This window comes from Actinoplanes sp. URMC 104, from assembly GCF_051386375.1.
Classification (GTDB): domain Bacteria; phylum Actinomycetota; class Actinomycetes; order Mycobacteriales; family Micromonosporaceae; genus Actinoplanes.
This window is the reverse complement of record NZ_JBPQTO010000011.1, coordinates 1,460,356-1,517,363: the sequence shown is the minus strand read 5'-3', so window position 1 is coordinate 1,517,363 and position 57,008 is coordinate 1,460,356. Positions and strand designations below refer to the sequence as shown.

49 protein-coding genes and 2 pseudogenes (2 of these 51 only partly in view) are annotated in these 57,008 nt (G+C 72.1%); 31 read left to right on the top strand and 20 right to left on the bottom strand.

Annotated elements, in window-relative coordinates; all coding sequences use genetic code 11:
- Nucleotides 1-296: the start of an ABC transporter substrate-binding protein gene (locus ACSNN8_RS32755; RefSeq protein ID WP_436653846.1), read on the bottom strand. It extends 997 nt beyond the left edge of the window; the window shows 296 of its 1,293 coding nt (coding positions 1-296); the start codon lies at nt 294-296; the stop codon falls past the left edge of the window.
- A gap of 269 nt (nt 297-565) precedes the next feature.
- On the opposite strand from ACSNN8_RS32755, the gene ACSNN8_RS32750 reads away from it, so the two are divergent.
- Nucleotides 566-2,086 carry an alpha-N-arabinofuranosidase gene (locus ACSNN8_RS32750; RefSeq protein ID WP_436653845.1) on the top strand — a complete coding sequence of 507 codons (1,521 nt, stop codon included), beginning with the start codon at nt 566-568 and terminating at the stop codon, nt 2,084-2,086.
- 1 nt (nt 2,087) lies between these two features.
- On the opposite strand, the gene ACSNN8_RS32745 is transcribed toward ACSNN8_RS32750, so the two are convergent.
- Nucleotides 2,088-3,755 (bottom strand): glycoside hydrolase family 43 protein, encoded by a 1,668-nt coding sequence (locus ACSNN8_RS32745; protein ID WP_436653844.1) that lies wholly within the window; start codon nt 3,753-3,755, stop codon nt 2,088-2,090.
- Nucleotides 3,756-3,812: 57 nt separating this feature from the next.
- On the bottom strand, nt 3,813-5,168 hold the full coding sequence (locus ACSNN8_RS32740) for an endo-1,4-beta-xylanase (protein WP_436655486.1): 1,356 nt from the start codon (nt 5,166-5,168) through the stop codon (nt 3,813-3,815).
- Nucleotides 5,169-5,780: 612 nt separating this feature from the next.
- On the opposite strand from ACSNN8_RS32740, the gene ACSNN8_RS32735 reads away from it, so the two are divergent.
- Both ACSNN8_RS32735 and ACSNN8_RS32730 read left to right on the top strand, forming a co-directional pair.
- Entirely contained in the window at nt 5,781-7,016 is a 1,236-nt protein-coding gene (locus tag ACSNN8_RS32735) for a cellulose binding domain-containing protein (protein WP_436653843.1), read from the top strand.
- A gap of 66 nt (nt 7,017-7,082) precedes the next feature.
- Entirely contained in the window at nt 7,083-8,060 is a 978-nt protein-coding gene (locus tag ACSNN8_RS32730) for an IS481 family transposase (protein ID WP_436646273.1), read from the top strand.
- A 298-nt stretch (nt 8,061-8,358) separates the two neighbouring features.
- Here the strand turns inward: ACSNN8_RS32730 and ACSNN8_RS32725 are convergent, their stop codons facing one another.
- From ACSNN8_RS32725 to ACSNN8_RS32705, 5 genes are all read right to left on the bottom strand, one after another.
- Entirely contained in the window at nt 8,359-9,930 is a 1,572-nt protein-coding gene (locus ACSNN8_RS32725; protein ID WP_436653842.1) for a nucleobase:cation symporter-2 family protein, read from the bottom strand.
- Nucleotides 9,930-10,802, bottom strand: coding sequence for a factor-independent urate hydroxylase (gene pucL, locus ACSNN8_RS32720; RefSeq protein WP_436653841.1), 873 nt, complete (start codon nt 10,800-10,802; stop codon nt 9,930-9,932). Before pucL ends, ACSNN8_RS32725 begins: the two co-directional genes overlap by 1 nt.
- 4 nt (nt 10,803-10,806) lie before the next feature.
- Nucleotides 10,807-11,139, bottom strand: a complete 333-nt coding sequence (gene uraH, locus ACSNN8_RS32715) for a hydroxyisourate hydrolase (RefSeq protein WP_436653840.1) — start codon at nt 11,137-11,139, stop codon at nt 10,807-10,809.
- Entirely contained in the window at nt 11,136-11,642 is a 507-nt protein-coding gene (gene uraD, locus ACSNN8_RS32710) for a 2-oxo-4-hydroxy-4-carboxy-5-ureidoimidazoline decarboxylase (protein ID WP_436653839.1), read from the bottom strand. Before uraD ends, uraH begins: the two co-directional genes overlap by 4 nt.
- A 99-nt stretch (nt 11,643-11,741) precedes the next feature.
- Complete coding sequence (locus ACSNN8_RS32705) at nt 11,742-12,509, bottom strand: IclR family transcriptional regulator (protein WP_436653838.1); 768 nt, start codon at nt 12,507-12,509, stop codon at nt 11,742-11,744.
- Nucleotides 12,510-12,739: 230 nt separating this feature from the next.
- On the opposite strand from ACSNN8_RS32705, the gene ACSNN8_RS32700 reads away from it, so the two are divergent.
- The 10 genes from ACSNN8_RS32700 to aceB all read left to right on the top strand — a co-directional run bounded on the left by ACSNN8_RS32700 (nt 12,740) and on the right by aceB (nt 24,363).
- Entirely contained in the window at nt 12,740-13,564 is an 825-nt protein-coding gene (locus tag ACSNN8_RS32700; RefSeq protein ID WP_436653837.1) for a hydroxypyruvate isomerase family protein, read from the top strand.
- A complete protein-coding gene (locus tag ACSNN8_RS32695; protein WP_436653836.1) occupies nt 13,561-14,442 on the top strand; it encodes a 2-hydroxy-3-oxopropionate reductase in 882 nt (293 codons plus the stop codon). Before ACSNN8_RS32700 ends, ACSNN8_RS32695 begins: the two co-directional genes overlap by 4 nt.
- A gap of 36 nt (nt 14,443-14,478) precedes the next feature.
- Nucleotides 14,479-16,254, top strand: a complete 1,776-nt coding sequence (gene gcl, locus ACSNN8_RS32690; RefSeq protein WP_436653835.1) for a glyoxylate carboligase — start codon at nt 14,479-14,481, stop codon at nt 16,252-16,254.
- Between the two features lie 2 nt (nt 16,255-16,256).
- Nucleotides 16,257-17,405, top strand: coding sequence for a glycerate kinase (locus ACSNN8_RS32685; protein WP_436653834.1), 1,149 nt, complete (start codon nt 16,257-16,259; stop codon nt 17,403-17,405).
- Entirely contained in the window at nt 17,402-17,800 is a 399-nt protein-coding gene (locus ACSNN8_RS32680) for an allophanate hydrolase-related protein (RefSeq protein ID WP_436653833.1), read from the top strand. The genes ACSNN8_RS32685 and ACSNN8_RS32680 overlap by 4 nt, the downstream gene beginning before the upstream one ends.
- A 6-nt stretch (nt 17,801-17,806) precedes the next feature.
- On the top strand, nt 17,807-19,144 hold the full coding sequence (gene allB, locus ACSNN8_RS32675; protein WP_436653832.1) for an allantoinase AllB: 1,338 nt from the start codon (nt 17,807-17,809) through the stop codon (nt 19,142-19,144).
- Complete coding sequence (gene alc / locus ACSNN8_RS32670) at nt 19,141-20,316, top strand: allantoicase (RefSeq protein ID WP_436653831.1); 1,176 nt, start codon at nt 19,141-19,143, stop codon at nt 20,314-20,316. The genes allB and alc overlap by 4 nt, the downstream gene beginning before the upstream one ends.
- A 17-nt stretch (nt 20,317-20,333) precedes the next feature.
- The gene (locus tag ACSNN8_RS32665) at nt 20,334-21,893 is read left to right on the top strand and encodes an NCS1 family nucleobase:cation symporter-1 (protein ID WP_436653830.1); all 1,560 of its coding nucleotides are present in this window, start codon (nt 20,334-20,336) and stop codon (nt 21,891-21,893) included.
- A 21-nt stretch (nt 21,894-21,914) separates the two neighbouring features.
- Nucleotides 21,915-22,631 carry an aspartate/glutamate racemase family protein gene (locus ACSNN8_RS32660; protein ID WP_436653829.1) on the top strand — a complete coding sequence of 239 codons (717 nt, stop codon included), beginning with the start codon at nt 21,915-21,917 and terminating at the stop codon, nt 22,629-22,631.
- A gap of 148 nt (nt 22,632-22,779) precedes the next feature.
- Complete coding sequence (aceB, locus tag ACSNN8_RS32655; RefSeq protein WP_436653828.1) at nt 22,780-24,363, top strand: malate synthase A; 1,584 nt, start codon at nt 22,780-22,782, stop codon at nt 24,361-24,363.
- A 13-nt stretch (nt 24,364-24,376) separates the two neighbouring features.
- On the opposite strand, the gene ACSNN8_RS32650 is transcribed toward aceB, so the two are convergent.
- The 4 genes and pseudogenes from ACSNN8_RS32650 to aceE all read right to left on the bottom strand — a co-directional run.
- Entirely contained in the window at nt 24,377-26,092 is a 1,716-nt protein-coding gene (locus tag ACSNN8_RS32650; protein WP_436653827.1) for an NAD-dependent malic enzyme, read from the bottom strand.
- A 5-nt stretch (nt 26,093-26,097) separates the two neighbouring features.
- Nucleotides 26,098-28,149 (bottom strand): dihydrolipoyl dehydrogenase, encoded by a 2,052-nt coding sequence (gene lpdA / locus ACSNN8_RS32645; protein WP_436653826.1) that lies wholly within the window; start codon nt 28,147-28,149, stop codon nt 26,098-26,100.
- A gap of 16 nt (nt 28,150-28,165) precedes the next feature.
- Nucleotides 28,166-29,584, bottom strand: a pseudogene (locus ACSNN8_RS32640) (dihydrolipoyllysine-residue acetyltransferase); the annotation flags it as partial.
- Nucleotides 29,469-32,114 (bottom strand): annotated as a pseudogene (gene aceE, locus ACSNN8_RS32635) (pyruvate dehydrogenase (acetyl-transferring), homodimeric type); the annotation flags it as partial. The pseudogenes aceE and ACSNN8_RS32640, both read right to left, overlap by 116 nt.
- 146 nt (nt 32,115-32,260) lie before the next feature.
- Here aceE and ACSNN8_RS32630 point away from each other — a divergent pair.
- The 12 genes from ACSNN8_RS32630 to ACSNN8_RS32575 all read left to right on the top strand — a co-directional run bounded on the left by ACSNN8_RS32630 (nt 32,261) and on the right by ACSNN8_RS32575 (nt 47,644).
- Nucleotides 32,261-33,757, top strand: a complete 1,497-nt coding sequence (locus tag ACSNN8_RS32630) for an FAD-linked oxidase C-terminal domain-containing protein (protein WP_436653825.1) — start codon at nt 32,261-32,263, stop codon at nt 33,755-33,757.
- Between the two features lie 13 nt (nt 33,758-33,770).
- Nucleotides 33,771-34,943, top strand: coding sequence for an FAD-binding oxidoreductase (locus tag ACSNN8_RS32625; protein WP_436653824.1), 1,173 nt, complete (start codon nt 33,771-33,773; stop codon nt 34,941-34,943).
- A 24-nt stretch (nt 34,944-34,967) separates the two neighbouring features.
- Nucleotides 34,968-36,494 carry a heterodisulfide reductase-related iron-sulfur binding cluster gene (locus ACSNN8_RS32620; RefSeq protein WP_436653823.1) on the top strand — a complete coding sequence of 509 codons (1,527 nt, stop codon included), beginning with the start codon at nt 34,968-34,970 and terminating at the stop codon, nt 36,492-36,494.
- Nucleotides 36,494-38,197, top strand: coding sequence for an L-lactate permease (locus tag ACSNN8_RS32615; protein WP_436653822.1), 1,704 nt, complete (start codon nt 36,494-36,496; stop codon nt 38,195-38,197). The genes ACSNN8_RS32620 and ACSNN8_RS32615 overlap by 1 nt, the downstream gene beginning before the upstream one ends.
- Before the next feature lie 13 nt (nt 38,198-38,210).
- Nucleotides 38,211-38,954, top strand: a complete 744-nt coding sequence (locus ACSNN8_RS32610) for a (Fe-S)-binding protein (RefSeq protein WP_436653821.1) — start codon at nt 38,211-38,213, stop codon at nt 38,952-38,954.
- The gene (locus ACSNN8_RS32605) at nt 38,951-40,600 is read left to right on the top strand and encodes a LutB/LldF family L-lactate oxidation iron-sulfur protein (RefSeq protein WP_436653820.1); all 1,650 of its coding nucleotides are present in this window, start codon (nt 38,951-38,953) and stop codon (nt 40,598-40,600) included. Before ACSNN8_RS32610 ends, ACSNN8_RS32605 begins: the two co-directional genes overlap by 4 nt.
- On the top strand, nt 40,597-41,298 hold the full coding sequence (locus ACSNN8_RS32600; protein ID WP_436653819.1) for a LutC/YkgG family protein: 702 nt from the start codon (nt 40,597-40,599) through the stop codon (nt 41,296-41,298). Before ACSNN8_RS32605 ends, ACSNN8_RS32600 begins: the two co-directional genes overlap by 4 nt.
- Entirely contained in the window at nt 41,295-42,677 is a 1,383-nt protein-coding gene (locus ACSNN8_RS32595; RefSeq protein WP_436653818.1) for an FAD-binding oxidoreductase, read from the top strand. The genes ACSNN8_RS32600 and ACSNN8_RS32595 overlap by 4 nt, the downstream gene beginning before the upstream one ends.
- The gene (locus ACSNN8_RS32590) at nt 42,674-43,825 is read left to right on the top strand and encodes a (Fe-S)-binding protein (protein ID WP_436653817.1); all 1,152 of its coding nucleotides are present in this window, start codon (nt 42,674-42,676) and stop codon (nt 43,823-43,825) included. The genes ACSNN8_RS32595 and ACSNN8_RS32590 overlap by 4 nt, the downstream gene beginning before the upstream one ends.
- 125 nt (nt 43,826-43,950) lie before the next feature.
- Nucleotides 43,951-45,483: an amidohydrolase family protein gene (locus ACSNN8_RS32585; protein ID WP_436653816.1), complete on the top strand. Its 1,533-nt coding sequence runs from the start codon at nt 43,951-43,953 to the stop codon at nt 45,481-45,483.
- A gap of 934 nt (nt 45,484-46,417) precedes the next feature.
- Nucleotides 46,418-46,963: an FtsX-like permease family protein gene (locus tag ACSNN8_RS32580; protein WP_436655484.1), complete on the top strand. Its 546-nt coding sequence runs from the start codon at nt 46,418-46,420 to the stop codon at nt 46,961-46,963.
- A 183-nt stretch (nt 46,964-47,146) separates the two neighbouring features.
- Nucleotides 47,147-47,644 (top strand): WapI family immunity protein, encoded by a 498-nt coding sequence (locus ACSNN8_RS32575; protein ID WP_436653815.1) that lies wholly within the window; start codon nt 47,147-47,149, stop codon nt 47,642-47,644.
- A 5-nt stretch (nt 47,645-47,649) separates the two neighbouring features.
- On the opposite strand, the gene ACSNN8_RS32570 is transcribed toward ACSNN8_RS32575, so the two are convergent.
- The 3 genes from ACSNN8_RS32570 to ACSNN8_RS32560 form a co-directional block, all read right to left on the bottom strand.
- The gene (locus ACSNN8_RS32570; RefSeq protein ID WP_436653814.1) at nt 47,650-47,844 is read right to left on the bottom strand and encodes a hypothetical protein; all 195 of its coding nucleotides are present in this window, start codon (nt 47,842-47,844) and stop codon (nt 47,650-47,652) included.
- A 172-nt stretch (nt 47,845-48,016) separates the two neighbouring features.
- Nucleotides 48,017-48,190, bottom strand: coding sequence for an HAD hydrolase-like protein (locus ACSNN8_RS32565; RefSeq protein ID WP_436655482.1), 174 nt, complete (start codon nt 48,188-48,190; stop codon nt 48,017-48,019).
- Entirely contained in the window at nt 48,135-48,335 is a 201-nt protein-coding gene (locus tag ACSNN8_RS32560) for a hypothetical protein (protein ID WP_436653813.1), read from the bottom strand. The genes ACSNN8_RS32565 and ACSNN8_RS32560 overlap by 56 nt, the downstream gene beginning before the upstream one ends.
- Nucleotides 48,336-48,571: 236 nt before the next feature.
- Between ACSNN8_RS32560 and ppk2 the strand changes: the two genes are divergently transcribed.
- A complete protein-coding gene (ppk2, locus tag ACSNN8_RS32555) occupies nt 48,572-49,468 on the top strand; it encodes a polyphosphate kinase 2 (RefSeq protein WP_436653812.1) in 897 nt (298 codons plus the stop codon).
- A 21-nt stretch (nt 49,469-49,489) separates the two neighbouring features.
- On the opposite strand, the gene ACSNN8_RS32550 is transcribed toward ppk2, so the two are convergent.
- A complete protein-coding gene (locus ACSNN8_RS32550) occupies nt 49,490-49,966 on the bottom strand; it encodes a DUF3291 domain-containing protein (RefSeq protein ID WP_436653811.1) in 477 nt (158 codons plus the stop codon).
- Between the two features lie 33 nt (nt 49,967-49,999).
- Nucleotides 50,000-50,659 carry a helix-turn-helix transcriptional regulator gene (locus ACSNN8_RS32545; RefSeq protein WP_436653810.1) on the bottom strand — a complete coding sequence of 220 codons (660 nt, stop codon included), beginning with the start codon at nt 50,657-50,659 and terminating at the stop codon, nt 50,000-50,002.
- Between the two features lie 121 nt (nt 50,660-50,780).
- Between ACSNN8_RS32545 and ACSNN8_RS32540 the strand changes: the two genes are divergently transcribed.
- Nucleotides 50,781-51,995, top strand: a complete 1,215-nt coding sequence (locus ACSNN8_RS32540; RefSeq protein ID WP_436653809.1) for a sensor domain-containing phosphodiesterase — start codon at nt 50,781-50,783, stop codon at nt 51,993-51,995.
- Nucleotides 51,996-52,060: 65 nt separating this feature from the next.
- The gene (locus tag ACSNN8_RS32535; protein WP_436653808.1) at nt 52,061-52,468 is read left to right on the top strand and encodes an ester cyclase; all 408 of its coding nucleotides are present in this window, start codon (nt 52,061-52,063) and stop codon (nt 52,466-52,468) included.
- Here the strand turns inward: ACSNN8_RS32535 and ACSNN8_RS32530 are convergent.
- Complete coding sequence (locus ACSNN8_RS32530) at nt 52,404-53,060, bottom strand: zinc-binding dehydrogenase (RefSeq protein WP_436653807.1); 657 nt, start codon at nt 53,058-53,060, stop codon at nt 52,404-52,406. The genes ACSNN8_RS32535 and ACSNN8_RS32530 overlap by 65 nt on opposite strands.
- Nucleotides 53,061-53,396: 336 nt before the next feature.
- On the opposite strand from ACSNN8_RS32530, the gene ACSNN8_RS32525 reads away from it, so the two are divergent.
- Together ACSNN8_RS32525 and ACSNN8_RS32520 are read left to right on the top strand one after the other, a co-directional pair.
- Complete coding sequence (locus ACSNN8_RS32525; protein ID WP_436653806.1) at nt 53,397-54,701, top strand: hypothetical protein; 1,305 nt, start codon at nt 53,397-53,399, stop codon at nt 54,699-54,701.
- The gene (locus ACSNN8_RS32520) at nt 54,698-55,042 is read left to right on the top strand and encodes a hypothetical protein (protein ID WP_436653805.1); all 345 of its coding nucleotides are present in this window, start codon (nt 54,698-54,700) and stop codon (nt 55,040-55,042) included. Before ACSNN8_RS32525 ends, ACSNN8_RS32520 begins: the two co-directional genes overlap by 4 nt.
- Here ACSNN8_RS32520 and ACSNN8_RS32515 read toward each other — a convergent pair.
- On the bottom strand, nt 55,027-55,932 hold the full coding sequence (locus tag ACSNN8_RS32515; RefSeq protein WP_436653804.1) for a LysR family transcriptional regulator: 906 nt from the start codon (nt 55,930-55,932) through the stop codon (nt 55,027-55,029). The two genes, ACSNN8_RS32520 and ACSNN8_RS32515, sit on opposite strands and share 16 nt — an antisense overlap.
- Nucleotides 55,933-56,004: 72 nt before the next feature.
- On the opposite strand from ACSNN8_RS32515, the gene ACSNN8_RS32510 reads away from it, so the two are divergent.
- Nucleotides 56,005-56,883 (top strand): DMT family transporter, encoded by an 879-nt coding sequence (locus tag ACSNN8_RS32510; RefSeq protein ID WP_436653803.1) that lies wholly within the window; start codon nt 56,005-56,007, stop codon nt 56,881-56,883.
- 10 nt (nt 56,884-56,893) lie between these two features.
- Here the strand turns inward: ACSNN8_RS32510 and ACSNN8_RS32505 are convergent, their stop codons facing one another.
- Nucleotides 56,894-57,008, bottom strand: the 3' portion of a protein-coding gene (locus ACSNN8_RS32505) for a hypothetical protein (protein ID WP_436653802.1). The gene runs 263 nt beyond the window's last position; only the last 115 of its 378 coding nucleotides appear in the window; the start codon falls outside the window, past its right edge — the gene reads right to left on this strand; its stop codon occupies nt 56,894-56,896.

Genomic DNA, 57,008 nt, shown 5'->3' with positions numbered 1-57,008 from the left:
AGGAAGAGGTCCGGTGCGGAGCCGGAGTTCAGCGAGGTCTGCAGTTTGCCGTCCAGATCCTCGTTCTGGACCGACTGGACCTTGATGGTGACGTTCGGATGCGCGGTGTGGAAGTCGGCCGCGGTCTTGTCCCAGAACGCCTTGCCCGGGCCGGTCGTGGAGTTGTGCCAGAGGGTCATCGAGACGTTGCCGCCCGAGTCCGAACCGCCGTCATCGTCGCCGCCGCCGCAGGCGGTCAGCCCCATGGCGCTCAACGCCACCACAGTGGCCACGACGCAGAATCTCTTAGGTGCCACGGAGTTCACCTCTCGGAACCGAAAGTTTCGGAGTGTTTCCGGAATGTGAAGTCAAGCTATGAAGTGATCAACGTGCATGTCAAGATGTTGTTAAGCCCGAGATGGAAGTGTTGTTAACGTGCAACCGCGCCATGTCGGCGAACATTGCAGATGAAACGTTTCGGTTCGGCCCGGAACTTGCAGCGGAGGTGCCCGGGCCGGAGGGTGGGGCAAGGGCTCGCGGGTGCCGGATCCGCGCGGCATCGTGAGGCAACCGGGAAAGGCGCCGGATGAACGTCGAAGCAGTCATCAATGTGGACCTGGACGGCCCGCGGATCAGCCGGCATCTCTATGGGCACTTCGCCGAGCATCTGGGCCGCTGCGTCTACGGCGGGTTCTACGTCGGCGAGGACGCCGGTGTTCGGCACGCGGACGGCATTCGCCTCGATGTCGTCGAAGCGTTGCGGGAGCTGAACATCCCGAACCTGCGATGGCCGGGTGGGTGCTTCGCCGACGAATACCACTGGCGCGACGGCATCGGGCCCAAGGACGAGCGGCCCGTCATGGTCAACACCCACTGGGGCGGGGTCGAGGAGAACAACCACTTCGGCACCCACGAGTTCATGGCGCTGTGCGAACTGCTGGGCGCCGAGCCGTACATCAGCGGCAACGTGGGCTCCGGAACCGTGCGGGAGATGAGCGAATGGGTCGAGTACCTGACCCGCGACGGTGACTCGCCGATGGCCCGGCTGCGCAAGGCGAACGGCCGCGACGAGCCGTGGCCGGTGCGGTTCTGGGGCCTGGGCAACGAGGCGTGGGGGTGCGGCGGCAACATGACCGCCGAGCACTACGCGCAGGAGGCCCGCCGGTACGGCACCTACTGCCGCGACTACGGCGACAACAAGCTCTACAAGATCGCCGCGGGCGCCAACAGCGCCGACTACGCCTGGACCGAGACGCTGATGAAACAGGTCGGGCACCTCGGCTGCCGGCACGTGCGCAGCACCGGCTACGAGGCCCTGTCGGTCCACTACTACACGCTCACCGGCCCGACGTGGGAGGAGAAGGGCTCGGCCACGGACTTCGACACCGACGAGTACTACCGGACGATGGTCGCCGCCGCCCGCATCGAGGAGATCCTGGCCGGGCACGCGGCGGTCATGGACTGCTACGACCCGGGCCGCAGCGTCGGACTGGTCCTGGACGAGTGGGGCACCTGGTTCGACGTGGAGCCCGGCACCAACCCCGGCTTCCTGTACCAGCAGAACACCGTGCGCGACGCGCTCGTGGCGAGCGTGCATTTCGACGTCTTCCACCGGTTCGCCGGCCGCCTCGTGATGGCCAACATCGCGCAGACGGTGAACGTGCTGCAGGCGATGCTCCTCACCGACCCGCAGACGGGCGCGCTGGTCCGCACGCCCACGTATCACGTCTTCCGGATGAACCGCGGCCATCAGGACGCGACGGCGCTGCGGGTCGACGTGCGGGCCCCGCTGCCGTCGCGCCGGGTCGGCGACGCGACGCTGACGACGGTCTCCCTCTCGGCCAGCCGCAAGGACGGCCGGCTGCTCGTCTCGCTGTCCAACCTCGACGCCGTCTCCGCCGCCGACCTGGAGATCGACCTGCGCGGCGGCGTCGTCGGAGGTCTCGAGGCGCAGATCCTGACGTCCGGCGCTCCGACCGACCACAACACGCCGGAGTCCCCGTCGGTGGTGACCCCGCGCCCGTACGACGGGGTGTCCGTGGCCGGCGGCACGCTGCGGGTACACCTGCCGGTCCACTCGTTCGTCACCGTGAGCGGCGCGCTGTGAGTCAGCCCGCACGGTAGGCGGCCTGGTCGAAGTCGGCGTAGCCGCCTTCGGCGCCGAGATCCTGCACCCAGAGCCCGACGAAGGCGCCGGTGAAGCCCCACGCCTCGGGCTCACCCGGGACGATCGTCGCGGCGTACTCGTCGGACAGGGTGGTGGCGTCGAAGGCGCGGCCGAGGTCGTGCCACACCGCTTCCCCGTCCGGGTCCGTGGTGCAGGCGAAGGTCAGGACCGGGCCGTCGAGCCTGACGCGCAGGCCCACCCGGCGCACGCCACGCAGGGGCGTCCGCAGGCCCGGGGCCGTCGTGACCCGGCCGCTGTCGCAGCACAGCACGTCGAGCACCGGCGTGCCGTCGTCGTCGGCGGTCACGTGCAGGTAGTACCAGTTGCGGGTGTTGTAGTACGCGGTGACCCCGGCGAGCTGTCGGTAGCTGCGGGGCTCGAACTCGCATGTCGCCTCGAAGGTGCAGCGGCGGGCCGTCACCCGGCGGGCCACCAGGCTCGGCCGGTGCCGGGCCATCGGGGACTGGCCGCCCCGGATCCGCAGGTGCGACGGACGGGCCGACAGATCGAGCCAGTCCGGCGTGGCCGGGCGGCGCAGCGTCGACCAGTCGGGCCCGAGCACCGGGTCGTCGAAGTGGTCGTCGTCGAGCTGCGCGGAGGGTTGCCGTCCGGCCGCCGCGGGGGTGCCGGCGGGCGCCGGGACCACTTCGGCCGGCACGCCGTCGCGGATGCGGGGCCAGGCGCCGGTCGCCCACTCCACCGGCTGCAGGGCGGTCTCCCGTCCGAGCACACACCGGCCGTACGGCGTGTAGGGCCGCGCGACCAGGTGCGCCAGGTACCACTCGCCGGCCGGGGTGCGCACGAGGCTGCCGTGGCCGGCCTTCTGCAGCGCCAGTTCCGGACGCCCGGCCGAGGTCAGCAGCGGGCCGCCGGGGTCCACCTCGTAGCCGCCGAAAAGGGTCCGGGAGCGGGCCACGGTGACCTGATGCGCCCAGCTCGTGCCGCCCTCCGCGGTGAACAGGTAGTACCAGCCGTCCTTGCGATGGACGACGGGCGCCTCGGTGAGCCCGGCGCCGGTGCCCTCGAAGATGAGCCGGGCCGGCCCGGCCAGCCGGCGCTCGCCGGGGTCGTACCGCTGGATCTCGATGCCGCCGAAGCGGTTGCGGCCCGGTCGCCAGTCCGCCCGCATAGACAGCATCCAGGTGGTGCCGTCCTCGTCGTGGAACAGCGACGCGTCGAACCCCCGGCCGTGCAGGACCACCGGGTCGGACCAGGGGCCGGTGATGCGTTCCGCGGTGGTCAGGTAGTTCTGCGGGTCCCAGTAGCCGCCCGCGAACGTCGACACGTCGGTGTAGAGAAGGTGGAAGAGCCCGTTGGCGTACGTCAGGTTGGGCGCCCAGATGCCGCCGGAGTCGGCCGTCCCGGTCAGGTCGAGCAGCCGCCGCTCGGTCAGCGCGCCGCCGAGCGACCGCCACCGCACCAGGTCGGTCGAGTGGTGCAGGCGCACGCCGGGGTACCACTCGAACGTGGACGTGGCGATGTAGTAGTCGGATCCCACCCGCACTATCGACGGGTCGGGGTGGAACCCGGGCAGGACGGGATTGCGGATCATCGGGCTGTCGAATCCGCCGTCACCGATCGGCGAGACGGCGCGTTCGGCGATCGCCATGGACAACCTTCCGCTCATGGTGGCGCGGCGGCCGCAGCCGCCGCGCCGCTCGAGGGGTCAGCTCAGGCTGAACCGCTGGTTGGCCTGCCCGTTGCAGTCGTAGATCTGCACCTGCTGGCCGTTGCCGGTGCCCCACACGTCCAGGCAGCGTCCGGACTGGACACCGGTGATGGTGCCGTTGCTGTTGACGTTCCACTGCTGGTTGGCCTGCCCGTTGCAGCTGTAGATCTGCACGGCCGAGCCGTTGCCCGAGCCGGCCGCGTCCAGGCACCGCGAGCCGTAAACGGTCAGCTGCCGGCTCGAGGTGAGCGTCCACGACTGGTTGCTCTGCCCGTTGCAGTCGTACAGCTGCACCCGCGTGCCGTTGCTCTGCGACGCGTTGGGCACGTCGATGCACCGGCCCGACTGGGCGCCGACGATCCGCTGCCCGGTGCCCGAGGGCGGCGGGGTGGTGGTCGGCGGGGGAGTCGTGGGACCGCCGCCGCCGGCGGAGTTGAGGGTGTTGAGCACCGAGGTGTACGCGGCCTTCTTGTTGCCGTTGCCGTCGAACAGCAGCGGGTTCTCGCTGGCGCGCCAGGAGTCGCTGTCCCGGACGCCCCACACGGTGATGCCGATGCAGCGCGGCACGTTGAGGCAGGCCTGGGTCAGCCCGGCGTACTGCGAGGTGGACGCGTTGGTGACGTCGACCTCGGTCAGGGCCACGTCGACGCCGAGGGCGGCGAAGCTCGACAGCGTGGTCTGGAAGTTGCCGGGCAGGGAGCTGCCGCCGGTGAAGTGGGTCTGCAGGCCGACGCAGTCGATCGGCACGCCGCGGGACTTGAAGTCCCGGATCATGTTGTAGACGCCCTGCGTCTTGCCGTAGGACCAGTTCTCGATGTTGTAGTCGTTGTAGCAGAGCTTGACGGACGGGTCGGCGTTGCGCGCGGTGCGGAAGGCCACCTCGATCCAGTCGTTGCCGGTGCCCTGCAGGTTGGACGAGCGCCGGCTGCCGTCCTCGTTGAACGCCTCGTTCACCACGTCCCACGCGGCGAGCTTGCCCTTGTAGTGGGCCATCACGCCGTTGATGTGGTCGATCATCGCCTGGCGCAGGCTGCTGCCGCTGAGGCTCTGCATCCAGCCCGGCTGCTGGGCGTGCCAGGCGAGGGTGTGGCCGCGCACCTTGAGGCCGCGCTGGGTCGCCCAGTTGTAGATCTGATCGCCCGCGCTAAAAGTGAACTGGCCGCGGTTGGGTTCCGTGGCGTCCGGCTTCATCTCGTTCTCGGCCGTGATCATGTTGAACTCACGCGCGGCGATGGTGGAGTACGTCGAGTTGCTCAGCCGGCTCGCGGCGATCGCCGTTCCGAAGTACCGGCCGGACTGCGCGGCGGCGGCGCCGAGCGTGCTCTCGGCGGCGTTCGCCTGCGGCATCACCATGACCACGCCCGCCGCCGTGAGCGCGGCGACCGCGCCACTGATCAGCAGCCGGGCCCGTGTCGGCCGGCGGCCGGGGGAATGGACTTCCACGACGGTCTCCCTTCTCCATTCCTCGCCCGGTCACCGGCGGCATCCACGCAGCCTCCGGCGGACGCCGGGCACGCGAAAGAAAGGGGGGACCGCCCGGGCCGGGCCGAGGAACGATCAGCTTCGATTGGGAGACATGCTGGCACGGTTAACGCTGCCGTAACAACAGCTTCCGGAAACTTTCCGGAAGCGGGGCGGCGAGGATGAAGCTTCCAAGATGGCTTGAGCTGCGGAAACCATACGAGCGGACGAGGCGGTGTTGCCCGGCGGAAGCGGGAACCCTCAACCTCCGGCGCCGGAGTTCCGAAACTTACGGCTCGTCGGGCAAAAGTTAGTGACCTTTCGGAGTGTGCGGGAAAAGGCCGTCCGAAAACTGTTACGCGGTTCCGGTGTGCCAAGTCGTGTGGTGCGCGGGCGATCCTCGGAAAGGCAAGACATTCAACTCCTTGAAAGTGTGGGAGCGCTCCCGTAGCCTTTTCGCATCGTGCCGTTAACGTTCACTTGCCAAGGTGACGGAGGAACGTGATGTCGATCCGGAAACTGGCTCTGGCGGCGGCGGCCGCCTTGCTGGCCACGGCCGGGGCGTTCGTCGTGGTGACCGGGGGCCCCGCCGGCGCGGCGGTCACCGCCGGGTGCGGGAAGGCGCCGACGCTGGCCGGCGGCACCCGCACCATCTCCAGCGGGGGCCAGAGCCGCACGTACATCCTGCGCGTCCCGGACAACTACGACCGCACCAAGCCGTACAAGCTGATCTTCGCGTTCCACTGGCTCAACGGAACCGCCGGCAACGTGGCGAGCGGCGGCTACTACGGGCTGCAGGGGCTGTCGGGCAACTCGGCGATCCTGGTGGCGCCGCAGGGCATCGACAACGGCTGGGCCAACACCGGCAACCGCGACCTCACCCTGGTCGACGACCTGACCTCGCTGATCCAGGGCGACCTGTGCGTCGACACCAGCCAGGTGTTCGCGCTCGGGTGGAGCTACGGCGGCTCGATGAGCTACGCCGTCGCGTGCGCCCGGCCGGCCGTCTTCCGCGCGGTCGCGGTGATCTCCGGGGCGAACCTCAGCGGGTGCAGTCCCGGCACACAACCGGTCGCGTACCTCGGCATCCACGGCACCCACGACAGCGTGCTGGACATCTCGCTGGGTCGCTCGATCCGGGACACCTTCGTGCGCAACAACGGGTGCACGCCGCAGAACCCGCCCGAGCCGGCCCGGAGCAGCCTGACCCACATCGTCACCGCGTACACGGGATGCCGCGCCGGCTATCCGGTGGCGTGGGCCGCCTTCGACGGCGACCACACCCCGGAGCCGGTGGACGGTTCCACGTCCACCAGCGGCGCCCGGACGTGGGTGGGCGGCGAGATCTGGAAGTTCTTCTCGCAATTGCCGAGCACGACGCCGCCGACTTCGACGCCGCCCTCGTCACCGCCGCCGTCCTCGACACCCCCTCCCGGGCCGGCCGCCTGCTCCGCCACCTACCGGATCACGGGCCAGTGGCAGGGCGGATTCCAGGCCGAGGTGACCGTGACGGCCGGATCCTCGCCGCTGACCGGATGGCGGGTCGGCTGGACCTTCGCCGACGGCCAGGCCGTCACCCAGATCTGGGGTGGCCGCAACACCGCCACCGGCGGCACACAGTCGGTGGTGAACGAGAGCTACAACGGCGCCCTCGCCGCCGGGGCGTCGGCCACGTTCGGCTTCCTCGGCAGCTGGAACCGCGCGAACAGCGTGCCCTCCACCACCTGCACGGCGGCCTAGGTCTAAAACTGCCAGAGGTTGTTAACACTTCGGGTCTCCGATCGTTGGAGACTTATGCCCCCGTCGATGGACCAGAAGCTGGACCGTCAGGCACAGCATCGCCTGGCGGTTCTGCGGCACGTTGAAGAAGTCACCGGCAACGTCGCCCGCACCTGCCGCTACTACGGCATCAGCCGGCCGACCTACTACAAATGGCTGCGCCGCTACCAGGACGAAGGCCTCACCGGCCTGCGCGATCGCTCGAGCGCCCCGCACCACTGCCCGACCGCGACGCATGCCGACATCGTCAACAAGATCGTCTACCTGCGGCAGAACTATCACTTCGGCCCGGTGAAGATCCAGATGTATCTCAAGCGATACCACGACATCACGATCACCAGCTCGGCGATCTACAACATCCTGGTCCGCCTCGGCCTCAACCGGCTGCCCGCCTCGCAGCGCTACACCAGCCGCGAGAAACGCTGGAAACGTTACGAGAAACCACTTCCCGGCAACCGGCTCCAGATCGACGTCAAGTTCATCGAGCCGATCGGCCTGCCCGCCGACCCCACGACCGGCACAGCGCCGGTATCAGGCCGGCTACCCAAGCAACGCCGCCGTGCCAGGTACTACCAGTTCACCGCGATCGACGACTGCACCCGGCTGCGCGTGCTGCGCATCTACCCGCGATGCGATCAGAAGACCGCCATCCAGTTCCTCGACTACGTCCTGCAACGCCTGCCGTTTCGGGTGGAGGTCATCCAGACCGACAACGGTGCCGAGTTCCAGACCCAGTTCCACTGGCACGTGCTCGACCAAGGCATCGCCCACACCTACATCAAACCCGCATCGCCGCACCTCAACGGCAAGGTCGAACGATCCCACCGCATCGACGCCGAAGAGTTCTACCGCATGCTCGAAGGCGTCGTCATCGACGACACCGGCGTCTTCAACGACAAGCTGCGCGAATGGGAGGATTACTACAACTACCACCGCCCACACGGCGCCCTGGACGGCCAGACACCCTACGAACGACTTAAGCAAAAGAGTCAGACCCAGGTGTAAACCGACTTCAACAGTTGCACACCTAGGTCTCCGTCCGGAAGGCCAGGCAGGCGGCGGGTCGTCCGAGGCGGTGCGGTAGCTGTAGCCGATGACGCGCTGCCATGCTCGGGCGCCGTCGGCCTTCGCTGCCCCGAGTTCGTCCTCGGGGATGTGCTGCGGCAGGCGACCCGCCGCGGTGGGGATGTGCTGCGGCCGGCGGGCCCGATCGTCGATGGCCGGGCTGGAACCTGAGCCGGCTACGCCACGGCGTCCGCACCCCGACCGGGCGTGCTGCACCGGCGGCACGCCCGACGTCGGGTCAGTCGGTGCGGGGCGGGGAATCGCGCCGGGTGCGGTCCGCCGGCCGGTCGGCGTCGAGGACGTCCTCGGGTGTGCGGTCGTCGCGGGTGTGGCGGACGTCGTACTCCCGCGCGATCACCGACCCCTGGTCGTCGCTGTCGATGCCGCCGGGGACGTCGTAGTCGGGGGTGACCCCCACCGTGGGGGACTCGGCCAGGATGGCCGCCTCCCGGTGGCTGGTCCGGCCGACGTTGAACAGGATGTTGAGCAGCACCGCGGTCACCGCGGCGGAGCTGATGCCGGAGTCGAAGATGGTCTGGAACCACTTCGGGAAGTGCTCGTAGAAGGTCGGCACGGCGATGGGGATCACGCCCATGCCGATCGACACCGCGACGATGACGAGGTTGTTGTTGCGTTCGTAGTTGACCCGGCTCAGGGCCCGGATGCCGCTGGCGGCGACGGTGCCGAACAGGGCGAGCCCGACGCCGCCGAGGACGGGCAGCGGGATCGCCGCGACGACCGCCCCCAGCTTCGGGACCAGGCCCAGCAGGAACAGGATCACGCCGCCGGCGGCCACGACGAAGCGGCTGCGGATGCCGGTGATGGCGACGAGCCCGACGTTCTGCGCGAAGGCGCTGGCCGAGAACGAGTTGAGCAGGCCGCCGGAGACGGCGGTCGCGAGGGTGTCGGCGCGCAGGCCCGCGACGACCGTCCGGCCGTCGGCCGGCTTGTCGACGACCTCGCTGATGGCCAGGATGTCGGCCGTCGTCTCGGTCATGATCACCAGCATCACGATGGTCATGGAGATGACGGCGGCCACCTCGAAGGTGGGCGCCCCGAAGTGGAACGGGGTGGAGAACGCGAACCACTGCGCCTCGCCGATCCGGCTGAAGTCCGTGCGGCCGAGCGGCCAGGCGATGAGCGTTCCCACGACCAGGCCCAGCAGGATCGCGATCCGGCTGAAGAAGCCGGGCAGCACGCGGTAGATCAGCAGGACGATCAGCAGCGTCAGCCCGGCGAGGCCGATGTTCGCGGCGCTGCCGAAGTCCGGGGTCACGCCGGGGGTGCCGCCGCCGGCCCAGCGGATCGCGACGGGCAGCAGCGAGATGCCGATGACGGTGATCACGGTGCCGGTGACCACCGGCGGGAAGAAGTGCAGCAGCCGGTTGAACACGCCGGACAGCAGGAACCCGACCACGCCGGCGACCAGCACCGCGCCGAAGATGGCCTGCAGCCCCGGCCGTCCGCCGCCGGCCGCGCCGCCGATCGCCAGCATCGACGCCACGGCGGCGAACGACGTGCCCTGGACCAGCGGCAGGCGCGAGCCGATCCGCCAGATGCCCAGGGTCTGCAGCAGGGTTGCCAGCCCGGACACCAGCAGGGCCGCGGTGAGCAGGTAGGCCAGGTCGGCGAACGGCAGCCGCAGCGCGCTGCCGATGATCAGCGGCACCGCGATCACGCCGGCGTACATGCTCATCACGTGCTGCAGCCCGTACAGGAAGAGCGACCCGACGGGCATGATCTCGTCGACGGGATGGCGGTCCGCGACCGCGGTGCCCGGCGTTCTCCTGGGGCGGGGAATTCTGGCCATCACCACCCCTGACCGGGGTCGAAGGCCAGGCCGGGGTCGGGGGCGTCGTCGCGGCGGACGGTGAGCTCCTGGAGCCCGTACGGGCGGTCGTCGGCGTGGAAGACCTCGTTGTCGTTCTCGATGCCGAAGCGCGCCAGGTCGTAGACGAAGTGGTGGTTGTTCGGCGCGCTGAAGCGGATCTCGGCGATCTGCGGCTGCTCCTCGAGCACCGCGACGCCCGCCTCGTACAGAGTCTGCTGATGGGCCAGGCTGTAGTGGTTGCCGTACGTGTCCAGCAGCGTCTGCACGGCCGTGTCGTGCGACTTGCCCCAGTCGACGTTCTCGCTCGTGTGCCACCACTGCGCCATCAGCGAGGTCGCCATGATCCGGTCGCGCGCGGGCGCGAGCGTGGTGAACCGGTCGGTGAGGAAGCCGGTGAACTCGGAGTCCGAGGTCTTGAGGATCGACAGGTTCCTGACTCCGGAGACCACCCAGGTCGTCGTCCCGTCGTAGGTCACCGCTGCGGTGCGGACGAAGCGGTTGTCGCGGACGAACGCGTGCGGGTTGTTCAGCCGCGTCCACGGATACATCTCGATCTTGACCCGGGCGTGCGTGATCGGCGCGGCGGTGTCGACGAAGTGCCGGGCGAGCCGGAGGGCGTACGACTCGGGCTGTGCGACGACGTCGTCCTGTTTCGCGAACGCGTACACGGTGTTCTTCTGCGTGTCGGTCGGCAGCACCGGGGCGTTGTCGCCGGTCAGGTGCGGCGCCTCCTGCCCGCCCCAGAGCGCGACGCTGACGTTGTAGTCGACGATCTCGTGCGGGTCGGAGCTCCGGAACACCCGTACGACACGGTTCTCGGCCTTGCCGTACTGGTTGTGGCCCAGCTTCACGGTCTCAGCTCCCTCGGTAGGTGGAGTAGGCGAAGGGGGACAGCAGCAACGGGACGTGGTGGTGGACGGCCGGTTCGGTCACCTCGAACACGATCGCGACCTCGGGATAGAAGCCCCGCACACCGGTGGCGGAGAAGTAGGCGCCGGTGTCGAAGCGCAGCCGGTAGACGCCGGACTCCAGGCCGTCGGGTGCGAGGCCGCGGCACCGGCCGTCGTCGTCGGTCACCCCGGCGCCCACCGGCTCCCAGCCGTCGCCGGCCTGCCGGTGCAGGGTGAGCGGGACACCGGTCGCGGGGCGGCCGCTGCCGGCGTCCAGGACGTGCGTCGACAGGGTCATGGCGCCAGCAACCTCTCGAGGCGGGCACGGGTGATCTGGGCGAGCTGTTCGGTGACCTCCGCGCGCTCGCTGCGGACGTCGTTGCCGAGCCGCCGGTGCAGCTCGGCCAGCATCTCGCCGGCGCTGCGCCCGGCCGCCCGGATCAGGAAGACGTGCCCGAACTGCCGCTCGTACGCGACGTTGCCCTCGCGCAGCGCGGCCTGCGTGCCGGAGCCGGACCCGCCGACGGCGGCCTGCTCCCGGCGCGACCACTGCGCTTCCACGCTGTCGCCGGCCGGGCTGTCGCCGATGCGCGGGTGCGCCTCGAGCGCGCGGCTGACCTCGCTCCAGTCGAGCGAGCGGGCCACCCTCTCCGCCGTGTCCAGCAGGGCGGCCACGGAGGCGTACGGGCGGTGCTCGAGCATCTCACCGATCCAGCGCGGTGAGGCGTTGCACGCCGCCAACCGCTGCGCGGCCTGCTCTTCGGGCACGTCGTTCAGGACGACGGGATCGGTTCGGGACATGGGCCGGACCTCGGGGGTTTCGCACGGCACCAGGAAGAACTATTCCGATATCCGGTACGGTAGGGCGGCCGTCGAGCGCCCGTCAAGGGCGGGCCCGGGCTACAGGTCGGGGCCGCCCGCCCGCTCGGCGGCGAACCGCTCGGCCAGCCGCGTGGCACCCTCGCGCAGGGCGGCGGCGGCCTTGCGGACCACCTCGGGCGTCAGCCGGGGAGCCGGCGCGGAGAAGGAGATCGCCGTCAGGCTGGGCGCCGCCGGGACGGGAACCGCGACGCAGGCCACCCCGACCTCCTGCTCGCCGTTGTCGAGGGTGTACCCCAGCGCCCGCGCGCCGCTGAGCTCCTGCAGCAGGTCGGACGGGTCCGTGATCGTCTGGTCGGTGATCCTCGGCATGCCGGCGAACCGCAGCAGCCGTCCGGCCTCCGCCTCGGGCAACTGCGTCAGCAGCGCCTTGCCGACGCCCGTGGAGTGCAGCGGCACCCGATGGCCCACCTCGGTGAACATCCGCATCGTGTGGCGCCCCGCGACGTGCGCGACGTAGAGCGCGTGCGCACCGTCCAGGATGGCCATGTTCGCCGACTCGCCGATCTGGTCGACCAGCTCGGCCAGCAGCGGGTTGGCCCACGTGCCGAACTGGCGGGCGGCCGCGTCGCCGAGCCGGATCAGCGCGGGCGCCAGCGCGTACCGGCGCGACGCCTCCTGACGGACGTAGCCGAGCGCGACCAAGGTGCGGACCAGGCGGTGCACCGAGGGGGCCGGCCGCCCGGTCGCGGCCGTGATCTCGGACAGCGACAGCTCCCGGCCGCTTCCGGTCAGCAGTTCGAGGACCTCGAAGGCGCGCTCCACCGACTGCAGGCCGCCCTCGCTCATCGGCCCTCCGGACGGTCTCGCCATGCCCGCGCCCCACTCCTCTTCCGTATCTCGAATCTAGCATTCCACCACTGGGCGGAAAGGAGCCTGGATGGGCGAGCTGACCGGCCCGAGGGTGAGATAACGAGGTCGAGCGCGCGCCGTCCACACCGTTGACCCGTGAGCAACCCCGACTTACGCTCGACGCACCGGAAAAGTAATTTCGCTCAGCGAAATGCAGGAGGCCCGCGGTGGCAAATCCCCGGTTCGAGGTCAACCTGTCCATCCTGTTCACGGAGCTGCCGTTGCTGGAGCGCCCGGCGGCGGCACGGGAGGCGGGTTTCGACGCGGTCGAGTTCTGGTGGCCCTGGCCGGCCGCAGTGCCGTCCGACGCCGAGCTCGACCGGTTCGCCGCCGCCGTCACCGACGCGGGCGTCCGTCTGGTCGGGCTGAACTTCTTCGCCGGCGACATGGCCGGTGGCGATCGCGGGCTGGTCAGCTGGCCGGCGCGCAGCAGCGAGTTCCGCGACAACATCGACGTGACCGTCGGGCTCGGGGAGCGGCTCGGGTGCCGGGCGTTCAACGCGCTCTACGGCAACCGGACCGACGACAGCACCCCGCAGGAGCAGGACGAGCTGGGCGCGGAGAACCTGGCGCTGGCAGCCGGGGCGGCCGGGCGGATCGGCGGCACGGTGCTGGTGGAGCCGGTCAGCGGCGCCCCGCGGTACCCGTTGCTGACCGCCGGTGACGCCCTCGGCGCGATCGACCGGGCCGGCGTGGACCACCTCGCCCTGCTGCTGGACGTCTATCACCTGGCGGTCAACGGCGACGACGTCGACGCCGCGATCGAGCGGGCGGCGGGCCGGATCGGGCACGTCCAGATCGCCGACGCGCCCGGGCGCCACGAGCCCGGCACCGGCAAGCTCGACCTCGATCGCTACCTCGACCGCATCGCCGCCACCGGCTACGACGGCTGGGTCGGGCTGGAGTACAAGCCGAGCGGGGACAGCGCCGGCTCCTTCGACTGGCTGCCGCGCGAGCGGCGGGCATCCTTCCCCCCGGGTGGTGTGACATGACGAGCGTCGCCTTCATCGGTCTGGGCATCATGGGCGGCCCGATGGCCGGGCACCTGGTCGCGGCCGGCCACGACGTGGCGGGCTACAACCTGAGCCCGGAGCCGATCCAGCGGCTGGTCGCGGCCGGCGGGCGGGGCGCGGAGGACGTCGCCGACGCCGTGCGCGGCGCCGACGTGATCATCACGATGGTGCCGGACTCGCCCGACGTGGAGGCCGTGACCACGGGCGAGGACGGCGTCTTCGCCCATGCCGCCAAGGGCGCGCTCTACATCGACATGAGCTCGATCCGTCCCGACGTGTCGGCGCGGGTCGCCGAGGCCGGGCGCGCGGCCGGGCTGCGGGTGCTGGACGCGCCGGTCAGTGGCGGCGAGGCCGGGGCCGTCGAGGCCAGCCTGTCCATCATGGTGGGCGGTGAGGCCGCGGACTTCGAGGCGGCCCGGCCGCTGCTGGACAAGCTCGGCAAGACGATCGTGCACGTCGGACCGGCCGGTTCGGGGCAGACCGTGAAGGCCGCCAACCAGCTGATCGTCGCGGGCAACATCGAGCTGCTCGCCGAGGCGATCGTGTTCCTCGAGGCGTACGGCGTGGACCTGACCGCCGCGCTGGAGGTGCTCGGCGGGGGGCTGGCCGGCAGCACCGTGCTCAACCGCAAGGGCCGCAGCATGCTCGCCCGCGAGTTCGAGCCCGGCTTCCGGCTCACGCTGCACCACAAGGACCTCGGCATCGTGCAGTCCGCCGCGCGGGAGGCCGGCGTGGCGATCCCGCTCGGCGCGGTGGTCAGCCAGCTCGTCGGCGCGATGGTCGCGCGCGGCGACGGCGGCCTCGACCATTCGGGGCTGCTCAAGCTGGTCGCGGAACTGTCCGGCCGCGCGGACTGACCGCCGGTTGCGACCTCGACGAGGAGGAGGAGCCGCATGCCCCGGATGACTGCGGCCGACGCCGCCGTGGCGATCCTGGCCCGCGAGGGCGTGACCTGCGCCTTCGGTGTGCCCGGCGCGGCGATCAACCCGCTGTACGCCGCCCTGCGGCGCGCGGGCGGCATCGACCACGTGCTCGCGCGGCACGTCGAGGGCGCGTCGCACATGGCCGAGGGGTACACCCGCACGCGGGCCGGCAACATCGGGGTCTGCATCGGCACGTCCGGCCCGGCCGGCACCGACATGGTCACCGGGCTGTACTCGGCGTCGGCCGACTCGATACCGATCCTGTGCATCACCGGCCAGGCGCCGGTCGCCCGGCTGCACAAGGAGGAGTTCCAGGCCGTCGACATCTCGGCGATCGCCGGGCCGGTGACCAAGATGGCCGTCACCGTGCTGGAGGCGGCGCAGGTCCCCGGCACGTTCCAGAAGGCCTTCCACCTGATGCGCTCGGGCCGGCCCGGGCCGGTGCTGATCGACCTGCCGTTCGACGTGCAGATGGCCGAGATCGAGTTCGACGTCGAGACGTACGCCCCGCTGCCGGCGTACCGGCCGGCGGCGACCCGAGAGCAGGCGGCCAAGGCGCTCGACATGTTGCAGGCCGCGGCCACCCCGGTGATCGTCGCCGGTGGCGGCATCATCAACGCCGACGCCTCCGCCCTGCTGGTCGAGCTCGCCGAGATCCTCGGCGTCCCGGTCGTCCCCACGCTGATGGGGTGGGGCGCCATCCCGGACGACCACCGGCTGATGGCGGGCATGGCCGGGCTGCAGACGGCGCACCAGTACGGCAACGCCACCATGCTGGCGTCCGACTTCGTGCTCGGCATCGGCAACCGGTGGGCGAACCGGCACACCGGCGGGCTGGACGTGTACCGCCGCGGCCGCACCTTCGTCCACGTCGACATCGAACCGACCCAGATCGGACGGGTGTTCCCGCCCGACTACGGCATCGTCTCCGACGCCGGGGCCGCGCTCGAGCTGCTCGTCGAGCTCGCCCGGGAGCGGCGCGACGCGGGCCGGCTGCGCGACTACGCCGCCTGGGTGGAGGACTGCGTCAAGCGCAAGCACACGATGCTGCGCCGCACGCACTTCGACGACGTGCCGATCAAGCCGCAGCGGGTGTACGAGGAGATGAACCTCGCGTTCGGCCGCGACACCCGCTACGTGAGCACGATCGGGCTGTCGCAGATCGCCGGCGGCCAGTTCCTGCACGTGTTCAAGCCCCGGCACTGGATCAACGCCGGTCAGGCCGGCCCGCTGGGCTGGACGCTGCCGGCCGCGCTCGGGGTGTGCATGGCCGACCCGGCGGCCACGGTGGTGGCGCTGTCGGGCGACTACGACTTCCAGTTCATGCTCGAGGAGATGGCCGTCGGGGCCCAGTTCCACCTGCCCTACGTGCACGTGGTGGTGAACAACTCGTACCTGGGCCTGATCCGCCAGTCGCAGCGCGGCTTCGACATGGACTACTGCGTCCAGCTGTCGTTCGAGAACATCAACACCCCCGGGCTGGGCGGCTACGGCGTCGACCACGTCAAGGTCGCCGAGGGGCTGGGCTGCAAGGCGCTGCGCGTGGAGCGCCCCGCCGACCTGCAACCCGCGTTCGACCAGGCGAAGAAGCTGATGGCCGAGTTCCGGGTGCCGGTGCTGGTGGAGGTGCTGCTCGAGCGGGTCACCAACATCTCGATGGGCACCGAGCTGGACAACGTCGTCGAGTTCGAGGAGCTCGCGACGCTGGACGAGCACGCCCCGACCGCCATCGCCCTGCTGGACTAGCCATGCACGTCCTGGTGGCGCCGGACAAGTTCAAGGGCTCGCTCACCGCCGGCGAGGTGGCGCGGCGCGTCGCGGACGGCGTCACCGACGAGGTTCCGGGCGCCACCGTGGTGCGGCTGCCCGTCGCCGACGGCGGCGACGGGACGGTCGACGCCGCGCTCGCCGCCGGCCACGAACGGGTGGAGGTGGCTGCGGACGGACCGACCGGATCCCCCGTCGGCACCGCGTTCGCGGTCCGCGACGGGGTGGCCGTCGTCGAGATGGCCGACGTCTCGGGTCTGCGGCTGCTGCCGCCCGACGGCCTCGCGCCGCTGACCGCCACCTCGTACGGCACGGGCCAGGTCGTCCGGGCCGCCATCGAGCGCGGCTGTCACACCGTCGTGCTCGGCATCGGCGGCAGCGCGAGCACCGACGGGGGAGCGGGGCTGCTCCAAGCGCTCGGCGCCCGCCTGCTCGACACCGCCGGGACGGAGCTGCCCCGCGGCGGCGCGGCCCTGGCGGACCTGGACCGGGTCGACCTGAGCGCCGTGCGCCGGGTGGCCGGGCGGACGCGGTTCGTCGTCGCCAGCGATGTCGACAACCCCCTGCTCGGCCCCACCGGGGCGGCCGCCGTCTACGGGCCGCAGAAGGGCGCGGGACCGGACGACGTCGCGGTGCTGGACGCCGCCCTGACCCGGTGGGCCGACGTGGTCGAGGCCGCCGCCGGGCCCGGGCAGCCGCCGTACCGGGACCGGGCCGGCGCCGGCGCGGCCGGCGGCGTGGGCTACGCGGCCCTGGCCGTGCTGGGCGCGGAGCTGCGTCCGGGCATCGAGCTCGTCCTGGACCTGGTGCGCTTCGCCGACCACCTGCCCGGCGCCCGGCTGGTGATCACCGGCGAGGGCTCGCTGGACGAGCAGACGCTCAGCGGCAAGGCGCCCGCCGGGGTGGCCGCGGCAGCTACCGCCGCGGGCGTCCCGGTGGTCGCCGTCGCGGGGCGCGTGGCGCTGCCCCCGGAACGCCTGCGGCAGGCCGGCATCGCCCGGGCGTACGCGCTGACCGACATCGAGCCCGACGTGCAGAGGTGTTTCACTGAGGCCGGCCCGCTGCTGCAGACGCTGGCCCGGACGCTGGCCCGGGACTGGCTCGCCCCCGAGAAGGAGGACCGGACATGACCGCAGGGCAATCGATCATGGTGCCGCTGTTCGTCAACGGCGAAGGAATGAGCGGTGGCAAGGTCCACCACAGCATCGAGGGTCACAAGTTCCTCGGACCGGCCCGCACGGCCGCGCGCTACCGGTTCTTCTCCGTCCGCGACGAGTTCCCCGGGCTGTGGCCGGTGGACGAGGGCGGCGTGAGCACCGTCGGCGAGCTGTACGAGGTGCCGCTCGAGGTGATCCGCGACCGGTTCATGCCGTCCGAGCCGCCGGAGCTGGAGCTGGGCGTGCTCGAGCTGGACGACGGCGGCAGCGCGCTGGTCGTGCTCCTGCGCAAGGAGGTGGTCGAGTCCGGTGCGGGCCTGACCGACATCTCCGACCGCGGCGGCTGGCGCGCCTACCGGGCAGGGTGAGCCGTCATGGCGAGCTATGACCTCGTGATCCGGGGCCGCCGGGTCATCACCAAGGCCGGCGAGGTGCCGCGCTGCGTGGCCGTCCGCGACGGCGTCGTGGTGGCGCTCGAGCCTCTTCAGGCCCGCCTGGAGGGGGAGGAGACCGTCGATCTCGCCGACGACGAGGTGCTGATCCCCGGCCTGGTCGACAGCCACGTGCACGTCAACGAGCCCGGCCGCACCGAGTGGGAGGGCTACGCCACGGCGACCCGGGCGGCGGCCGCGGGCGGCGTGACGACGATCATCGACATGCCGCTCAACAGCATCCCGCCGACCTGCACCGTCGAGGCGCTGGAGGTCAAGCGGAAGGCCGCGGCGGGTCAGTGCCACGTCGACGTGGGCTTCTGGGGCGGCGCGATCCCGGGCAACCTCGGCGACCTGCGGGAGCTGCACGACGCCGGGGTGTTCGGCTTCAAGTGCTTCATGGTGCATTCGGGCGTCGACGAGTTCCCGCCGCTGGACGCCGAGCAGCTCGAGGAGTACCTGGGCGTGCTGCGGTCGTACGGGGCCAAGATGATCGTCCACGCGGAGGACGCGGTGGCGATCGAGCGGGCTCCGGCGGCGCAGGGCCGGCACTACGGCGACTTCCTGGCGTCGCGCCCGCGCGGCGCGGAGAACCTGGCGATCGCGCACCTGATCGAGGCGGCCCGGCACACCGGGGCCTTCGTGCACCTGCTGCACCTGTCCAGCTCCGACGCCATCCCGATGGTGCGCACCGCCCGCCGCGACGGCATCCAGATCACGGTGGAGACGTGCCCGCACTACCTGACCTTCGAGGCACAGGCGATCGCGGACGGCGCCACCCAGTTCAAGTGCTGCCCGCCGATCCGCGAGGCGGACAACCGCGAGGAGCTGTGGCGGGCGCTGGGCCGCGGCGACATCGACTGCATCGTCTCCGACCATTCGCCGTGCACGCCCGATCTCAAGCGGCTGGACCTCGGGGACTTCGGCGCGGCGTGGGGCGGCATCTCGTCGCTGCAGCTCGGGCTGCCGGCCGTCTGGACCGAGGCGCGGCTGCGCGGTTACACCCTCGTCGACGTCGTGCGCTGGATGGCGGAGCGGCCCGCGTACATCGCCCGGCTGCAGCTCAAGGGCCAGATCGACCGCGGCTACCAGGCCGACTTCGCGGTGTTCGCCCCCGACGAGGCGTTCGTCGTCGACCCGAGCCGGCTGCACCACCGCAACCCCGTCACCCCGTACGCGTACCGCCCGCTCGCCGGTGTCGTCCGCAGCACCTGGCTGCGCGGCCGACGCGTGACCGGCGAGGAGCCGCTGGGACAGCTGATCAGCCGAGGAGAGGTATGAGCACGCAGATGGCATTCCCCGACCGGCCCGGCTCCGACGATCCCGAGCCGGAGTTCACCCGCCTGCCCGACCTCGCCTCGCGCCTGCTCGGCAGTGGGGTGGTCTGGGCGAACGACGAGCTGTTCGCCGAGCGCGAGAACCTGATCAAGCCGGAGGAGCCCAGCTACTCCACCTACACGTTCGGCCACAAGGGCCAGGTCTACGACGGGTGGGAGACCCGCCGCCGCCGCGAGCCCGGCCACGACTGGGCGCTGGTGCGGCTCGGGGTGCCCGGGGTGGTGCGCGGCGTGGTCGTCGACACGGCGTTCTTCAAGGGCAACTATCCGCCGGAGATCTCGGTGGAGGGCACCGCGATGGACGGACACCCGTCGCCGGACGAGCTCAACGCCGCCGAGTGGACGCCGCTGGTGCCCCGATCGCCGGCGAAGGGCCACTACCGCAACGCGTACGCGGTGACGGCCGCCGAGCGGATGACCCACGTGCGGCTCAACCAGTACCCCGACGGCGGCGTGGCCCGGCTGCGGGTGCACGGCGACGTCGTGCCCGACCCGCGCTACCTGACCGCCGGCGCCGTCGACCTGGCCGCGCTCGAGAACGGCGGCGCCGTCGTGGGCTGCAGCAACATGTTCTACTCGTCGCCCACCAACCTGATCTCACCGGGCCAGGCACGGGTCATGGGTGAGGGCTGGGAGACCTCGCGGCGGCGCGACGAGGGCAACGACTGGGTCGAGTTCGCGCTGGCCGGGCCGGGTGTCGTCCGGCTGGCCGAGCTCGACACGCGCTACTTCGTCGGCAACGCGCCGGGCTGGGCGAGCCTGCGCGGCCGCCGCGGCGACACCGCGGAGCAGCACGAGATCCTGCCCCGGCAGCGGCTGCAGCCCGACACCCTGCACCGCTTCGTGCTGCCGGACGGGCCGGAGGTCACCCACGTCCGCCTCGACGTCTATCCCGACGGCGGCATGGCCCGCGTCCGGTTGTGGGGCGAGCTGTCCACCGAGGGCCGGCGGAGCCTCGCGCTGCGCTGGTACAACCTGCTGCCGGCCGGCCAGCTGAGCGCGGTGCTGGCCGCCGCCGGCATCACCGACACCGACGCGCAGTCCGCGGTGAAGGCACACCCCGCCGGCGGGTGGGACGACCTTCCGGACGCGCTGAGGAACTCACTCGCCGGCTAGCGAGGAAGGCCGTCGCCATGCGGCACGACAAGCCCGAGCCGTCACATCACCCGCACCTGCCGCACATCGGCGGGGACCATCCGATCCTGCACCAGCCACCGGCCGAGGCGCTGGCGACGCCGGGGATGCCCGCGATCAGCGAGCGGCTCTACAACCAGGACCTGGCTCCGACCAGGCGCGCGGGCCGCCGGTGGGGCGCCTACAACATCTTCACCCTCTGGGCGAACGACGTGCACAGCCTGGGCAACTACGTCTTCGCCGTCGGCCTGTTCGCGCTGGGACTCGGCGCGTGGCAGATCATGCTGTCGTTCCTGCTGGGCGCCGTGCTGCTGTTCCTGCTGCTGAGCCTGTCGGGGTTCATGGGCGAGAAGCTCGGCGTCCCGTTCCCGGTGCTGAGCCGGGTCGCGTTCGGCATCCACGGCGCCCAGATCGCCGCCATCGCCCGCGGCGGGGTGGCCATCGTCTGGTTCGGCATCCAGACCTACCTGGCCAGCGTGGTGCTGCGGGTGCTGCTGATCGCCGTCGCGCCGGGCCTCGCGTCGTGGGACCGCAACTCCTTCCTCGGGCTGTCGACGCTGGGATGGATCGCCTTCGTGGTCCTCTGGGTGCTGCAGGTCATCGTCGTCAGCTACGGCATGGAGATGATCCGCAAGTACGAGGCCTTCGCCGGCCCGGTCATCCTGCTGACGATGCTCGCCCTGGCCGTCTGGCTGGTCGTCGAGTCCGGCGGCTCCATCGCCTTCTCCACGGCCGACAGCCTCAGCGGCGGCGAGATGTGGTGGAACATCGTCGTCGGGGGCGCGCTGTGGATCGCCATCTACGGCACCTTCGTGCTGAACTTCTGCGACTTCACCCGCAACGCCACGTCGCGCACGGCGATCATCAGGGGCAACTTCTTCGGCATCCCGCTCAACATGCTGTTCTTCGGGGCCATCGTGGTGACGCTGGCGGGCGCCCAGTACCGGATCAACGGGGAGGTCATCGAGAGCCCGGCCGACATCGTCCGCACGATCCCCAACACGCTGCTGCTGGTGCTGGCCTGCCTGGCCCTGCTCGTCCTGACGGTCGCCGTGAACCTGATGGCCAACTTCGTCGCGCCGATCTACATGCTGACCAACCTGCTGCCCCGGGTGCTCGACTTCCGCCGCGCCGGGCTGGTCAGCGCGGTCATCGGCCTGGTGATCCTGCCGTGGAACCTCTACAACTCCCCGGCGGTCATCGTCTACTTCCTCGGCGGGCTGGGCGCGATCCTGGGACCGCTCTTCGGCGTGATCATGGCCGACTACTGGATCCTCCGCCGGACCAAGGTCAACGTGCCCGACCTGTTCACCGAGGACCCCGGGGGCGACTACCACTACCGCGGCGGCTTCAACATGCTCGCCGTCGCGGCGCTCGTGCCGGCCGCCGTCATCGCGATCCTCTTCGCGGTCCTGCCGGTCTTCTCCGAGGTCTCCGGCGTCTCCTGGTTCATCGGGGCGGCGCTCGGCGCCCTGTTCTACCTGCCGCTCGGGTCCCGCCGGACGACCGGCCTGCGCGACGTGAGCGGCGAGCCGATCGCCGTGGCCAGCGTCCACTGACCGTCCCGATGGGAGCCCGCCGTGCGCATCCTCGTCGTCAACGTCAACACCACCGAGACCATGACCGCCTCCATCGGGGCCCAGGCCGCCGGCGTGGCCGCGCCCGGCACCGAGATCGTGCCGCTGACGCCGGTCTTCGGCGCCGAGTCGGTGGAGGGCAACTACGAGAGCTACCTCGCCGCGATCGCCGTCATGGAGACCGTCCGTGCCTACCCCGACCCGTACGACGCGGTGGTGCAGGCCGGCTACGGCGAGCACGGCCGCGAGGGGCTGCAGGAATTGCTCGACGTGCCGGTCGTCGACATCACCGAGGCGGCCGCGAGCACGGCGATGTTCCTGGGCCACAAGTACTCCGTGGTCACCACCCTCGACCGGGCCGTGCCGCTGATCGAGGACCGGCTGAAGCTGGCCGGGCTGCTCGACCGGTGCGCCTCCGTGCGCGCGAGCGGCGTGGCCGTGCTCGACCTGGAACACGACCCGCAGGCGGCCGTGGAGGCCATCGCCCGCGAGGCCGCCCGCGCCGTCGAGGACGACCACGCCGAGGTGGTCTGCCTGGGCTGCGGGGGCATGGCCGGGCTGATCGAGCGGGTCGCCGAGCGCACCGGCGCGCCGGTGGTGGACGGCGTGGCCGCGGCGGTCACCATCGCCGAGTCGCTGGTGCGCCTGGGCCTGTCCACCTCCAAGGTCCGGACGTACGCGCCGCCGCGGCCGAAGAGCTTCAAGTCCTGGCCGCCGTGAGGCGAGAGGCCGAAGGACGCCGTGAGGCGAGGGGCCGAAGGGCGCCGTGACCGCAACGCTACTAAGGTGTCACTGTGGGGTGACATCCATCGATCTTGATGTTGATAGGGGGCCCCGCGACCCTGTCCCTCCCGCAGAGGAGTGCGCCATGACCAGCCCATCCGGTGTCGAGGTCGTCGGCCCCATGCAGGACCGGTTCGACGAGATCCTGACCGGCGACGCGTTGTCCTTCCTCGCGACGCTGCACCGCAGCTTCGACGCCCGCCGCCGCGAGCTGCTGAACCGGCGCAAGGAGCGTGAGGCGGCCCTGGAGCGGGGCGGCACGCTCGACTTCCTCGACGAGACCAAGGACGTGCGCGAGGGCGATTGGCGGGTGGCCGACCCGGCGCCGGGGCTCGTGGACCGGCGGGTGGAGATCACCGGGCCGACCGACGCCAAGATGACCATCAACGCGCTCAACTCCGGCGCCAAGGTGTGGCTGGCCGACCACGAGGACGCCAACACCCCGCTCTGGGAGAACGTGGTGCAGGGCCAGCTCAACCTGCGCGACGCCATCGAGCGCCGGCTGGAGCTCAACGTTCCCGGGGGCAAGAGCTACCGGCTGAACGACGGCGAGCTGGCCACGATCGTGGTGCGCCCGCGGGGCTGGCACCTCTCCGAGAAGCACCTGCTCGTCGACGGCGAACGCATGTCGGGCAGCCTCGTCGACTTCGGCCTCTACTTCTTCCACTGCGCGCGGCTGCAGATGGATCGCGGCGCCGGGCCGTACTTCTACCTGCCCAAGATGGAGAGCCACCTGGAGGCGCGCCTCTGGAACGACGTGTTCGTCGCCGCCCAGGACGCGCTGGGCATCCCGCGCGGCACGATCCGGGCCACCGTGCTCGTCGAGACCTACCCGGCCGCGTTCGAGATGGAGGAGATCCTGTACGAGCTGCGGGAGCACTCCTCGGGCCTCAACGCGGGCCGCTGGGACTACATGTTCAGCGTGATCAAGAAGTTCCGGACCCGCGGCCGCGACTTCCTGCTGCCCGACCGCAACTCGGTGACGATGACCGCGCCGTTCATGCGGGCCTACACCGAGCTGCTGGTGCGCACGTGCCACAAGCGCGGCGCGCACGCCATCGGCGGCATGGCGGCCTTCATCCCGAGCCGGCGCGACCCGCAGGTCAACGAGACGGCGCTGGCGAAGGTCCGCGACGACAAGACCCGCGAGGCCACCGACGGCTTCGACGGCTCCTGGGTGGCCCACCCCGACCTCGTGCCGATCTGCCGGGAGGTCTTCGACGGTGTGCTCGGCGACCGCCCGCACCAGATCGAGCGCACCCGCGACGAGGTCGCCGTGACCGCCGACCAGCTGCTCGACGTGCGGGCGACGCAGGGGCAGATGACCGAGGCGGGGCTGCGCAACGACGTCAGCGTCGGCATCCAGTACCTCGCGACCTGGCTGCGCGGCTCCGGAGCGGTCGCCATCAACAACCTCATGGAGGACGCGGCCACCGCCGAGATCTCCCGGTCGCAGGTGTGGCAGTGGCTGCACAACGACGTCACGCTCGACGACACCGGCGAGGCGGTGACCCGCGAGCTGGTCGAGCGCATCGCCGACGAGGAGATCGCGAAGCTGGGTGGGGAGGCCGGCGCGTACGACGACGCCCGCGCGCTGTTCGTCGAGGTGGCCGTCGCCGACGAGTTCGTCGACTTCCTCACGCTGCCGGCGTACGAGCGGATGCCCTGACGGCCGCCCGGCGTCAGATCGCGGTGAACGGCGGATACACCGGCCGCCACATCGCCCGCTGGACCTGGTCGATGGGGTTGACCAGGTCCACCTCGGCGAGGCCCTCGTCGGCCGCGGCGCGGGCCACGGCCACCGCCACGGCGGCGGAGGTGGCTCGCAGGCTGCGCACCGAGGGCAGCAGCGGCGTGCCGCGGGTGCCCGCGTCGGACAGCGACGCCAGCGCGTCGGCGGCCGCGGCGATCATCCCGTCGCTGACCCGCCGGGCCCGGGCCACCGTGACGCCCAGGCCCAGCCCCGGGAAGATCAGCGCGTTGTTGGCCTGGGCGATCTCGTAGCGCCGGCCGTCGTGCTCCACCGCCGGGAACGGGCTGCCGGTCGCCACCAGCGCCCGTCCGTCCGTCCACCGGAGCAGGTCGGCAGGCACCGCCTCGGCCTTCGACGTGGGGTTCGACAGCGGCATGATGATCGGCCGGTCGACGTGCCCGGCCATCGTCGTCACGATCTTCTCGGTGAACGCGCCGGCCTGGGTGGACGTGCCGATCAGCACGGTGGGCCGCACGTGCGCGACCACGTCGGCCAGCCCGATGCCGCGGTCGCCGTCCCGGCCCCAGCCGGCCACCTCCTCGACCGGCCGGGCATAGGGCACCTGGAAGTCGCGCAGCCGCTCGACGTGCTCGGTGGTGAGCAGGCCGTCGCGGTCCAGAGCGTGGAAGCGGCGGGTCGCCTCGGCCGGGTCGAGACCCTCGCGGACCATGACGTCGCGCATCATGTCGGCGATGCCCAGGCCGGCGGTGCCCGCGCCGTGGATCACCACCCGCTGGTCGCGCATCCGGCTGCCGGACGCGCGCACCCCGGCGAACGTGGCGGCCAGCACCACGGCGGCGGTGCCCTGCATGTCGTCGTTGAAGGTGCAGCACCGGTCCGCGTACGTGGTGAGGATCCGGCGCGCGTTGCCCGCGCCGAAGTCCTCCCAGTGCAGCATCGCGTGCGGGAACAGCTTGGTCGCAGCCGTCACGTACGCGTCGATCAGCTGGTCGTACCGCTCGTCGCGGACCCGGGCGTGCCGGTTGCCCAGGTACATCTCGTCGTTGAGCAGCCCCAGGTTGTCGGTGCCCATGTCGAGCACCACCGGGATCACCCGGCGCGGGTGGATGCCCGCCGCGGCGATGTACACCGCCAGCTTGCCGATCGCGATGTCGACGCCGCCGACGCCCCAGTCGCCGATGCCGAGGATGCCCTCGGAGTCGGTGGCCACGATCAGATCCACGTCGTCCGTGCCCAGCCCGTAGTTGCGAAGCGAGTCCTCCACGTCGTCGGGGTGGTCGACCGAGAGGTAGACCCCGCGCGGACGGCGGTACTCGTGGCTGTACCGCTCGATCGCCTGGCCGATCGTCGGCGTGTAGACGATCGGCATCATCTCCTCGATGTACTCGGTCAGCAGCCGGTAGAACAGCACCTCGTTGCGGTCGCGCAGGTTGGCCAGGTACACGTTGCGGGCCAGGTCGGTGGGCTGCCGGTTGTACTGCGCGCGCACCCGCCGCAACTGCCCGTCCATCGTGGACACGCCGCTGGGCAGCAGCCCGCTGAGCCCCAGCGCCCGCCGCTGCCCGGCCGTGAACGCCGTGCCCCGGTTGAGGAACGCCGTCGTGAGCACCGCGTTGCCCCGGGCGCGGATGTGCAGCGCGTACCCGTCGTCGTCGGCCACCAGGTCGAAGGGCCCCTCGTACACGGCCGTCACCCCTTCCTCGGCAGATACAGGTCGGTGATGGTGCCCTCGAACGCCTCGGCGGCCAGGCCGACCGTCTCCGACAGCGTCGGGTGCGCGTGGACGGTGAGACCGACGTCTGCCGCGTCGGCGCCCAGCTCGATGGCCAGGGCGACCTCCGCGACGAGCTCGCCGGCGTTGGGCCCGACGATGCCGCAGCCGAGCAGCCGGTGGCTCGCCTCGTCGAACAGCAGCTTCGTGAGGCCCTCGTCGCGGCCGAGCGACAGGGCGCGCCCGCTCGCCGCCCACGGGAACACGCCCTTGCCGTACGCGATGCCGGCGGCGCGGGCCTCGTTCTCGGTCATTCCGGCCCAGGAGACCTCGGGGTCCGTGTAGGCGACGGACGGGATCACCCGCGCGTCGAAGTAGTGCGCCTGGCCGGCGGCCACCTCGGCGGCCACGCGGCCCTCGTGCATCGCCTTGTGCGCGAGCATCGGCTGGCCCACCACGTCGCCGATGGCGAAGATGTGCGCCACGTTGGTGCGCATCTGCTTGTCGACCGGGATGAAGCCGTGGTCGTCGACCACGACGCCGGCGTCCGCGGCGCCGATCGCCGTGCCGTTGGGCCGGCGGCCGACCGCGACCAGAACCTTGTCGAACAGGTCGCCGTCCGGCGTCCCGGCGCCCTCGAAGCTGACCGCGAGACCGTCGGGCCGCGCCTGCACGGCGGTCACCTTGGTGGTGAGGAAGATGTTCTCGTACCGCTTCCGCAGCCGCTTGGCCAGCGGCGCCACGATGTCGCGGTCGGCGCCCGGGATGAGCTGGTCCATCAGCTCGACGATGGTCACCCGGGAGCCCAGTGCGTGGTAGACGGTGGCCATCTCGAGGCCGATGATGCCGCCGCCGATGACCAGCAGCCGCGCGGGCACGTCGGTGATCTCGAGCGCGCCGGTGGAGTCGAGCACCCGCGGGTCGTCGTGCGGGACGAACGGCAGCCGTACGGCCTCGGAGCCGGCCGCGATGATCGCCTGCTCGAAGCCGATCACCTGACGGGTCCCGTCCTCGGCGGTGACCTCGAGCTCGGTGGCGGACACGAACCGCCCCACCCCCTGGACGGTCGTCACCTTGCGCTGCCGGGCGAGCCCGCCCAGGCCGCCGGTCAGCCGGCGCACCACGGCGTCCTTCCAGCCGCGCAGCGCGTCCAGGTCGAGGCGGGGCGGGCCGAAGACCACACCGTTGCCCGCCATCTCGGCGGCCTCGTCGATCACCTTCGCGGCGTGCAGCAACGCCTTGGAGGGGATGCAGCCGACGTTGAGGCAGACGCCGCCCAGCATCGGCCACCGTTCCACCAGGACGACCGACTTGCCGAGGTCGGCGGCGCGGAACGCGGCCGTGTAGCCGCCCGGCCCGGCGCCGAGCACCAGCACCTCGGCGTGCCGGTCGGCCCGCTGCGCGGACGCGGGCCGCGGCGCCGGCGCGGGAGCGGAGGGCTGGGCGGTCGTGTCCGGCAGGTCCGCGGTGTGCAGCGCCAGGATCGCGTGTCCCCGCGAGACGCGGTCGCCGACGGCCACCCGGACGTCGGTGACCGTGCCGGCCACCGGCGCGGGGACGTCCATGGTGGCCTTGTCCGACTCCAGGGTGACGAGCGGGTCCTCGGCCGCCACGACGTCACCCGCGGCGACGTGCACCTCGATCACCGGGACGTCGGCGAAGTCGCCGATGTCCGGCACGGTGACGTCGATGCTCTCGTACACCCCGCTCGCCGAGCCGTAGTCGGCCGGCGCCGGAGCGGCGGGGGCGGCGTCCTCGCGCAGGTGCTCCTTGGGCGGCACGCCGGCGCTGCCCTGCGCGTCGAGCAGCAGGATGACCGTGCCCTCGGAGACCCGGTCGCCGACGCCGACGCGCAACTCGGACACCGTGCCGGCCACCGGCGCGGGGATGTCCATGGTGGCCTTGTCGGACTCCAGCGTGATGAGGGGGTCCTCGGCCGCCACGACCCCGCCCGCCGCGACGTGCACCTCGATGACGGGCACGGCGGCGAAGTCGCCGATGTCGGGGACGCGGACCTCGACGTTGCTCATAGGGCTCTCCGGCGGCTCAGAGGATCAGGCGGCGTGGGTCTTCCAGCAGGTGGCACAGGTGCCGCACGAAGCGGGCCGCCAGGGCGCCGTCGATGACCCGGTGGTCGTAGGACAGCGAGAGCGGCAGCATCAGCCGCGGCTCGAAGGCGGCGCCGGTCCAGACCGGGCTCGTCCTCGACCGCACCACGCCGAGGATGGCGACCTCGGGCGCGTTGATGATCGGCGTGAACGCGCGGCCGCCGATGCCGCCGAGGCTGGAGATGGTGAACGTGCCGCCCTGCAGGTCCGGCGCCGACAGCTTGCCGTCGCGGGCCCGGGCCGACACGGCGCCCAGCTCTTTGCTCAGCTCGGTGATGCCCTTGCGGTCGACGTCGCGCAGCACGGGGACGACCAGGCCGTCCGGCGTGTCGACGGCGACGCCCAGGTGGTAGTAGCTCTTCAGGATCAGGCTGTCCTTCTCCGGCGACAGCGAGCTGTTGAAGGCCGGGAACTCCCGCAGGGCCGACACGCACGCCTTCAGCAGGAAGGCGAGCAGCGTCACGCGGTAGCCCTCCGCCTTCGCCGCCGTGTCCAGCTCCTTGCGGTACTGGTCCAGGCCGGTGATGTCGGCCTCGTCGTCGTGCGTGACGTGCGGGATGTTCAGCCAGGAGCGGTGCAGGTGCGGCCCGGACAGCTTCCTGATCCGGCTCAGCGGCTCGGTGCGTACCGGGCCGAACCGGGCGAAGTCCTGCGCCGGGATCTCGGGGATGCCGGTGCCCTGTGCGGGCGCCGCCGCGGGCGTGGCGGCCGGTCCGCGCAGATGGGCCAGCAGGTCCTCCTTGGTGATGCGCCCCTTGGGGCCGGTGCCGCGGACGGCGGTGAGCTCGACGCCCAGCTCCCTCGCGGTGCGCCGCACGCTCGGCCCGGCACGCAGGGCAGCGCCGTCCGGCGACTCCGCGTGCACCGGCGCCTGGGCGGGTGCGTCCGTCGCCGGCAGGGCCGGCTCGCGCACTGCCGGGGCGGGCGCCGTCACGTCGGGTTCCTGCTGCTCGACCAGCGCCGGCGGCGGGGTGACCTCCGGCTCGCCGGGGTCGAGCAGCAGCAGCGGCCGGCCCTCGCCGACCCGGTCGCCGAGCTTGACGAGGATCTCGCGCACGGTGCCGGAGGCCGGCGCCGGGACGTCCATGGTCGCCTTGTCCGACTCGAGCGTGACCAGCGGGTCCTCCTCGCGGACCTGGTCGCCGGCCTGGACGTGCACCTCGATGATCGGCACATCGGCGAAGTCGCCGATGTCGGGAACCTTGACCTCGGTTGTCATGCGTGTCCCTTCCGGCTTAGACCTCGGGCGGGTTGGGCTTGCCGGGGTCGATGTCGTAGCGCCGCAGGGCGTCGGCCACGACCGTCGCCTCGACGGCGCCCTCGTCAGCGAGCGCGCGCAACGCGGCGACGGCGACGTAGTGGCGGTCGACCTCGAAGAACTGGCGCAGCTGGCGCCGGTAGCCGGAGCGGCCGTAGCCGTCGGTGCCCAGCACCCGGTAGTGGCGCGGCACGTACGCGCGGATCTGGTCGGCGAACGTGCGGACGTAGTCGGTCGCCGCGACCACCGGCCCGGCGGGGCGGTCCGCCAGGCAGGTCTCGACGTAGCTGCGGCGCGACGGTTCGGTGGGGTGCAGCATGTTCCAGCGCTCGGCGGCCACGCCGTCGCGGCGCAGCTCGGTGAAGCTGGGCACGCTCCAGACGTCGGCGCCGACGCCGAAGTCGGACCGCAGCAGGTCGGCGGCGGCGATCACCTCGCGCAGGATCGTGCCGCTGCCCAGCAGCTGCACCCGGGGCCCGTCCGCCGGGCTTTCGGAGAACAGGTACATCCCGCGCAGGATCCCCTCGCGGGCGCCCTCCGGCATGGGCGGGTGCGGATAGTTCTCGTTCATGACGGTGAGGTAGTAGTAGACGTCCTCCTGCTCCTGGTACATCCGGCGCAGCCCGTCCTGCACGATCACCGCGACCTCGTAGGCGAACGTCGGGTCGTACGACACGCAGTTCGGGATCACCGACGAGAAGACGTGGCTGTGGCCGTCCTCGTGCTGCAGCCCTTCGCCGTTGAGCGTGGTGCGGCCGGCCGTGGCGCCGATCAGGAAGCCGCGGGCCCGGCTGTCACCGGCGGCCCACGCCAGGTCCCCGGTGCGCTGGAAACCGAAGATGGAGTAGTAGATGTAGAACGGGATCATCGGGGTGTCGCTGACGCTGTACGAGGTGGCCGCGGCGATCCACGACGACATGGCGCCGGGCTCGTTGATGCCCTCCTGCAGCATCTGGCCGCTCTTGTCCTCCTTGTAGAACATCAGCTGGTCGGCGTCCTCGGGCCGGTAGAGCTGGCCCACCTGCGAGAAGATCCCGTACTGGCGGAACATGCCCTCCATGCCGAACGTGCGGGACTCGTCGGGCACGATCGGCACCACGTGCCTGCCGATCTTCTTGTCGCGCAGCAGCGTGGCCAGCACCCGCACGAACCCCATCGTGGTCGAGATCTCCCGCTCGCCGGTGCCCTGCAGCTGGCTGTCGAACGCCGTCAGCGGCGGCACCTCCAGCGGCCGCGACGTCCGGCGGCGTGCCGGCAGCGGACCGCCCAGCGCCTGCCGCCGCTCGCGCAGGTAGCGCATCTCCGGCGTGCCGTCGGCGGGACGCAGGTACGGCAGCTCGCTGATCCGCTCGTCGGACAGGTCGATGCCGAAGCGGTCGCGGAAGGCCCGCAGGCTGCCCTCGGCCATCTTCTTCTGCTGGTGGGTGATGTTGCGGCCCTCGCCGGCCTCGCCCATGCCGAAGCCCTTGACGGTCTTGGCGAGGATCACCGTCGGCTGCCCGGTGTGCCGCACCGCGGCAGCGTACGCCGCGTGGATCTTCATCGGGTCGTGGCCGCCGCGCGCCAGCGCCCAGATCTGGTCGTCGGACATGTCGGCGACCATCTCCAGCAGTTCCGGGTACTTGCCGAAGAAGTGCTCCCGCACGTACGCGCCGTTCTTGCTCTTGAAGTCCTGGTACTCCCCGTCGACGGCCTCCTCCATCCGCTTGAGCAGGATCCCGGTGGTGTCGCGGGCGATCAGCGGGTCCCAGTTGCTGCCCCAGATCACCTTGAGGACGTTCCAGCCGGCGCCCCGGTACAGCGACTCCAGCTCTTGGATGATCTTGCCGTTGCCGCGGACCGGGCCGTCGAGGCGCTGCAGGTTGCAGTTGACCACGAAGATGAGGTTGTCCAGCCGTTCCCGGCCGGCCAGCGACAGCGCGCCGCTCGACTCGGGCTCGTCCATCTCCCCGTCGCCGAGGAACGCCCACACGTGCCGGTCGCCGGTGTCCGCGAGGTCCCGGTTGTGCAGGTACTTCAGGAAGCGGGCCTGATAGATCGCCATGAGCGGGCCGAGGCCCATCGACACCGTGGGGAACTGCCAGTAGTCCGGCATCAGCCAGGGGTGCGGGTACGAGGACAGGCCGTCGCCACCCACCTCCTGGCGGAACAGGTCGAGCTGCTGCTCGCTCAGCCGGCCCTCCAGGTAGGACCGGGCGTAGACCCCGGGTGAGCTGTGCCCCTGGACGAAGACGAGATCGCCCGCGTGCTGCTCCGACGGGGCGTGCCAGAAGTGGTGGAAGCCGACGTCGTAGAGGGTCGCCGCCGACTGGAAGCTGGCGATGTGCCCGCCGAGCTCGCTGGACTCCCGGTTGGCCCGCAGCACCATCGCGACCGCGTTCCACCGGATCATCGATCGCAGCCGGTGCTCGATCGCGAGGTCGCCGGGGTAGGGCGGTTCCTGTGCCGGCGCGATGGTGTTCAGGTACGGCGTGTTCGCGCTGTACGGCACCGGCGCGCCGTTGCGGCGTGCCTGGTGCATCAGCTCGTCGAGCAGGAAGTACGCCCGGTCGGCGCCGTCGAACTCCAGCACCGCGGACAGGGCGTCCTGCCACTCCCGCGTCTCGCCCGGGTCGAGGTCTTGGGACATGGTCGCCTCCCGGTGGTCGAAGCCCTCGCTCCATCGAAGACGTGACGGGGTTGTGGGGAGCTGCCCGTTTCCGTCCAGTGGCACCGCGGCCCTCCGGCGCCCTCCGCCCGCATATACGTGGGGGAGGACGGCAGGGGAGCGCATCGATGAGCAACTACCTCGAGCTGGTCGCGGAGAAGGCGACCGGACGCGTCACCCCGCGGATCGCGCGGGAGATCGGCGAGCTGGTCGGCGAGGGTGGCCTGATCTCGGAGCCGGCCCAGCTGCGCACGTACGAGTGCGACGGGCTGACCGGCTTCCGCATGGTCCCGGCCCTGGTGGTGCTGCCGGCGAGCACCGAGGAGGTCGCGGCCGTCGTGCGGGTGTGCGCCCGCGAGGGCATCCCGTTCGTGGCCCGCGGCGCCGGCACGGGGCTGTCCGGCGGGGCCCTGCCGGTCGCCGACGGCATCGTGATCGGGCTCGCCCGCATGCGGCGGATCCTGTCGGTGGACGTGGACAACCAGCGTGCGGTCGTGCAGCCGGGCGTGACCAACAGCGGGATCTCCGCCGCGGTGGCCGAGCACGACCTGTACTTCGCCCCCGACCCGTCGAGCCAGGTCGTCTGCACCATCGGCGGCAACGTCGCGGAGAACTCCGGCGGCGCGCACTGCCTGAAGTACGGGTTCACCACCAACCACGTGCTGCGGCTGACCTTCGTGTGCGCCGACGGCGAGGTGGTCACGCTCGGCGGGGACTCCCTCGACGTCGTCGGGCCGGACCTGCGCGCGGTCGTGCTGGGCTCGGAGGGGACGCTGGGCATCGTCACCGAGATCACCGTGCGGTTGCTGCGCCGCCCGGAGGCCGTACGGACCCTGGTCGCCGACTTCCCCGACGCCGAGCGCGCGGGCAACGCCGTCAGCGACATCATCGCCGCCGGCATCGTCCCGGCCGCCGTGGAGATGCTCGACTCGCTCGCGATCGAGGCGTGCGAGCGGGCCGTGCAGGCCGGCTACTCCACCGACACCCCGGCGGCACTGATCGTCGAGCTCGACGGCGTCGCGGTGGAGGTGGACGACGAGTTCGAGCGGGTGCAGCGGATCTGCCGCGACAACGCCAGCACCGGCATCCGGATCGCCTCCGACCCGGCCGAGCGGGCCCTGGTCTGGAAGGGGCGCAAGGCGGCGTTCGCGGCGATGGGCCGGATCAGCCCCGACTACTTCGTGCAGGACGGGGTGATCCCCCGCACCAAGCTGGGCGCCACGCTCACCCGCATCTCCGAGATGTCGCGCGACGCCGGGCTGCGGGTGGCGAACGTCTTCCACGCCGGCGACGGCAACCTGCACCCGCTGGTGCTCTACGACAGCGCCGTGCCCGGGCAGGCGGAGCAGGCCGAGCACCTGGCCACCGCGATCGTCGAGCTCTGCGTGGAGCAGGGCGGCTCGATCACCGGCGAGCACGGGGTCGGCAGCGACAAGGCGTGCTCGATGCTCAAGATGTTCACCGAGCCGGACCTGACGGTCATGGCGCTGGTCCGGTCGGCGTTCGACCCCGGCGGCGTCTGCAACCCGGGCAAGGTCCTGCCCACACCCCGGCTGTGCGGCGAACGTCCCGGCCCATGGCGCCCGCACCCGCTGGAAGCGGCCGGCGTCATCGAGCGGTTCTGAAGGGCGGCGAGGGATGACGACGACGGCACACCGCCCGGCCGGCGCCGGGGAAGCGGCCCAGCTGCTGCGGGAGAGCCACGGCACCGTGCTGTTCCGCGGGGCCGGCACGAAGATGCGCTGGGCCGGCCGGACGGCCGAGCCCGACCTGGTGGTGGAGAGCGGCGGGATGCGCCGGCTGCTCGCCCACAACCCGGCGGACATGACCGCCGTCGTCGAGGCGGGCATGCCGCTGAGCGACCTGCAGGACGCGCTGGCCTCCTCGGGGCAGTGGCTCGCGCTCGACCCGCCCACCCAGGCGGCCGGCGCCACCGTCGGCGGGCTGCTGACGACCGGCGACTCGGGACCCCGGCGGCTGCGCTACGGCGCGATGCGGGACCTGGTCATCGGGGTCACGCTGGTGCTCGCCGACGGAACGGTCGCCCACGCGGGCGGCCAGGTCATCAAGAACGTCGCGGGCTACGACCTCACCAAGCTCACGTACGGGTCGCTGGGCACCCTCGCCATGGTGGCCGAGGTCGTGGTGCGGCTGCACCCGCGCCCGGAGGACAGCGCGAGCGTGCTCGTCCCGGCCTCGGCCCCGGCGGCCGCGGCGATCACCCTGCGGCTGACGGCCTCACCGCTGGAACCGTCCGCGGTGGACTGGTCCGGCGACCCGGGCGACGGCGACGGGCGGCTGGCCGTACGGTTCGAGGGCTCGGCGGCCGGCGTGCGGGCCCAGACCGCAGCGCTGCGCGCGCTGGTGCCCGAGGCGGACGGCGCGCAGACGCTGACCGGCGACGACGAGGCGGCCCTGTGGCGCGACCTCGCCGCCGCGGCGCCGCCGGAGCACAGCGTGGCCTTCGCCGGCACGCTGCCCAGCCGGCTGCCCGAGGTGGCGGCCGCGCTCCGCGACGCCGCCCAGGCCGCGCAGGTGCCCGTGCGGCTGAGGTCGCACACCGCCCTCGGTCTGCACAGCGCCCACTTCGGCGGGTCGGCGCCGCAGCAGATCGCGGCGTTCGAGTCGTGGCGCGGCGCGGTGCTCGCGCTGGGCGGCACGGTGCTGCTGCGTGACCGCCCGCCCGAGGTCGACGCGGTCGTCGACGCGCTGGGCCCCGCGCCCTCGGCGGTCGCCCTGCTGCGGGCCCTCAAGTCGCGCCTCGACCCGCGGAGCCGGCTGGCGCCCGGCCGGCTGCAGCCCTGGCTCTGAACGGTCCACCCGACGGGAGTGCAGATGACCACGCAGAACACCGACCGGCACGACGGGCAGCGCGACGAGGACCAGCGGCTGCACGTGGTGCACGAGGCCGGCGCCACCGGCATCTTCGACGCCCATCACCCGCCCGCCGACGAGCGCATCGCGGACTGCGTGCACTGCGGCTTCTGCCTGCCGACCTGCCCCACGTACCAGTTGTGGGGCGAGGAAATGGACTCGCCGCGCGGCCGCATCTATCTGATGAAGCTGGGCAAGGAGGGCGCCGTCGAGATGGACGACACCTACACCCAGCACTTCGACGCCTGCCTGGGCTGCCTGGCCTGCGTGACGGCCTGCCCCTCGGGCGTGCGCTACGACGAGCTGATCGAGGCCGTACGCCCGCAGCTGGAACGCCACCACCGCCGCAGTCTGCCGGACCGGCTGTTCCGCGAGCTGATCTTCCAGATGATGCCGTACCCGAGCCGGCTGCGGGTGGCCGCGGTCTTCGGCGCGCTGTACGAGCGGGTGGGCGGCCACAAGCTGCTCGCGCGCGCCGGGGTCCTGCGCCTGCTGCCGCGCCGGCTGCAGGCCCTGGAGGAGCTGATGCCGCCGGCCCGGCTGAGCACCCTCGTCCGGTCGCTGCCGAAGGTCATCCCCGCGCGCGGCACCCCCACCCGGATGCGGGTCGGCATGCTCACCGGGTGCGTCCAGCGGGTGTTCTTCTCGGACGTCAACGCGGCGACCGCGCGGGTGCTGGCGCGGGAGGGGTGCGACGTGGTGGTCCCGTCGCAGCCCTGTTGCGGCGCGCTCAGCGAGCACGCCGGCCGCGAGGAGGAGGCCCTCGAACGCGCCCGCAAGCTGATCGACGCGTTCGAGGGCACCGGCGTGCAGGCGATCGTCGTCAACGTGGCCGGCTGCGGATCCACGATGAAGGAGTACGGCCGGCTGCTGCGCGACGATCCCCGGTACGCGGAGAAGGCCGCCGGCTTCTCGGCGAAGGTCCGCGACGTCTCGGAGTTCCTCGCCGAGCTGGACCCGGTCGCGCCCCGGCACCCGATCGAGGCGAGGGTGGCCTATCACGACGCCTGCCACCTGGGACACGGGCAGGGCATCCGCGCCGAGCCGCGGGCCGTGCTGCGGACGATCCCCGGCCTGAAGGTCGCCGACATCCCGGAGGCCGAGATCTGCTGCGGCTCGGCGGGCATCTACAACCTGACCATGCCGGAGGCCGGGGCCGAGCTCGGCCGGCGCAAGATCGCCAACGTCGTCTCGGTGCTGCCGGACGCGCTGGCCACCGCGAACCCGGGCTGCCTGCTGCAGATCCGCCGGTACCTGCCGGAGGACCTGCCGATGTTCCACCCGATCGAGCTGATCGACGCCTCGATCCGCGGGATCGACCCGATCCGGGCGGGCCGGGGCCGCCACGGTGACGGCGACGGCGCGGGCACGCCCCCGGCCGACGTGGCGCCGCGCGTGGCGGGCGGCGGGCACGGCGCGCGGACCGCCGAGCCGGGCACTTTCGACCAGCCGCCCACGTTCGAGCAACGGCCGTCGGAGGGCAACTGATGTTCCAGCAAGAACTCGCACCGGTCGGCGGCAGCCTCACCCTGTCCGCGCTGATCGCCCTGCTCCCGCTGATCGCCATCTTCATCCTGCTCGGGGTGCTGCGGCTCAAGGCGCACTGGGCCGGCCTGATCGCCCTGGCGGTGGCCGTCGTCGTGGCGGTCGCGGCCTTCCGGATGCCGATCGACCTGAGCCTGCTGTCGGCCACCCAGGGCGCCGTGTTCGGTCTCTTCCCGATCATGTGGATCGTCTTCAACGCGCTGTGGGTCTATCAGCTGACGGTCGTGAGCGGGCGGTTCGAGGACCTGCGCGAGACGTTCAACCTCATCACCGCCGACCCGCGGGTGCTGGCCGTGCTCATCGCCTTCTGCTTCGGCGGCCTGCTGGAGGCGCTGGCCGGCTTCGGCGCGCCCGTCGCGATCACCGGCGCCATGCTGATGGCGGTCGGCTTCTCACCGTTCCGCGCCGCCGCCGTGGTGCTGCTGGCCAACACCGCCCCCGTCGCGTACGGCGCGATCGCGACGCCGATCCTGACCGCCGGCGCCCTGACCCACATCCCGGCCGACGACATCGGCGCCGTGGTCGGCCGGCAGACCCCGATCCTCGCCCTGTTCGTCCCGCTGATCCTGGTCGGCATGGTGGACGGCCGGCGCGGCATCCGCCAGACCTGGCCGGTGGCGCTGGTCTGCGGCGTCAGCTTCGCCATCCTGCAGTTCCTGAGCTCCAACTACATCTCGGTCGAGCTCACCGACATCATCGCCTCGCTGGGCGCGGTGGGCGTGACGGTGCTGTTCCTGCGGGTGTGGCACCCGCAGGGCGGCGAGGAGGCGCTGCGCGACCTGCGGGCCGCCGCGGACCGCGAGGCGGACGAGACGGGCATCGGCGGCCCGGCGTCGCCTGCTCCCGGTGGCACGGGCGGCTCCGGCGGCACGGCGGTCAAGGCGCCCCGGCAGCTGACCGGCGGGCGCATCGGGATGGCGCTGCTGCCGTACCTGATCATCATCGCGATCTTCTCACTGGCCAAGCTGTGGACGCCGTTGAAGGACTTCCTGGCCGGCACCGACATCAAGATCGGATGGCCCGGCCTGAACGGCAACGTGCTCAGCTCCTCCGGCACGCCCAGCTCCTCCACCATCTACAACTTCCAGTGGCTGTCCTCGCCGGGCACGCTGCTGCTGATCAGCGGCGTCATCGTGGCGATCGCCTACCGGGTCGGCCCGGGGATCGCGGCCCGGCAGTACGGCTCGACCGCGCACCGGCTGCGCTGGGCCTTCCTCACCGTGGCGTCCGTGCTGGCGCTGGCGTACGTGATGAACCTGTCCGGGCAGACGCTGACGATCGGCTTCTGGATCGCGGCCGCCGGCGGGTTCTTCGCCTTCCTCGCGCCCGTGCTGGGCTGGCTGGGCACCGCCGTCACCGGCTCGGACACGTCGGCCAACGCGCTGTTCTCCACGCTGCAGCAGGCGGCCGCGGAGCGCGCCGGGCTCGACCCGACGCTGCTGGTGGCCTCGAACACCTCCGGCGGCGTGGTCGGCAAGATGATCAGCCCGCAGAACCTGACGATCGCCGCGACGGCGGTGGGCATCCTCGGCCGCGAGGGCGACCTGTTCCGGTACGTGATCCGGTGGAGCGCCGTGATGATCCTGTTCATGTGCGTGCTCGTCTATCTGCAGTCCACGCCGGTCCTCGGCTGGATGCTCCCGTAGGGCGGCGACGGCGATGCGTGTCGCTCTGTTCGTGACCTGCTTCAACGACGCCCTCTACCCGCGCACCGGCCAGGCGGTCGTCCGGCTGCTCGAGCGGCTCGGCCACACCGTCGCGTTCCCGGCGGCGCAGACCTGCTGCGGGCAGATGCACGTGAACACCGGCTACTACCGCGAGGCGGTGCCGCTGGCCCGCCGGTGGACGGAGGTCTTCTCCCCGTACGACGTGGTGGTCTCGCCGTCGCCGTCCTGTGTGGGCACGGTCCGGGAGTCGTACGCCCGGATCGCGGCGCGCACCGGCGACACCGGTCTGGCGCGCGCGGCGGTCGAGGCCGGACCGCACCTGTACGAGCTGTCGGAGTTCCTGGTGGACGTGCTGGAGGTGACCGACGTGGGCGCGTACTTCCCGCACCGGGTCACCTACCACCCCACCTGCCACTCGCTGCGCGGGCTGCACGTGGGCGACCGGCCGTACCGGCTGCTGCGGGCCGTGAAGGGCCTGACCCTGACGGACCTGCCGGGCGCGGAGGAGTGCTGCGGCTTCGGCGGGACGTTCGCCCTCAAGAACGCCGAGGTCTCCGTGGCCATCGGCGCCGACAAGGCCCGCCACGCCCGCGGCACCGGCGCCGAGGTGCTCTGCGCCCTCGACAACTCGTGCCTCACCCACGTCGGCGGGATCCTCTCCCGGCAGCGGTCGGGCATGCGCGTGCTGCACCTGGCGGAGATCCTCGCCGGATCCGAGGAGGGGGGTACGGCATGACCGAGTCCGAGACCCGGGTGAGCGCCGAGCTGGGGGCCGGCACCGACGCGCCCGCCGGCCGGCCGGTCGGCCGCAACCGCGCGCCCAGCAAGGTGTGGCTCGACCCGCCGTCGTTCCCGAAGGCCGCCGGGGTGGCGCTGCGCGACAGCCAGCTGCGGCACAACCTGGCCCGGGCCACCGGCACGATCCGCGACAAGCGCAACCGGGTCGCCGGCGAGCTGCCCGACTGGGAGGAGCTGCGGCTGGCCGGCGCCGCGATCAAGGACGACGTGCTCGCCGGCCTGGACCGGTACCTGCTCCAGGTGGAGGAACGGGTCACCGCGGCCGGCGGGCACGTGCACTGGGCGCGCGACGCGGCCGAGGCCAACCGGATCGTCATCGACCTCGTGCGCGCGACCGGCGCCGAGGAGGTCGTCAAGGTGAAGTCGATGGCCACCCAGGAGATCGAGCTGAACGAGGCCCTCGAGGAGGTGGGCATCGCCGCCTGGGAGACCGACCTGGCGGAGCTGATCGTGCAGCTGGGCAAGGACCGGCCGTCGCACATCCTGGTGCCCGCGATCCACCGCAACCGCGCCGAGATCCGCGAGCTGTTCCTGCGCACCATCCCGGAGGCGCCGCGCGACCTCACCGACGAGCCGCGCCGGCTGGCCGCGGCCGCCCGCGCCCACCTGCGCCGCAAGTTCCTCTCGGCCCGGGTGGGCATCTCCGGCGCCAACTTCGTGGTGGCCGAGACGGGCACGCTGGTCGTGGTGGAGTCCGAGGGCAACGGGCGGATGTGCCTGACGCTGCCGGAGACCCTCATCTCGGTGGTCGGCATCGAGAAGGTCGTGCCCACGTGGCGCGACCTCGAGGTGTTCCTGCAGCTGCTGCCGCGCTCCTCGACCGGCGAGCGGATGAACCCGTACACCTCGACGTGGACCGGCGTGACGCCGGGCGACGGGCCGCAGACGTTCCACCTGGTGCTGGTCGACAACGGCCGCACCGACGTGCTCGCCGACGAGGTGGGGCGCCAGGCGCTGCGCTGCATCCGCTGCTCGGCCTGTCTCAACGTGTGCCCGGTGTACGAGCGCACCGGCGGGCACGCGTACGGGTCCGTCTATCCGGGACCGATCGGCGCCATCCTCAACCCGCTGCTGCACGGCACCGCGAGCGACCGGGACCGCAGCCTGCCGTACGCGTCCACGCTGTGCGGCCGGTGCTTCGAGGTCTGCCCGGTGCGCATCGACATCCCCGAGGTGCTGGTCCACCTGCGCGGGACGGTGGTGGACGACAAGCGCGGCTCCCGCGTGCCGGACCCGGAGCGGGTGGCCATGACTGCCGCGGCGGCGGTGCTCGCCCGACCCGGGCGGCTCGGGTTCGCCGAGACGGTCAGCTCGCTGGCCGGCCGGCTGATCGGGCGGCGCGGGCTGATCTCGCACCTGCCGCCGCCGCTGAACGGCTGGACCCAGGCCCGCGACGCGCCGTCGCCGCCGCCGGAGTCGTTCCGCACCTGGTGGCGCCGCCGTGCCGCGGCCGCCGCGCGCCGCTCCGCCGCCGCCCGTCGCTCGGCCGCCGCGCGCGACTCGGCTGCCGCGCCCGATTCGGCTGCCGCGCCCGATCCGGCCGCTCGTCGCTCGGCCGCCGCGCGAAGGCGGCGGTCGGAGTGAGTGCGGCCCGCGAGGAGATCCTGGCTCGCATCCGCGGCGTGCTGGGGGAGCAGCGGGCGCCGGTGGAGATCCCGCGCGGCTACACCCGTTCCCGGGAACCGGCGGACCTGCTGGGCCACTTCACCGAGCGGGTCGAGGACTACCGGGCGGTGGTGGACCGGGTGACGCCGGACCGGCTGCCGGCAGCGGTCGCCGAGGCGTGCACCCGCTACGGGGTGCGGTCGGTCGTGGTGCCCGCCGACGTGCCGGACGACTGGCTCTCGGCGCTGCGCGGCGTGACCGTGGTGCAGGACCGCGACTCGCTGGCTCCCACGGACCTCGACCAGGTCGACGCGGTCCTCACCGGAGCGGCTGTGGGGGTGGCCGAGACCGGCACCATCGTGCTGGACAGCGGGCCCCGGCAGGGCCGCCGGGCCGTGACCCTGGTGCCGGACGTGCACCTGTGCGTGGTCGAGGCCGGGCAGGTGGTGGACGACGTGCCGGCGGCGGTGTCGCGGCTCGACCCGCGGCGCCCGCTCACCTGGATCAGCGGGCCGTCGGCGACCAGCGACATCGAGCTGGACCGGGTGGAGGGCGTGCACGGCCCGCGCACGCTGCACGTCCTGCTCGTGGCAGAGCCGGACCCGCCCGGGGCGGCGCCGGACCCGCTCGTACCGGGGCCGGACCCGGATCGGCTCGTGGACGGGACGGACCGGTGAGCCTGGACCGGCGCGCCCGGGCCGAACTGGCGCGGATCGTGGGCGCCGGCCACGTCCGCGACCAGCCCGGCGACCTGGAGCCGTACGCCCGGGACGCGACCCCCGCCTTCCGCGGCGCGCCCGACATCGTGGTCTGGCCGCGCACGGCCGAGGAGGTCGGCGCGATCCTGCGGCTGGCGACCCGCAAGCACATCCCGGTGGTGCCCCGCGGCGCCGGCTCGAACCTGTGCGCGGCCACCGCCGCCCGGGACGGCGGGATCGTCCTGGTGCTGACCCGGATGAACCGGATCCTCGAGATGAACGCCGAGGAGCTGCTGGCCCGGGCCGAGACCGGCGTGCCCACCACCGTGCTGGCGGACGCGGCGGCCGCCCGCGGGCTGCTCTATCCGCCCGACCCCGGCAGCCGCACCGTGTCCACCATCGGCGGCAACGTCGCCACCTGCGCCGGGGGACTGCGCGGCCTGAAGTACGGGGTGACCCGCAACTACGTGCTCGGCCTGGAGGCGGTGCTGCCCACGGGCGAGGTGATCCACACCGGCGGCCGCCTCTGGAAGGACGTCGCGGGCTACGACCTGACGCGCCTGCTGACCGGCTCGGAGGGCACGCTCGCCGTGGTCACCGAGGTGACGGTGGCGCTGCTGCCGATGCCGGCGGCCACGAACACCGGGCTGGCGTACTTCCCGACCCTCGCCGCCGCGGGGCGGGCGGTCAACGCCGTCATCGCCGACGGCATCGTGCCCGCCACCCTGGAGTTCCTCGACGCCAAGTGCATCGGCGCGGTCGAGGAGTACGCGCGGCTGGGCCTGCGCCGCGACGCGGGGGCGCTGCTGCTGTTCGGCGACGACGGCGACGCGGGCACCGTCGAGAAGCACCTTTCCCGCATCAGCGAGCTCTGCGAGGCCAACGGCGCGATCGAGGTGACGCTGGCGGAGAACGCGGCGCGCTCGGAGGCGCTGCTCACGGCGCGGCGCGCCACGCTGCCGGCGCTGTCGCGGCTGGGTTCGATGACGATCCTCGAGGACGCCACCGTGCCCCGGCCGCGGCTGGCCGAGATGGTCGACCGCATCGACGAGATCGCCGCGCGGTACGGGCTGCTGATCGCCACCTTCGGCCACGCCGGCGACGGCAACCTGCACCCCACCTGCGTGGTGGACCAGCACGACACGGCGGCGATCGAGGCGGCGCACAAGGCGTTCGCCGACGTGTTCGCCGCGGCCATCGCCATGGGCGGGACGATCACCGGCGAGCACGGCGTCGGCGCCGCGAAGCTGCCCTTCCTCACCGCCCGCCTGGGCGCCGACCAGGTCGCGCTGCTGCGCCGGATCAAGACGGCCTTCGACCCGGCCGGCATCCTCAACCCCGGAAAGCTGGGCTCATGACCCGCGGCATCTTCGACCCCGAGGTGCTCGACCGCTGCATCTCCTGCGGCTTCTGCCTGCCGGCCTGCCCCACGTACGCCGTGTCGGCCGACGAGGGCTCCTCGCCGCGCGGGCGGATCACCCTGATGCGGGCGCTGGAGACCGGCCGCCTCGACGCCGACGACCCCCGGTTGCGCGACGAGTCGTCGTTCTGCCTCGGCTGCCGCGCCTGCGAGCCGGTCTGTCCCGCCGGGGTGCAGTACGGCGAGCTGCTCGAATCGTGGCGCGACCACCAGTGGCGCGGCAGGCACCGGCCCCCGCTGGCCCAGCTGCTCATGAGCGTGGTCTCGCGGACGTTCCTGGTGCGCGCGATGGGCCTGCCGCGCCGGCACGCGCGCGGCCGCCCGGCGGACCCCGACGGCTACCTCATGCTGGGCTGCTTCGAGCGGGCCCTGTTCCCGCGCGTCAGCCGCGCCGCCCGCAGCCTGCTGCCGGGCCTGGCCGCGCCCGCGAACCAGGGCTGCTGCGGCGCGCTGCACGCGCACAACGGCGAGTCCGAGCGGGGCCGCGACCTGGCCCGCCGTCTCGGGGAGCAGCTGCCGGGCCCGATCGTCACCACGGCCGGCGGCTGCGTCGCGCACCTGGCGGGCGTGCTCGGCCCCGAGCGGGTCCGCGAGCTCAGCCAGCACCTGGTCGCCACGGGCGCCGCACCGGTGGGGGAGGTCCGCGCCGGCGGGCGGCGCGCGCGGGTCGCGCTGCAGGACTCGTGTCATCTGCGCAACGGCCTCGGCGTGCACGCGCAGCCGCGGGCGCTGATCGCGGCCGTCGCCGACTTCGTCCCCGTCGCCGGCGACGACTCGTGTTGCGGGTCGGCCGGCACGTACTCGCTGCTGCGCCCGCGCGACAGCAGCCGCATCCTCGCGCCGAAGCTGGACGCGATCGAGGCCGCGGACGTCGACTTCGTGGTGGCGGTCAACCCGGGCTGCCTGCGGCAGCTGCGCAACGGGCTGCGGCGGCGGCGCAGCCCGGTGCGGGCGGTGCACCTGGCCGAGCTGCTCGCGGCGGCCGCGGACGGCGGGGCCCTGCCGCGCCGGCGGTGGCTCGTCCGCCGTCCGCCGCGGCGGCGGCAGCGCGGAGCGGCCGGCGACACCGGCGGCTGGTCCGCCTGACGCCGGCGCTCTGCACTGTTCCGGGGTGCTGGGTCCACCTCTGTCGGGGACCTGCCACCCCTGACTCGGGCGGCCCGGCCCGGCAGGCTTCTCCCTGACAGCAACGCTGACAGGGAGGCCTGGCCATGCAACGGCGAACCATTCTCACCGGTACGGCACTCGGCGTCGCGGGCGCCGCACTCGGCCTGACGCGGCCCGCCGGGGCGCGCGCCGGACAGCCGGCCCGCGGCCTGCTCGCGGTGCGCGGGGTGACCGTGATCGACGCGGCCCGCGGCGTCCGCCGGGACCAGACCGTGCTGATCCGCGACGACCGCATCCTCGACGCCGACTCCGCGCAGCGGGTCCCGGTGCCACCCGGCACGAGGGTCGTCGACGGCCGCGGGAAATATCTCATCCCCGGTCTCGCCGACATGCACACGCATGCCACCGGCATCGACGACACCGACCCCGAGCTGTACGTCGTCAACGGCGTCACCACCACGCGGGAGATGTCCGGCGGCGCGGAGGCCCGCTCCTGGCAGCGTCAGGTCGCCGCCGGCGAACGGCTCGGCCCGCGGTGGACGGTCGGCAGCAAGATCATCGACGGGACGCCCTCGCTGTGGGAGGGCATCGACACCGACAACGACCTGCACATCGCCGTCGCGGATCCCGCGCAGGCCCGGGCCGCGGTGCGGCAGGAGCACGCCGCCGGCGCCGCCTTCATCAAGACCTACACCCGCTTGAGCCGTACGGCGTTTCTCGCCGTAGCCGAGGAGTGCCGCCGGCTCGGCCTGCCGTTCCTCGGCCACGTGCCCGACTTCGTCGAGCTGACCGAGGCCAGCGACCGCGGGCTGCGCACCGTCGAGCACCTCTTCGGGATCTGGTACGACACCTCCGCCGACGAACAGCGGCTGCGCCGCGCGGTCGCCGCCGTGCCGATCGGTCCCGGCGAGTACAACGGCTGGTTCAACCGGATGCACCCGCTGGAGTACGCCGCGGCCTGCACCTACGACCGGCGCAGGGCCGAGCGGGTGTTCCGCCGCGTCGCCCGCAACGGCACCTACGTCACGCCGACGCTCGTGCTCCACGAGACCAACGACCTGCCCGAGCAGATCGACCGGCACGACCCGCGCAACCGGTACTTCAGCGCCGACATGATCGGCTTCTGGGACTGGGCCGTCGACAACCTCTACCTGCCGGGCCGCACGCCGGCCCGGATCGCCGAGTCGCGCGAGCTCTTCCGGCGCCGCCTGAGCCTCACCGCCGACCTGGCGGCCGCCGGCGTGCCGCTGATGACCGGCACCGATCTCGGCACGTCGTACCTGATGCCCGGGTTCAGCCTGCACGACGAGCTGGCGCTGCTGGTGCGGGCGGGCCTGAAGCCCCTCGAGGCCTTGGGCGCCGCGACCCTCAACCCGGCGCGCTACCTGCGCCGCAGCGACCAGGGGGTCGTCGCCCGCGGCGCGCTCGCCGACCTGGTGCTGCTCGACGCCGACCCCCTGCACGACATCCGCAACACGGCCCGCATCGACAGCGTCGTCGTCCGCGGCCGCCTCCTCGACCGCGCGGCCCGCGTGCACCTGCTCGCCGACATCGAGGCGCGGGTGAAGCAGCCCTCCGCGACGCCGGCAACCTATCGCGGCTGCGCCTGCCACGGCCCCGCCCGGGCCGTCGTCTGAGAGTGCGACCCGCGCAACCGGCGCACGCAGCCGGTTCCATTCCCGCCTTCTCCCCGGCGCCTTGATCCGTACCGAACCGCTTCTGTCCGCACTGTCGCTGCCCGGCATCACCGGCACCTGGCCCGCCAGCACCTCGCAGATCATGTACCGGCCCGCCGAAGCCCGCGGCGCCACGGCTGCGAAAATCCCGCCGCGGTGGCGTGGCGCCGGTGCCCGGCAGCTGGTCGTCGTCGCGCCCGGCACCGTGGGCCAGGGGAGACCGGTGCTCCACCTCCCTGGCCCCGGAGTGGGGCGCTACCTGTCAGCGGACCGCATGCCGGTGACTGACAGAAGCGCCTTCATACAGTTCCTCACGAGCAGCAACGCGCCGCAAAGCAGGTATGAAGGTGCGCTGGTTCCCCTCAGACCTGACTCCTGCGCCAACGGTGATGGCGACGGTACTGGCGACGTTGCCGTTGCTAGTAGTGGTCCCGGCGCTGCTGGGTCTGCGGCAGGCAGCCGTGACTCCGCTGGGAGCGGCGCGGCGGGCGATACGCGTCCGATTGTCGAAGTGGCACCTGGTGCCACCGTTGGCCCTGGGTGTAAATTGGAGCGTTGTTCGCAGCAGTGGGCGGCGCCAGTCGGGCGGGCGGGGCGGTAACAGCAGCGGCCGCGTTCGCCTGGCTCATGCTGTCCTTCGTGCTTGCTGGTCCAGTACTGATGCGCGGTGTCGGACGCCTGCTGCAGCTGGGCGGAGGACCGGTGCGGCTCTTGGCCGGCGGCCGTATCATCGCCGAACCCCGAGGCGCCTTCCGCGCCCTGATGACCGTCGTTCTCGCAATCTTCGTTTCGACCGTCTGCACCGCCATGACGCCTGCTGTGGTCGTCGGGCTGTCAGAGGCAGGACCCCACGCTCACTGTCGAGATACACCCGAAAAAGGTTGCAGTAGTGCCGATGTCCGGTGGTTTCGATGTTTCTGGACTCATAGTCGAGCCCGATCTGGTGTCTGATCAGATCCTCTCGCGAGCCCGTCCAGACAGGCTGCTGTTGCGTTTCTCGTCGTTATCAGCGCTCGAACAGGCCCGTTCGGTACTCGACCGTGGGGCGCCCGGCAGCATGCTGGCGACTGGTGCGGAATCCGAGAATTCCAGCCTTGATGGCGCGGTCCGTACCCGTCGTGCATTGGTTCTCGTCTCGCTGCTGGCATTCCTGGTCGGCGGGGTGGGGTCGGTTGCCTTCATCATGGTCGGGGTTATCGAGCGTCGCCGCGAGTATGCGCTGCTACGGGTGAGCGGCGTACCGCTGTCGGTATTGCGGTGGAGTATGATCACGGAAACGGCCGTTCCCATGCTCACCAGTGCGCTTGTCGCTACCGTTCTGGGATTCTCCGTCGCGCTCGTCATCGTCGGCTCCTCCTTGTTCACCCCCGTCTTGGGCTGGGCGATGGTCTGGCCGTCTCTACTGAAACGCGTGACCGATTACCGAAGAAACACGTTTTGAGTGATGGAACGGGGTTTGGAGATTCGAACTCGTGTGATTCAGAGGTCTCCAAACCTTGTCGCGACGGGCGCAGGAATCGGCTGCACACTGTCAGGGGCCGGCGAGTCGGCTCTGCCGCGGAGGAGCCGTCAATACCTCGGAAATTCGAGTGGGATCTTGTGCCCGGCGTACTAGAGTTGCCGCGTGCTTGTCGAAGGAAGCAACGGAACCACAGTCAGTCTGCGACCGGAACGATGGCAATATCCGCCGGACGCGGGAGCATGGGATGACCAGTGGCTCGTCATCAGCGGCACCGTGAATCTCGGAGCACGGAACTGGTCATTCACGCTTCCCTGCCTCGTGATGGGAGAGGCCAGAGAGTTGGCAACCTGGCTCGGCAAAGCTACCCGAGGCGAAGTCGAGCTTCGCACGACAGCCGATCATGATGACGAGCCGTCACTCTCGTTCATGGAGCCGCATCTCGGCTTTTCCCTTACTGCATCCGACGGCGAGGAACTCGTCTTACGCATCGACTTCACCGCTGCAGCAGCGCCACCATGGCTTCGAGAAGACGGCCCGGACAGCGACCAGTACGCCGTTGAACTCCGGCTCCGAGCCGATCGGCTCCGCACCGCTGCGGAGACCTGGACCCGGGAGTTGGACGCTCTGCCCAGCCGGTCCTTCGCCAGCACCGATACGTAGAGCCGTCACTCGGCGACCCCGGGCCTGACCTGGATGATGCCGAGACCTGGTTCGCCCGCCTGCATGAGTTTCCCGCCCCGGTGCTCGAGCGTCTCGACGCCTACCTGGCCGGGCGCGCCAACTTCGTCGACGGGCGGCTGCCCGTCGTGCTCGGCGGGTACGGGCGCCGGCACCCGTACCCGCCGGGCGCTGTTCACCATCGAGTCGGGCGGCCGGCTCGACCGCGGTGGTCATGGTCGGCCCGGTCCTCTCGGTCGGCAGGCACAGCCTCCCCATCCGGAGGCCGTGACCGGTCTGATGCCGAACGGCGGCATCGACATCGAGATGAGGCTCAGGCAGGGTTTTATTACGAGGTAGGCGTGAGCAGCCCGGCTAGTTCCCGCAGGGACGTGATCTGCCCGTGATCCAGGCGAGGTTCACGTTCTTTCGGTCCAGGTGGACCGCGCGTAGACCGGCATTGCGCGCCGCCTCGACGTCCAGGTCGTAGCGATCACCGACGTGCGGCACCCGTACGGGCGGGAGCCCCCATCGTCGGCATGCGGCCAGGTATGCGTCCGGCCAGCACGCTCAGCGTCAGCCCCGCCTCGGCCAGACGGCGCTGGAGCGCGGGCCGGGCGGCCCACGGCTGGTCCTGCACGACCCACGCGGTTCCGCCCAGCAGGGCCACCATCACCACCACCAGAACGCTCATCACATCAACCCCGAGTCGCAGGCACCGCTCCTTCGAGCCTCCGACGGCACGCGACACGCGGCAGGTCGAACAAGCTGAACATTGAGCGAACGACCGTCGACTCGCATCTGGACGCCGTGCCCGGGAAGCGGGTCACCGAGGATCTGCGCCGAAGCGGCGAAACCGTCCACGTCCGCAGCGAGGCCGAGCGGTCCCTTCACCGCGACAGCCCACCGGCCGGGACCGATACTCGGAAGGTGATACGCGAGAACTTCCGGGAGTACCTGGATCACCTTCTGCGCGACGGCTACAACGTGCGGCACGACCAGTTCCACACCGACCCCGATCTGATCGACCCGGGTGGCAATCCGGTCGAGACCTGGCGGGAGGACTACCCGTACGAGGAGCGCCTCGACCGCGACGCCTACGCGGAGCAGAAGTACCGGCTGCAGATCGAGCTGCTGAAGTTCCAGAACTGTGTGCAGGAGACCGGCACCAAACACGTGATCCTGTTCGAGGGGCGTGACGCCGCCGGCAAGGGCGGCACCATCAAGCGGTTCATGGAACACCTCAATCCCCGGGCGGCCCGGGTCGTCGCCCTCACCAAGCCGACGGAGACCGAGCTCGGTCAGTGGTATCTGCACCGCTACATCGAGCAGCTGCCGACCGCCGGGGAGATCGTGCTGTTCGACCGGTCCTGGTACAACCGGGCGGGAGTCGAGCGGGTCATGGGCTTCGTCTCCGACCGGGACTACGAGATCTTCCTGCGGCAGGCCCCGCTGTTCGAGCAGATGCTGGTCGAGAGCGGCTTCTCGCTGACCAAGTTGTGGTTCTCGGTCACCCACTCGGAGCAGCGCACCCGGTTCGCGATCCGGCAGATCGACCCGGTGCGCCGGTGGAAGCTCTCGCCGATGGACCTCGAATCGCTCGACCGCTGGGACGACTACACCGTCGCCAAGGAGACGATGATCGAGCACACGGACACCGACCACGCGCCGTGGACCTCGATCAAGAGCAACGACAAGAGGCGTGCCCGCCTCAACGCGATGCGCTTCTTCCTCAACCAGTTCGACTACGAGGACAAGGACTCGTCGGTGGTCTACGCGGCCGATCCCCTCCTGGTGCAGCGCGGCCGGGACTCGATCAAGGACTGACGCCCGGTCCCGGCGCGATGGTCATGACCGCCGGCGCCCGGCGGTGAGCTCGGGCGCGGGGAACGTCCTGCGGAAGGTGAAGGCCTCGGGGCCCGCGCCGGCGGCGACCTGCTCGAGGCGTTCGCACGCCTCCTCGACGCTCGGGATGTGGCCGGCCGGGACCCACCAGAGGACCAGGGACGCCGGGAAGTCGTGGGGCAGGAACCAGTCGCGGCGGCGGCGCAGGTAGTCCAGGTGGGCGCTCTGGTAGGCGAACCCGCGCAGCGACTCGATCGAGTCCCACACCGACAGGCTGATGATGACGTCCGGGTCGAGGGGGCGAACCGTGGTGGCGTCGCCGTCCGGCCCCTCGGCCAGCCGCCACACGAAGCCGGGCGACGCGTCGGCCAGCGCGTTGATGGTGTCGAGCCCGGCCACGAACGCCGACATGGACGGGTCGGTGAGCGGGGCGCGCAGGCGGGCGATGTTGAACTGCGCCAGGTGGAAAGCGGAGGTCATGACAGGCAGCTCACCAGAACCCCCGCTGTAGTGTCAATCGTTATTGTTTTTAGAGAGGACGACGCAGCAGCGACCGGCGGCGGGCTCCATCCGGGCCGCCCAGCCCGCCGAGGCGCCGGAGCCGTCGAGCAGGCCGTCGATCATGGCCAGGTTCATCCCGCAGATCAGCGGCGGGAACTGCTCGGCCAGCCGGTGGAACGGGCAGTTGGTGAGCACGAACCCGTCCGGCGTCTCCTCCGGCAGATATCCGTACCTGGTCAGCAGGTCCCGTACGTCCGTGCCGGGCGGGGCGTGGCGGCCGTGCTCGCGAGCCACGTCGAACAGCGCGGTGTCCGCACCGCTGCGCTCCACGGACTCGGCCAGCAGTTCGGCCGCCGTCCGGTAGTCGCGCGGAGGCACGCTCACCAGATGCTCGGCGGGCGACGCGCGGTAGAGCTTCGCCGGCCGCCCCGCGCCCGGCCCGGTGCGGCCGCTGCGGCGGGCGTACGAGACCTCCAACAGCCCGGCGTCGACGAGTTTGTCCAGGTGGAACGCGGCCAGCGTGCGCCCGACGCCGAGCTTCTCGGCGACCTCGTCGCGGCCGACCGGGCCGGGGCCCGCGGCCAGGACGGCGCGGTAGGCCGCACGCCGTACGCCGTCGGTCAGCGGGGCCAGCGCCGCCAGGCCGGAATCCAGGTCATCGGGGGCCGTCATACCAGCATCGTATTGCCAATCCGCGTTGGTTCTAGACGCGCGACCGAGGACGCTCATCCCGCGCGCGCACCGGCCGATAGGTCCTCGAGCGGACAACTCGCCAGCCACCGAGGGGACGTCGATGTCGAGACAGCGCAGCGAGACGGCGCAGCAGATCGCAGACCTGCTGCGCAGCGCGCGGAGCTCCCTGGGGCTCAGCCTGGCGTTCCTGAGCCGGATGGACGGCGTCACCCAGCACCTTGAGGTGGTGGAGTTCGACGGGCCCGACCTGGTGAGCGACGGCTTCACGCAGCGGCAGGAGACGTCGCTGTGTCAGGCGATCATGGATGGGGAGCTCCCGCCGGTCATCCGCAACGTCGAGGACTTCCCGGGCACGATGACCCTGCCCGCGGTCCAGGTGTCCGGCATCCGCAGCTTCGTGTCGGTGCCCGTGACCCTGAGCGACGGATCCGTGTACGGGAGCTTCTGCGCGGCGGGGTTCGCCCCCGACGACGACCTGGCCGAGCGCGACCGCGCGCTGATGGAGGTGCTGGCCGCGGCCGCGGCGATGATCATCGAGCCGGACGTCCGCAAGCGCCGCCGCTCCGCCGGGATCGCCGAGCGGCTCGGCCCGCTGATCGACGGCGGCGGGCCGGTGGTGCTGCTGCAGCCGGTCGTCGACCTCACGACCGGCGAGCGGACCGGCGCCGAGGCGCTCAGCCGCTTCCCCCAGCAGTGGAACCAGCCGCCCGACCTCGTGTTCGCCGACGCGGAACTGATCGGGTGCCGCGAACGCCTCGAGATGCAAGCTCTGCAGCGGGCGGCGGCACATCTCCCGTACGTCTCCGGGTACGTCGCCATGAACGTCTCGCCCGCCACCCTGGCCACGACGGCGTGCCGGGAGCTGCTCGGCGCGATGCCGCTCGACCGCGTGCTGCTGGAGCTCTCCGAGCACGACCCGATCGACGACTACGACGCCCTGCGCGCCATGCTGGCGCCGCTGCGCGCCCGCGGGATGCGGCTGGCCATCGACGACGTCGGCGCCGGCTTCTCGTCGTTGCGGCACATCGTCGTCACCGCGCCCGACGTCATCAAGCTCGACCGCAGCCTGGTGGCCGGCGTCGCGGACGACACCGTGCTGACCGCGCTGACGCGCGCGATGGTCGACCTGGCCGGCGCGATCGGCGCGCAGGTGGTCGCCGAGGGGATCGAGACCGCGGCGGACGCGGCCGCGCTCGCCGGCCTCGGCGTGGACCACGGCCAGGGCTGGCACTTCGACCGGGCGACCACCCCGGACGCCCTCCGCGACACGTACTCCCTGCTGCCGGCGGCCGGCGCCCTGGTCGCGCACCGCTGAGGGCCGCCTCTCGCGTGTGGCCGGGGTCGTAGCGCCGCCGAACCGCGCGGTGCCATAGTCGGCGCATGATCGACGAAGCGGTGACCCGGCGGGTCGTGACGGAGTTCCTCACGCACGTCCGGTCGGGCCGGGACCTGAGCCGTGCCGCCGGCCTCATGGCGCCGGTGGTCCTGGCGCACCAGGTGCAGTCGGAGGACGAGGCGACGATCGAGCGCACTCCGCAGAACTACGTGGAGCACGTCCAAGAAATGATCGAGACCTGGGGCGACTTCACGCTGGAGATCCAGGAGCTGCTGGTCGACGGCGAACGGGCGTACGTACGTCTGGTGCAGACCGGCCGGCACGCCCCGACGGGACGCACCGTGCGGCAGATCAACGCGGTCGTCTATCAGGTCGAGGACGGGCGGATCACGCAGTACTGGATGCAGATCGACCGGGCCGGCGTCGCCGCGCAGCTGGCCGGGACGTCCTAGCCGCCGCCTCCCCCGCGGCGAACCCGAGGACCAGCAGCCGCCTCTCCGGCGCCGGCAACCGCAGGCTGTCGGTCATCCGGTCTCCGCCCACCGGATCCACCACGAGGTCGACCGCCCGCTCCCCGAGCACCTCGCGGATCGCCTCCGGCCAGCCCCGGCCGGGCACGACGTGATCCGCCCCGGCCTGCAGCGCGAACTCCGCCTTGGCCTCGTCCTCCACCACAGCGACGGTGCGCAGCCCCAGCGCGCGCCCGAGTTGGACCGCCGCAGTGCCGACCCCACCGGCGGCGCCGTGCACCAGCAGCGTCTCGCCGGAGCGTGCCTGCCCTCGCCACAGCAACGCGAACAGCCCGGTCAGGTAGTTGAGCGGAGCGGCCGCGCCCGCCTCGAAGCCCAGGTCGTCCGGCAGCGGCAGGACCTGGTGGGCCGGCACGCTGACAACCTCCTGCCGGCATCCGTACGGCGCGAGCACCGCAACACGCCGCCCCGCGGCCACGCCGGCCTCCGGTGGCGCGGACCGGACCACGCCGGCCGCGTCCATGCCCGGGGTGAACGGCACGGGGACCTTCAGCTGATACCGGCCGCCCGACACCTCCTCCGGCGACGGGCATCCCTCCCGCCGGCGCCCCGGCCCTCGAGTCCTGCCCGCACCTCGTGCCGCACAGCGTAGGAGCGTTATGGCGAGTGGCTCGATCAGCCGGTGGGGCCGGTGGACCGATGCCGGCCCGGGCCGCAGCCGATCCTGCAGCGCAACGCCGGCACGGTTCGTCAACGTGCCGTCGGAAGACCGGCGGCCGGCCCTCGCCTGACACGTAGCCGACACCCCTCGGCGCCGCCGCGGCCGAGAATGGCGGTGGGAGGAAAGGTGGCACGGTCGGGGACGCAACAGCGCGAAGCTCACACCGGTGACGGTTGGCGCGAGCAGACGGTGACGCGTGCCGCGGTTCTCGCGGAGCTGGCCCGCCGGGAGCTGGAGGCCGACGGGGACCCGGCCGCCTCGGACTTGCGTGCGGCGATCGACAGACACCTGGAGGCCGCCTGCGACGCCGCGACGCGACCGCCACGGCACCGGTGGCTGCGGAGCGGGGATGCCGGCGTGCTCCGGGCCGTCGGCAACCTCGACGCTGCCGAAGCCCTGCTGTTGCAGTCGGCGCGGCGGCAGTACGTGGTGGGTCAGCTGCCCGCGCTGCTTGACGGCGTACGCCGCCGGCTTCCCGATCACCCGATCAGCGCCGACGTGGAGCGGCTGGCCGCGACCCGGGATGTGGGCGACCCGGGCGACCGGGAACGGCTGGCGGTGGCGTCCCGGCTGCTCAGCCGTGCGCGCCTCACGGAGCTGGCGCGGCTGCGCAGCTTCCACGACGTCGTGCTGGTGACCGCGATGACGGTCTCCGTCCTGGCCGTCGGCCTCGCCGTGCTCGGCCGGCTGCAGCCGGAGGCGCTGCCGCTGTGCGTGCGCGGCGCCGACCGCACCGTCTGTCCCGGCGACTTCAACGGCCGGTACGACTTGCTGCTGGTGGAGCTGACCGGGCTCGTCGGTGCGGCCCTCACCGCGGCCGCCGGTCTGCGTGGGCTGCGGGGAACGTCGACGCCCTATGCCGTGCCCGTCGCCGTGGCGCTGCTGAGTCTGCCGGTCGGTGCTCTGCTGGCGGTGGTGGGGATGCTGTTGCTCTCCGGAAGACTCTTCACGGCCCTGCTGCCGCTTCCGGACACCCGGGCGCAACTGCTCGCCTGGGCTGCCGTGTTCGGCGCGGCGCAGGCCCTCGTGCTCCGGCCGGTGCAGGCCCGCGCTCAGCAGGTGATGGTCGCGGCGGAGGACTCCCGGCGCCCGGTCGGGAGCGAACCGCTCACGGGACGGGCGCTGCTGGTGCCGGCGGTCGTGGTGGTCGCGCTCGCCGCGGTGGCCGGCGGGGGGAGTCTGTGGCGCGCGACGGTCACGAGCGGAACCGCGGCGAAGGCGTACGGGGTGGCCGCGGTGGCGGCGCTGATCGCGACGGCCGGCCTGATCGCCGCCGCTCAGCAGCGACGGGAGGCGAAGCGGCGGGCGCAGGCGCTTGCCGTACGGCTGGAGCGTCTGGGGCGGCAGTCGCCGAGCGGCGCGCCCGCCGAGCGCGAGACGCTGCTGCGCGAGGCCCGGGAACTACGCGACCGGCTCACCGATGCCGGCGATCTGGAGGAGGCCGCGGCGCTGGACTTGGCGATCAGCGGCACGTCCCCGGAGGCCGGCCCATGAGCTGGTGGTCCGGGCAGAGCAAAGAGATCAAGGTGGCGCTGATCGGCGGCGTCTTCACGCTCGCGGCGGCCGGGGTCGGGGTGATCTCCGACCGGGCCTCGCCCGCCGCAGATGCACCGGCCGGCACGTCGTCGCCGGCCGCGGACCCGGCGTACTGCCTGGCGCTTCTCGAACGGCTCGACCAGTTCCTCGACCGCGATCCGCGCAACGGCCGGGTCTTCCTGCACAAGGGCGCGGACGGCAAGCCGGTGGTGACGTTCGGCCCGGCCGCGCGGAGTTGCGGCATCGACGACCCGGCCGTCCTCAGCGAACTCGCCGGGGCCGGTCAGCCGGCCCGCTGACGCGAGGCCGGCTCGGCCGCTATCTCGCGCAGCGCATCCACGACCGAGCGTACGGCGGCCCGGTGCAAGGTCTCCGGACGGGCCAGAACGTCGATGTGCCGCCCGGCCGGCAGGTCGGCCAGCGGCCGCAGCGCCACGCCGGGGTCGGGGCGGCTGGTGTAGCCGGGCAGCAGCGCGAGGCCGCCGCCCGCGGCGACGATCGCGGCCACGACGGTGAACTCGTTGACCCGGTGGACGATGTCCAGGGGCCGGCCGGCGACGGCCGCGATCGCGGTCAGGATGCCCTCGATCGGGAATCCCTCGCGGACGCAGATCCACGGCTCGGCGGCGACGTCGGCGGTGGTCAGCGACGGCTTCGAGGCCAGCCGGTGGCCCGCGGGCATCGCGACGTACAGCGGCTCGTGGACCAGCGGCACGACCGTGAGCCGGTCGGCCGGCCAGGGCGGGCTGTGCGCCAGCCGGTGTGCCAGCACCAGGTCGTAGTCGGCGACCAGCGCCGGGAAGCCGGCCTGCGCCACGTCCTCGTCCGAGAACCGCATCGGCGGCAGCCCGGGCCGGGCGATCAGCGGGCCGAAATAGGTGAGCCCGGCGCTGTGGAAGGCGGCCACGGTGACCGGTGCGGCCGGGTCGTCGAGGTAGGCATCCACGGCCCGGCCGGCCCGGTCGAGCGCGGTGGAGACCTCGATCGCCGCGGCGGCGAGGGCACGGCCCGCCTCGGTGAGCACGAGACGGCGGCCGCGGCGCTCGGTCAGCGGCACCCGCGCGGAGCGTTGCAGCACCCGCAGTTGCTGCGAGACCGCCGACGGCGTGATGTGCATCGCCCGGGCGACGGCGGCGAGACTGCCCCGGTCGCCGAGTTCCCTGAGCAGGCGCAGGTGGTGCAGATCCATTAGGTATGACTACACCGTACGTTGAGAAGGTCGCACCTTGTCTTCACGATTTGCCGACCGCAGGCTGCGTGCATGTCGATACGCCGCAGCGATCTGTTGCTGCTGGCCGTGGCGGTGGTGTGGGGCAGCAGCTATCTGGCCGCCCAGACCCTCGTCCTGGCCGGCGGGGTGCTGGCCGTGCTGGCGCTGCGCTTTCTGGTCTCGGCGCTCGCGCTGGCGCCCGCCATGGCCGTGCGACGCCCGAGCCGGCCGGAGCTGCGGGTCGGGGCGTTGCTGGGCCTCACCCAGGCGACGGTGCTGGTGCTCGAGACGTACGGGGTGTCGCTGACCAGCGCCACCAACGCCGGCGTGCTGATCAGCCTGACGATCCTGCTGACCCCGGCGCTCGAGGGGGCCGTGCGCCGGCGGTGGCTGCCGCGCCGGTTCTTCGGGGCCGCGGCGGTGGCGGTGGCCGGCGTGGTCCTGCTCGTCGCCGGCCCGGGTTTGCGCGCGCCGACGGCCGGCGACGCGCTGATGCTCGCCGCCGCGGTCGTGCGCGCGGCCCACGTCACGCTCTCCGGGCGGCTGACGGACGGCCGGCGGTACGACACGGTGACGCTCACCTGGCTGCAGACCGTGGTCGGCGCGGTCCTGTTCACGCTGCTCGCGGCGCCCGTCCTGCCCTCGGCCGTGCGGTCCTTCGGGCCCGGGCAGTGGCTCGGCGTGCTGTATCTCGCGCTGGGCTGCAGCGTGTTCGCGTTCGTGGTGCAGTTGTGGGCGATCCGCCGTACGTCGGCGGCGCGCGCGAGCCTGCTGCTGGGCACCGAGCCGGTGTGGGCGGTGCTGATCGGCGTGGGCGTCGCCGGCGAGCACCTGACCGCCGCCGGGGTCGCCGGGATCGCGCTCGTCCTCGCCGGCACCTACTACGGCCAGCGCGTCGAGGCCGGCCACCGCGAGCTGGTCCCGGTCTGACCTGGGAGGATCAGGGCCGATCACCCGGGCTCGGCAGGTGGCGGAGGATCTCCCGAACCGTCGCCACGTCGTCGGCACGGACCACGATGACGGTTCCGTCCGGCGTTTCCCGTCGCATCTCGATG

Bases quoted from the DNA above. Each gene is read 5' to 3' on its own strand.
- ACSNN8_RS32750 (WP_436653845.1), top strand. From the start codon at position 566: ATGAACGTCGAAGCAGTCATCAATGTGGACCTGGACGGCCCGCGGATC.
- ACSNN8_RS32745 (WP_436653844.1), bottom strand. From the start codon at position 3,755: ATGGCGATCGCCGAACGCGCCGTCTCGCCGATCGGTGACGGCGGATTC.
- ACSNN8_RS32740 (WP_436655486.1), bottom strand. From the start codon at position 5,168: ATGGTGATGCCGCAGGCGAACGCCGCCGAGAGCACGCTCGGCGCCGCC.
- ACSNN8_RS32735 (WP_436653843.1), top strand. From the start codon at position 5,781: ATGTCGATCCGGAAACTGGCTCTGGCGGCGGCGGCCGCCTTGCTGGCC.
- ACSNN8_RS32730 (WP_436646273.1), top strand. From the start codon at position 7,083: ATGGACCAGAAGCTGGACCGTCAGGCACAGCATCGCCTGGCGGTTCTG.
- ACSNN8_RS32725 (WP_436653842.1), bottom strand. From the start codon at position 9,930: ATGGCCAGAATTCCCCGCCCCAGGAGAACGCCGGGCACCGCGGTCGCG.
- uraH (WP_436653840.1), bottom strand. From the start codon at position 11,139: ATGACCCTGTCGACGCACGTCCTGGACGCCGGCAGCGGCCGCCCCGCG.
- uraD (WP_436653839.1), bottom strand. From the start codon at position 11,642: ATGTCCCGAACCGATCCCGTCGTCCTGAACGACGTGCCCGAAGAGCAG.
- ACSNN8_RS32705 (WP_436653838.1), bottom strand. From the start codon at position 12,509: ATGAGCGAGGGCGGCCTGCAGTCGGTGGAGCGCGCCTTCGAGGTCCTC.
- ACSNN8_RS32695 (WP_436653836.1), top strand. From the start codon at position 13,561: ATGACGAGCGTCGCCTTCATCGGTCTGGGCATCATGGGCGGCCCGATG.
- gcl (WP_436653835.1), top strand. From the start codon at position 14,479: ATGCCCCGGATGACTGCGGCCGACGCCGCCGTGGCGATCCTGGCCCGC.
- ACSNN8_RS32685 (WP_436653834.1), top strand. From the start codon at position 16,257: ATGCACGTCCTGGTGGCGCCGGACAAGTTCAAGGGCTCGCTCACCGCC.
- ACSNN8_RS32680 (WP_436653833.1), top strand. From the start codon at position 17,402: ATGACCGCAGGGCAATCGATCATGGTGCCGCTGTTCGTCAACGGCGAA.
- allB (WP_436653832.1), top strand. From the start codon at position 17,807: ATGGCGAGCTATGACCTCGTGATCCGGGGCCGCCGGGTCATCACCAAG.
- alc (WP_436653831.1), top strand. From the start codon at position 19,141: ATGAGCACGCAGATGGCATTCCCCGACCGGCCCGGCTCCGACGATCCC.
- ACSNN8_RS32665 (WP_436653830.1), top strand. From the start codon at position 20,334: ATGCGGCACGACAAGCCCGAGCCGTCACATCACCCGCACCTGCCGCAC.
- aceB (WP_436653828.1), top strand. From the start codon at position 22,780: ATGACCAGCCCATCCGGTGTCGAGGTCGTCGGCCCCATGCAGGACCGG.
- lpdA (WP_436653826.1), bottom strand. From the start codon at position 28,149: ATGAGCAACGTCGAGGTCCGCGTCCCCGACATCGGCGACTTCGCCGCC.
- ACSNN8_RS32630 (WP_436653825.1), top strand. From the start codon at position 32,261: ATGAGCAACTACCTCGAGCTGGTCGCGGAGAAGGCGACCGGACGCGTC.
- ACSNN8_RS32625 (WP_436653824.1), top strand. From the start codon at position 33,771: ATGACGACGACGGCACACCGCCCGGCCGGCGCCGGGGAAGCGGCCCAG.
- ACSNN8_RS32620 (WP_436653823.1), top strand. From the start codon at position 34,968: ATGACCACGCAGAACACCGACCGGCACGACGGGCAGCGCGACGAGGAC.
- ACSNN8_RS32615 (WP_436653822.1), top strand. From the start codon at position 36,494: ATGTTCCAGCAAGAACTCGCACCGGTCGGCGGCAGCCTCACCCTGTCC.
- ACSNN8_RS32610 (WP_436653821.1), top strand. From the start codon at position 38,211: ATGCGTGTCGCTCTGTTCGTGACCTGCTTCAACGACGCCCTCTACCCG.
- ACSNN8_RS32605 (WP_436653820.1), top strand. From the start codon at position 38,951: ATGACCGAGTCCGAGACCCGGGTGAGCGCCGAGCTGGGGGCCGGCACC.
- ACSNN8_RS32590 (WP_436653817.1), top strand. From the start codon at position 42,674: ATGACCCGCGGCATCTTCGACCCCGAGGTGCTCGACCGCTGCATCTCC.
- ACSNN8_RS32585 (WP_436653816.1), top strand. From the start codon at position 43,951: ATGCAACGGCGAACCATTCTCACCGGTACGGCACTCGGCGTCGCGGGC.
- ACSNN8_RS32580 (WP_436655484.1), top strand. From the start codon at position 46,418: ATGTCCGGTGGTTTCGATGTTTCTGGACTCATAGTCGAGCCCGATCTG.
- ACSNN8_RS32570 (WP_436653814.1), bottom strand. From the start codon at position 47,844: ATGGTGAACAGCGCCCGGCGGGTACGGGTGCCGGCGCCCGTACCCGCC.
- ACSNN8_RS32560 (WP_436653813.1), bottom strand. From the start codon at position 48,335: ATGAGCGTTCTGGTGGTGGTGATGGTGGCCCTGCTGGGCGGAACCGCG.
- ACSNN8_RS32550 (WP_436653811.1), bottom strand. From the start codon at position 49,966: ATGACCTCCGCTTTCCACCTGGCGCAGTTCAACATCGCCCGCCTGCGC.
- ACSNN8_RS32545 (WP_436653810.1), bottom strand. From the start codon at position 50,659: ATGACGGCCCCCGATGACCTGGATTCCGGCCTGGCGGCGCTGGCCCCG.
- ACSNN8_RS32540 (WP_436653809.1), top strand. From the start codon at position 50,781: ATGTCGAGACAGCGCAGCGAGACGGCGCAGCAGATCGCAGACCTGCTG.
- ACSNN8_RS32535 (WP_436653808.1), top strand. From the start codon at position 52,061: ATGATCGACGAAGCGGTGACCCGGCGGGTCGTGACGGAGTTCCTCACG.
- ACSNN8_RS32520 (WP_436653805.1), top strand. From the start codon at position 54,698: ATGAGCTGGTGGTCCGGGCAGAGCAAAGAGATCAAGGTGGCGCTGATC.
- ACSNN8_RS32515 (WP_436653804.1), bottom strand. From the start codon at position 55,932: ATGGATCTGCACCACCTGCGCCTGCTCAGGGAACTCGGCGACCGGGGC.
- ACSNN8_RS32510 (WP_436653803.1), top strand. From the start codon at position 56,005: ATGTCGATACGCCGCAGCGATCTGTTGCTGCTGGCCGTGGCGGTGGTG.